Source organism: Glutamicibacter sp. JL.03c, from assembly GCF_025854375.1.
Classification (GTDB): Bacteria; Actinomycetota; Actinomycetes; order Actinomycetales; family Micrococcaceae; genus Glutamicibacter.
The window spans coordinates 2411065-2468735 of record NZ_CP107575.1 but is presented as its reverse complement, the minus strand read 5'-3'; the positions used below and the strand labels follow the sequence as shown (position 1 = coordinate 2468735).

General features: G+C 59.5%; 52 protein-coding genes and 1 tRNA gene (2 of these 53 only partly in view). 37 read left to right on the top strand and 16 right to left on the bottom strand.

Translation table 11 applies throughout. The features are described 5' to 3' along the window. On the bottom strand, nucleotides 1-351 hold the 5' end (the start) of the coding sequence (locus tag OF385_RS11430) for a GTP pyrophosphokinase family protein (protein ID WP_264275474.1). It extends 372 nt beyond the left edge of the window; the window shows 351 of its 723 coding nt (coding positions 1-351); it begins with the start codon at nucleotides 349-351; its stop codon lies beyond the left edge, outside the window. A 230-nt stretch (nucleotides 352-581) separates the two neighbouring features. Here OF385_RS11430 and OF385_RS11425 point away from each other — a divergent pair, with 230 nt between their 5' ends. The 12 genes from OF385_RS11425 to OF385_RS11370 all read left to right on the top strand — a co-directional run bounded on the left by OF385_RS11425 (nucleotide 582) and on the right by OF385_RS11370 (nucleotide 10846). Continuing rightward, nucleotides 582-1355, top strand: coding sequence for a helix-turn-helix domain-containing protein (locus tag OF385_RS11425; protein ID WP_264275473.1), 774 nt, complete (start codon nucleotides 582-584; stop codon nucleotides 1353-1355). 193 nt (nucleotides 1356-1548) lie between these two features. Beyond that, on the top strand, nucleotides 1549-2598 hold the full coding sequence (locus OF385_RS11420) for an iron-siderophore ABC transporter substrate-binding protein (RefSeq protein WP_264275472.1): 1050 nt from the start codon (nucleotides 1549-1551) through the stop codon (nucleotides 2596-2598). Between the two features lie 57 nt (nucleotides 2599-2655). Then, the gene (locus tag OF385_RS11415; RefSeq protein WP_264275471.1) at nucleotides 2656-3699 is read left to right on the top strand and encodes a FecCD family ABC transporter permease; all 1044 of its coding nucleotides are present in this window, start codon (nucleotides 2656-2658) and stop codon (nucleotides 3697-3699) included. Then, nucleotides 3696-4796 (top strand): FecCD family ABC transporter permease, encoded by a 1101-nt coding sequence (locus tag OF385_RS11410; RefSeq protein WP_264275470.1) that lies wholly within the window; start codon nucleotides 3696-3698, stop codon nucleotides 4794-4796. The genes OF385_RS11415 and OF385_RS11410 overlap by 4 nt, the downstream gene beginning before the upstream one ends. Then, a complete protein-coding gene (locus tag OF385_RS11405) occupies nucleotides 4796-5608 on the top strand; it encodes an ABC transporter ATP-binding protein (RefSeq protein WP_264275469.1) in 813 nt (270 codons plus the stop codon). The genes OF385_RS11410 and OF385_RS11405 overlap by 1 nt, the downstream gene beginning before the upstream one ends. Before the next feature lie 52 nt (nucleotides 5609-5660). Then, a complete protein-coding gene (locus tag OF385_RS11400; RefSeq protein WP_264275468.1) occupies nucleotides 5661-6602 on the top strand; it encodes a DUF2797 domain-containing protein in 942 nt (313 codons plus the stop codon). A gap of 90 nt (nucleotides 6603-6692) precedes the next feature. After that, entirely contained in the window at nucleotides 6693-6968 is a 276-nt protein-coding gene (locus tag OF385_RS11395; protein ID WP_264275467.1) for a hypothetical protein, read from the top strand. A gap of 95 nt (nucleotides 6969-7063) precedes the next feature. Further along, entirely contained in the window at nucleotides 7064-7510 is a 447-nt protein-coding gene (locus tag OF385_RS11390) for a MaoC family dehydratase N-terminal domain-containing protein (protein WP_022874177.1), read from the top strand. Between the two features lie 2 nt (nucleotides 7511-7512). Continuing rightward, complete coding sequence (locus OF385_RS11385; RefSeq protein ID WP_264275466.1) at nucleotides 7513-7953, top strand: MaoC family dehydratase; 441 nt, start codon at nucleotides 7513-7515, stop codon at nucleotides 7951-7953. A 32-nt stretch (nucleotides 7954-7985) separates the two neighbouring features. Next, a complete protein-coding gene (locus OF385_RS11380; RefSeq protein WP_319019092.1) occupies nucleotides 7986-9155 on the top strand; it encodes an MFS transporter in 1170 nt (389 codons plus the stop codon). Between the two features lie 53 nt (nucleotides 9156-9208). After that, complete coding sequence (locus OF385_RS11375) at nucleotides 9209-10270, top strand: UDP-N-acetylmuramate dehydrogenase (protein ID WP_264277909.1); 1062 nt, start codon at nucleotides 9209-9211, stop codon at nucleotides 10268-10270. Between the two features lie 45 nt (nucleotides 10271-10315). Next, nucleotides 10316-10846 carry a GNAT family N-acetyltransferase gene (locus OF385_RS11370; protein ID WP_264275464.1) on the top strand — a complete coding sequence of 177 codons (531 nt, stop codon included), beginning with the start codon at nucleotides 10316-10318 and terminating at the stop codon, nucleotides 10844-10846. A gap of 80 nt (nucleotides 10847-10926) precedes the next feature. Here OF385_RS11370 and asd read toward each other — a convergent pair whose 3' ends face one another. The 9 genes from asd to OF385_RS11325 all read right to left on the bottom strand — a co-directional run bounded on the left by asd (nucleotide 10927) and on the right by OF385_RS11325 (nucleotide 19294). After that, nucleotides 10927-12009, bottom strand: a complete 1083-nt coding sequence (gene asd / locus OF385_RS11365) for an aspartate-semialdehyde dehydrogenase (RefSeq protein ID WP_264277908.1) — start codon at nucleotides 12007-12009, stop codon at nucleotides 10927-10929. A 148-nt stretch (nucleotides 12010-12157) separates the two neighbouring features. Beyond that, complete coding sequence (locus tag OF385_RS11360) at nucleotides 12158-12385, bottom strand: NF038396 family protein (protein ID WP_264275463.1); 228 nt, start codon at nucleotides 12383-12385, stop codon at nucleotides 12158-12160. Between the two features lie 7 nt (nucleotides 12386-12392). Beyond that, nucleotides 12393-12968 (bottom strand): dihydrofolate reductase, encoded by a 576-nt coding sequence (locus tag OF385_RS11355; RefSeq protein ID WP_264275462.1) that lies wholly within the window; start codon nucleotides 12966-12968, stop codon nucleotides 12393-12395. Further along, nucleotides 12965-13768, bottom strand: a complete 804-nt coding sequence (locus OF385_RS11350) for a thymidylate synthase (RefSeq protein WP_264275461.1) — start codon at nucleotides 13766-13768, stop codon at nucleotides 12965-12967. The genes OF385_RS11355 and OF385_RS11350 overlap by 4 nt, the downstream gene beginning before the upstream one ends. Nucleotides 13769-13840: 72 nt before the next feature. Beyond that, on the bottom strand, nucleotides 13841-14173 hold the full coding sequence (locus OF385_RS11345) for a GNAT family N-acetyltransferase (RefSeq protein WP_264275460.1): 333 nt from the start codon (nucleotides 14171-14173) through the stop codon (nucleotides 13841-13843). Between the two features lie 135 nt (nucleotides 14174-14308). Beyond that, nucleotides 14309-15316, bottom strand: a complete 1008-nt coding sequence (locus OF385_RS11340; protein WP_264275459.1) for an NUDIX hydrolase — start codon at nucleotides 15314-15316, stop codon at nucleotides 14309-14311. Next, the gene (locus tag OF385_RS11335) at nucleotides 15316-17532 is read right to left on the bottom strand and encodes an RNA degradosome polyphosphate kinase (RefSeq protein ID WP_264275458.1); all 2217 of its coding nucleotides are present in this window, start codon (nucleotides 17530-17532) and stop codon (nucleotides 15316-15318) included. Before OF385_RS11335 ends, OF385_RS11340 begins: the two co-directional genes overlap by 1 nt. 84 nt (nucleotides 17533-17616) lie before the next feature. Then, complete coding sequence (gene mshD / locus OF385_RS11330; RefSeq protein WP_264275457.1) at nucleotides 17617-18573, bottom strand: mycothiol synthase; 957 nt, start codon at nucleotides 18571-18573, stop codon at nucleotides 17617-17619. A gap of 52 nt (nucleotides 18574-18625) precedes the next feature. Then, complete coding sequence (locus OF385_RS11325) at nucleotides 18626-19294, bottom strand: winged helix-turn-helix domain-containing protein (protein WP_264275456.1); 669 nt, start codon at nucleotides 19292-19294, stop codon at nucleotides 18626-18628. Nucleotides 19295-19420: 126 nt separating this feature from the next. On the opposite strand from OF385_RS11325, the gene OF385_RS11320 reads away from it, so the two are divergent. The 3 genes from OF385_RS11320 (at nucleotide 19421) to OF385_RS11310 (ending at nucleotide 22116) form a co-directional block, all read left to right on the top strand. Continuing rightward, entirely contained in the window at nucleotides 19421-20161 is a 741-nt protein-coding gene (locus OF385_RS11320) for a hypothetical protein (protein ID WP_264275455.1), read from the top strand. A gap of 255 nt (nucleotides 20162-20416) precedes the next feature. Then, the gene (locus OF385_RS11315) at nucleotides 20417-21031 is read left to right on the top strand and encodes an FABP family protein (RefSeq protein WP_264275454.1); all 615 of its coding nucleotides are present in this window, start codon (nucleotides 20417-20419) and stop codon (nucleotides 21029-21031) included. A gap of 2 nt (nucleotides 21032-21033) precedes the next feature. Beyond that, nucleotides 21034-22116, top strand: coding sequence for a YgfZ/GcvT domain-containing protein (locus tag OF385_RS11310; protein ID WP_264275453.1), 1083 nt, complete (start codon nucleotides 21034-21036; stop codon nucleotides 22114-22116). Between the two features lie 93 nt (nucleotides 22117-22209). On the opposite strand, the gene OF385_RS11305 is transcribed toward OF385_RS11310, so the two are convergent. The 4 genes from OF385_RS11305 to OF385_RS11290 all read right to left on the bottom strand — a co-directional run bounded on the left by OF385_RS11305 (nucleotide 22210) and on the right by OF385_RS11290 (nucleotide 25358). After that, a complete protein-coding gene (locus OF385_RS11305) occupies nucleotides 22210-23238 on the bottom strand; it encodes a 6-phosphofructokinase (protein WP_022874159.1) in 1029 nt (342 codons plus the stop codon). Nucleotides 23239-23494: 256 nt separating this feature from the next. Beyond that, nucleotides 23495-23737 (bottom strand): PspC domain-containing protein, encoded by a 243-nt coding sequence (locus OF385_RS11300; RefSeq protein ID WP_264275452.1) that lies wholly within the window; start codon nucleotides 23735-23737, stop codon nucleotides 23495-23497. Nucleotides 23738-23771: 34 nt separating this feature from the next. Then, nucleotides 23772-24020 carry a hypothetical protein gene (locus tag OF385_RS11295; RefSeq protein WP_264275451.1) on the bottom strand — a complete coding sequence of 83 codons (249 nt, stop codon included), beginning with the start codon at nucleotides 24018-24020 and terminating at the stop codon, nucleotides 23772-23774. Between the two features lie 12 nt (nucleotides 24021-24032). Continuing rightward, entirely contained in the window at nucleotides 24033-25358 is a 1326-nt protein-coding gene (locus tag OF385_RS11290; protein ID WP_264275450.1) for a PspC domain-containing protein, read from the bottom strand. A gap of 126 nt (nucleotides 25359-25484) precedes the next feature. Here OF385_RS11290 and OF385_RS11285 point away from each other — a divergent pair, with 126 nt between their 5' ends. Then, a complete protein-coding gene (locus OF385_RS11285; protein WP_264275449.1) occupies nucleotides 25485-26750 on the top strand; it encodes an ATP-binding protein in 1266 nt (421 codons plus the stop codon). After that, the gene (locus OF385_RS11280) at nucleotides 26747-27415 is read left to right on the top strand and encodes a LuxR C-terminal-related transcriptional regulator (RefSeq protein WP_264275448.1); all 669 of its coding nucleotides are present in this window, start codon (nucleotides 26747-26749) and stop codon (nucleotides 27413-27415) included. Before OF385_RS11285 ends, OF385_RS11280 begins: the two co-directional genes overlap by 4 nt. A gap of 118 nt (nucleotides 27416-27533) precedes the next feature. Here OF385_RS11280 and OF385_RS11275 read toward each other — a convergent pair whose 3' ends face one another. Next, a complete protein-coding gene (locus OF385_RS11275; RefSeq protein WP_264275447.1) occupies nucleotides 27534-28733 on the bottom strand; it encodes a pyridoxal phosphate-dependent aminotransferase in 1200 nt (399 codons plus the stop codon). A gap of 269 nt (nucleotides 28734-29002) precedes the next feature. Here OF385_RS11275 and OF385_RS11270 point away from each other — a divergent pair. The 9 genes from OF385_RS11270 (at nucleotide 29003) to OF385_RS11230 (ending at nucleotide 36524) form a co-directional block, all read left to right on the top strand. Then, nucleotides 29003-29075 (top strand) — tRNA-Trp (locus tag OF385_RS11270). Nucleotides 29076-29191: 116 nt separating this feature from the next. Next, complete coding sequence (gene secE / locus OF385_RS11265) at nucleotides 29192-29440, top strand: preprotein translocase subunit SecE (RefSeq protein ID WP_264275446.1); 249 nt, start codon at nucleotides 29192-29194, stop codon at nucleotides 29438-29440. 74 nt (nucleotides 29441-29514) lie between these two features. Next, nucleotides 29515-30330, top strand: a complete 816-nt coding sequence (nusG, locus tag OF385_RS11260) for a transcription termination/antitermination protein NusG (RefSeq protein ID WP_264275445.1) — start codon at nucleotides 29515-29517, stop codon at nucleotides 30328-30330. Between the two features lie 129 nt (nucleotides 30331-30459). Next, entirely contained in the window at nucleotides 30460-30891 is a 432-nt protein-coding gene (rplK, locus tag OF385_RS11255) for a 50S ribosomal protein L11 (protein WP_022874150.1), read from the top strand. A 135-nt stretch (nucleotides 30892-31026) separates the two neighbouring features. Beyond that, the gene (rplA, locus tag OF385_RS11250) at nucleotides 31027-31731 is read left to right on the top strand and encodes a 50S ribosomal protein L1 (RefSeq protein ID WP_264275444.1); all 705 of its coding nucleotides are present in this window, start codon (nucleotides 31027-31029) and stop codon (nucleotides 31729-31731) included. A 602-nt stretch (nucleotides 31732-32333) separates the two neighbouring features. Then, nucleotides 32334-33671: a group II intron reverse transcriptase/maturase gene (gene ltrA, locus OF385_RS11245; RefSeq protein WP_264275437.1), complete on the top strand. Its 1338-nt coding sequence runs from the start codon at nucleotides 32334-32336 to the stop codon at nucleotides 33669-33671. Between the two features lie 566 nt (nucleotides 33672-34237). After that, a complete protein-coding gene (gene rplJ / locus OF385_RS11240) occupies nucleotides 34238-34759 on the top strand; it encodes a 50S ribosomal protein L10 (RefSeq protein ID WP_264275443.1) in 522 nt (173 codons plus the stop codon). A gap of 72 nt (nucleotides 34760-34831) precedes the next feature. Beyond that, nucleotides 34832-35206, top strand: a complete 375-nt coding sequence (rplL, locus tag OF385_RS11235) for a 50S ribosomal protein L7/L12 (RefSeq protein WP_038992210.1) — start codon at nucleotides 34832-34834, stop codon at nucleotides 35204-35206. Between the two features lie 148 nt (nucleotides 35207-35354). Next, nucleotides 35355-36524, top strand: a complete 1170-nt coding sequence (locus tag OF385_RS11230) for an acyltransferase family protein (RefSeq protein WP_264275442.1) — start codon at nucleotides 35355-35357, stop codon at nucleotides 36522-36524. Here OF385_RS11230 and OF385_RS11225 read toward each other — a convergent pair. After that, nucleotides 36478-36975: an aminoacyl-tRNA deacylase gene (locus OF385_RS11225; protein WP_264275441.1), complete on the bottom strand. Its 498-nt coding sequence runs from the start codon at nucleotides 36973-36975 to the stop codon at nucleotides 36478-36480. The genes OF385_RS11230 and OF385_RS11225 overlap by 47 nt on opposite strands. Nucleotides 36976-37609: 634 nt before the next feature. Between OF385_RS11225 and OF385_RS11220 the strand changes: the two genes are divergently transcribed. The 11 genes from OF385_RS11220 to rplD form a co-directional block, all read left to right on the top strand. After that, nucleotides 37610-41116: a DNA-directed RNA polymerase subunit beta gene (locus OF385_RS11220; RefSeq protein ID WP_264275440.1), complete on the top strand. Its 3507-nt coding sequence runs from the start codon at nucleotides 37610-37612 to the stop codon at nucleotides 41114-41116. Between the two features lie 97 nt (nucleotides 41117-41213). Further along, a complete protein-coding gene (locus OF385_RS11215; protein ID WP_264275439.1) occupies nucleotides 41214-45104 on the top strand; it encodes a DNA-directed RNA polymerase subunit beta' in 3891 nt (1296 codons plus the stop codon). 624 nt (nucleotides 45105-45728) lie between these two features. After that, nucleotides 45729-46103: a 30S ribosomal protein S12 gene (gene rpsL / locus OF385_RS11210; protein WP_013349694.1), complete on the top strand. Its 375-nt coding sequence runs from the start codon at nucleotides 45729-45731 to the stop codon at nucleotides 46101-46103. Next, entirely contained in the window at nucleotides 46103-46573 is a 471-nt protein-coding gene (rpsG, locus tag OF385_RS11205; protein ID WP_022874142.1) for a 30S ribosomal protein S7, read from the top strand. The genes rpsL and rpsG overlap by 1 nt, the downstream gene beginning before the upstream one ends. 69 nt (nucleotides 46574-46642) lie before the next feature. Continuing rightward, nucleotides 46643-48757, top strand: a complete 2115-nt coding sequence (fusA, locus tag OF385_RS11200) for an elongation factor G (RefSeq protein ID WP_264275438.1) — start codon at nucleotides 46643-46645, stop codon at nucleotides 48755-48757. 241 nt (nucleotides 48758-48998) lie between these two features. Next, nucleotides 48999-50189 (top strand): elongation factor Tu, encoded by a 1191-nt coding sequence (gene tuf / locus OF385_RS11195; RefSeq protein WP_022874140.1) that lies wholly within the window; start codon nucleotides 48999-49001, stop codon nucleotides 50187-50189. A 618-nt stretch (nucleotides 50190-50807) separates the two neighbouring features. Then, nucleotides 50808-52145: a group II intron reverse transcriptase/maturase gene (ltrA, locus tag OF385_RS11190; protein WP_264275437.1), complete on the top strand. Its 1338-nt coding sequence runs from the start codon at nucleotides 50808-50810 to the stop codon at nucleotides 52143-52145. A gap of 167 nt (nucleotides 52146-52312) precedes the next feature. Next, the gene (locus tag OF385_RS11185; RefSeq protein ID WP_264275436.1) at nucleotides 52313-56062 is read left to right on the top strand and encodes a hypothetical protein; all 3750 of its coding nucleotides are present in this window, start codon (nucleotides 52313-52315) and stop codon (nucleotides 56060-56062) included. Between the two features lie 421 nt (nucleotides 56063-56483). Further along, on the top strand, nucleotides 56484-56792 hold the full coding sequence (rpsJ, locus tag OF385_RS11180) for a 30S ribosomal protein S10 (protein WP_013349689.1): 309 nt from the start codon (nucleotides 56484-56486) through the stop codon (nucleotides 56790-56792). A gap of 20 nt (nucleotides 56793-56812) precedes the next feature. Further along, nucleotides 56813-57463 carry a 50S ribosomal protein L3 gene (rplC, locus tag OF385_RS11175; protein ID WP_022874138.1) on the top strand — a complete coding sequence of 217 codons (651 nt, stop codon included), beginning with the start codon at nucleotides 56813-56815 and terminating at the stop codon, nucleotides 57461-57463. Between the two features lie 4 nt (nucleotides 57464-57467). Next, nucleotides 57468-57671, top strand: the 5' end (the start) of a protein-coding gene (gene rplD / locus OF385_RS11170; RefSeq protein ID WP_022874137.1) for a 50S ribosomal protein L4. Its footprint extends 399 nt past the window's final position; only the first 204 of its 603 coding nucleotides appear in the window; it begins with the start codon at nucleotides 57468-57470; the stop codon falls past the right edge of the window.

Here is a 57671-nt window from a genome sequence, read left to right as displayed (position 1 = left end):
GGGGTTCTTTATATAGTCCTTGATCTGGATGACGCGGATGTCATTTTGCGCCGTCAAGGTATTGAGTACCTTGTAGATGTCTTTCACGAAGCTGCAAGTGATGCGGACGCCGGCAATGTCGCTGATGTTTTCGCGGATTGCCGTGAGCGAGGGATGGATATTCCTCTGGCTCACTTTGCGCATGATGCTCTCAGGCGTTTTCACCCTGGAGGTGATGTGCTCAATGGGGTTGTACTTGTGCAGGTAGAGGAACTCTTCACGAAGAATGGAAACCTTGGTGAGTACCTCGTCGACGGCAAATTGGTATTCCATCATGAAACGCTGGAACTGAAGCCGGAATGCTTGAGACATTTCTTGTAGTTCGCCAGAGCTTAGATTTGCCGTAGAAGGCAGCGGGATGACGCCGCTATTTTCCTCTGGATATGGAGTGGAAATCCTAAATCACCTCTACAGGTTGGGGCGAAGTCAACAGACATGAACGCTCTATAGTTTTAGCGTAGGTCATCCGTCTAAGAATTAAGCTAGAAGAAGTCGTGAATCTATCGGGTGGACGTGGTGATTTGCGAAAAGGAGTGCGGGACATGATTGAAGAGCGGATGCTGCCGACCTATGCAGCCGGCGCGATTGACGTTCCATTTGTCATCGGATTTTTTCAGGAGCGCGTTCAGGTGGACACCTGCTGGCCATCACATTCCCATCCGACGCATGAGCTGCTCTGGAACCAGCAGGGAGTCTCGTCGGTCAGCGTTGGCCCGAAGACGTGGACCATCACCCCGGTGCTAGGAGTCTGGATGCCTGCAGGTGTTTTGCACGAGGGGGCTGCCCGAGCGGACAGCGTGTGCAATATGAGCCATTTCGGAATCACCAGCGTTGATTCGATTGCCGAAGAGCCTGTTCCCGTAGTCATTGCCCCGCTATTGCGTCTGCTCTTGGAACGCCTGGCGGATCCTGGGCTGACGCCAAAGTCGCGTGCCATCACGGAAGCCGCGGCGATGGATAACCTTCAACCCGCGCCGGGGTGCCTGGCTATTCACGTGCCGCAGTCCGAATTACTGCAGCCGATAGTCGCAGAGATGATCGGCCAGCCGAAGCCTGCGCCCAGTCTTCAGCAATGGGCCGACCGGTTGGGGGTGAGTGGACGAACCATCTCCCGGGCGTTCCAGGCGGAAACCGGTATCGGATACTCGAGATGGGCGGGTTCATTGCATGCCCAGCAAGCCATGGAGATGGTGGCAGGCGGGGAAGATCTTCAAGATATCGCCCAACTTTTGGGGTTCAGCTCGCAGAGTTCGTTGGGAGCGGCGTTTCGCCGGAACACCGGGTTCACGCTTTCATCTTTCCGCGACACCAAGTAGGCGTGTCAGTTTCGCGCGAATATTGTCAATTTCGCGTGATTGCGAACTTTTGACGCGATCCATATGATAGGGAGGAAAGGCTCACCTAAGTGGATTGCTAAACGGGACTCATTCGTATTACTTGACGTTGTCCTTGTTGTCATCAGCACCTGAAAGTTGGGCACACTCGCTGACACCTCGTGGAGAATCACCCATGCCCGCATTACGCCGCACCTTCTGGAAACCTCTTGCTCTCATCTCAGCCGCAGCACTGGCATTGACCGGTTGCTCATCAGCCGCGACCGGCTCCGAAGAACAGACAGCTGCCGCGTCTGAAGATCAACAGAGCTTCCCCCAGAGCATCAAACATGCGCTGGGTACCGCGGAAATCGAGAAAAAACCTGAGCGGATTGCCACCGTGAACTGGTCCAACCAGGAAGTTCCGCTGGCCCTCGGCGTCGTCCCGGTAGGCATGGCCGCCGCAAACTTCGGCGACGACGATGGCGACGGCATCCTGCCTTGGGTCGAAGAGAAACTCACTGAACTCGGCGGAGAGGCTCCCGTGCTCTTTGACGAAACCGACGGCGTGGACTTCGAAGCTGTCGCTGACTCGAATCCTGACCTGATCCTGGCCGGGTACTCGGGTCTTACCGCGGAAGACTACGAGATTCTGAGCCAAATCGCTCCAGTCGTGGCCTATCCCGAAGCCGCCTGGTCCACCAGCTGGCGCGAGAACATCGAACTCAGTTCCCGAGCCATGGGCCAAGAAGCCGAAGGCAAGGAAATGATCGAAAGCATCGAAAAGGAGATTGCTGAAGGCCTCGATGAGCACCCGAACATCGCCGGAAAATCGGTGATGTTCGTGACTCACGTTGACCCATCGGATCTGTCCACGGTCAACTTCTACACCACCCACGACACCCGTACCGCGTTCTTCGATGATCTTGGCATGACCACACCGAAGGCTGTCGCCCAAGCATCCAGCGGTGAAGTTAAATTCTCCGGAGAAATTTCCGCAGAGAATGTTGATGAGCTTTCGGACGTCGACGTCATTGTCACCTACGGTGATGACTCCCTCATCGACACGCTCGAAGCAGATCCTCTGCTCTCCCAGATGCCGGCAGTCAAAAACGATGCAATCGTCGCCCTGGACGGCAGCGGACCACTGGGAACCGCAGCCAATCCCACTCCATTGGCGATTTCCTGGGTGCTCGATGACTACCTGGACCTGCTTGATGAAGCGGCAGCAAAGGCCGGCAAATAACAGCCTGATCACCGCTGTCTGCACACCGAAAGCTGAAGGTCGGGGAAACCCCTCACTATGAATGAAGTAGCGACCCGTCGCGGCGAGGCCGGCGAACTAATTCGTCAGCCTCGCCAAAGGCGTCTGTTCTGGCTGGTCATGGCGATTCTCATCCTGCTTGCGCTGGCCCTCGGATCCGTGGCCATCGGAGCCAGAAACGTCTCGCCGGCAGACATATGGGAAGGGCTGCAAGGCCACAGCGACAACGTATCCCAAGCGGCAGTTGTCAAACGCGTGCCCCGCACTGTCCTCGCGCTGGTCATCGGCGCGGCCCTGGGGCTCTCCGGGGCGATCATGCAAGCGGTGACCAGGAACCCGCTAGCGGACCCCAGCATCCTCGGCGTCAACATGGGTGCATCCCTCGCCGTGGTCATGGGCATCACCTGGTTCGGCATCACCACCGCCCATGGCTACATCTGGGCCGCGATCCTCGGCGGGGCCGTTGCCGCAGTTTTCGTCTACGTGGTCGGCTCCATGGGACGCGGGGGAGCGACCCCTTTGAAACTGGCGTTGGCTGGCGCGGCTACTTCGGCGGCGCTGACATCATTTGTCACCGCGATCTCGCTGCCCCGAGCGGATCTGGCCGACATCATCCGCTCGTGGCAAATTGGCGGGGTTGGCGGGGCGACCTTCGCCAACGTAGCCCCCATGCTGCCCTTCTTGGCCGTGGGACTTCTCATTGCGATGGGCAGCGCCAATTCGCTGAACTCCCTGGCCCTGGGCGATGAACTCGCGGCCGGGCTCGGGGAAAAAGTCATGCTGGTCCGCGCCGTCTCGGCACTGTCGGCGGTCATTCTCTGCGGTGCCGCTACTGCCATGGCGGGCCCGATCGGTTTTGTCGGACTGGTGGTCCCGCATATGTGCCGCCTGCTGTTGGGCGTTGACCAGCGGTGGCTCCTGCCCTTCTCCGCGCTGGCAGGAGCTGGCTTGCTGGTGTTCTCCGATATCCTCGGACGCATCGTCGCCCGGCCCGGAGAACTCGACGTTGGCATCCTGACCGCCCTGATTGGCGCGCCAGTCTTCATTCTCATGGTGCGCCGTTCAAAGGTACGAGAACTGTGAACACATCTATCACACAAGCCGGAACACAGACCACGGCCCATGCGCTGACCACGAGCACTGGCGAACGCGCAACCCTGATCAACCAGTTGCGCAATGCCCGCGGACAACGCACCAGGGAACGGAGGATTATCATTGCCATTCTCGGCTTGATGGTGCTGGCCATGGTCATAGCCAGCCTGTGCCTGGGGCAGACCAATTATTCACCAGCCCAGGTATGGCAAGTGATCCTTGGCCACAAGGTCCCGGGTGCGAGTTTCACCGTCGGCACCCTGCGGCTGCCGCGTACCGCCATGGCCCTGGTGGCCGGCTTGAGCTTCGGCTTGGCCGGGGTGAGCTTCCAGACCTTGCTGCGCAATCCATTGGCCAGCCCCGACGTCATCGGCATCAGTACCGGCGCCTCCGCCGCGGCGGCCTTCGCGATTGTCATCCTGTCGCTCTCGGGCACAGTGGTCTCCGTTTTCGCCATCGTGGCAGGGCTGGTCATTGCAACGCTGATCTACCTGCTCTCCTACAAGGGCGGGGCCGCCGGTACGCGGTTGATCCTGGTTGGCATCGGCGTAGCTGCGATGCTGGAATCGCTGATTAGCTGGGTGCTGACCCAGGCTGGGCAATGGGACCTGCAAGAAGCCACTCGCTGGCTTACCGGGAGCCTGAACGGCAGCACCTGGGCTGACACCCTGCCCGCGCTGATCGCCCTGGGCATCCTCGGACCGTTGCTGTTGAGCCAGACAAGATACCTGGACAGTCTTCAGATGGGCGACGACACCGCGGCGGCCCTGGGCACGAGGGTAGAGCGCACCCGGATCATGGTGATCATGGCGGCCGTCGGACTGATCTCTTTCGCCACCGCAGCCACCGGCCCCATCGCGTTCGTGGCATTCCTCTCCGGCCCCATCGCCAACCGGCTGGTCGGGGCCCGCGGATCAAGGCTTATACCGGCGGCTCTGATCGGTGCGCTGCTCGTGCTGGTGGCGGATTTTGCCGGCCAATACCTCTTGGGAACCAGATTCCCGGTGGGCGTGATCACCGGCGTGCTCGGTGCCCCGTATCTGGTCTACCTCATCACCCGAACCAATCGTGCTGGAGGCTCCCTCTAATGCCACCTCGTGAACTGGCTGTCCAAGACCTGCAGGTCGGATACGGCGAACGCACCATCATCGACGGCCTGGAACTGGCTATCCCGTCCGGCGAGATCAGCTGCATTGTCGGGCCCAACGCCTGCGGCAAATCCACCCTCTTGCGCTCCATGTCCAGGCTGTTGCGCCCCAAAGCCGGGCAGGTGCTTCTAGACGGCAAAGACATCCACCGGATGCAGCCCAAGGCCCTGGCCAAGATGCTCGGCCTGCTGCCGCAAAACCCCATCGCACCGGAAGGCATCACCGTGGCGGACCTCGTGGGCCGTGGCCGCCAACCTCATCAGGGGATTTTCGCCCGTTGGAGCAAGGACGACGACGCCGCGGTGGCCGAAGCCCTCGAAGTCACCAGCACCGTGGAATTAGCCGACCGCCCGGTGGACGAGCTCTCCGGGGGCCAGCGCCAGCGGGTCTGGATCGCCATGGCCTTGGCCCAGGGCACCGAGACCCTCCTGCTTGATGAGCCCACCACCTTCCTGGATGTCAGCCACCAGCTGGATGTGCTGGATCTGCTCACCGACTTGAACCGGCAACGCGGGACGACCGTGGTGATGGTGCTGCACGACTTGAACCTGGCGGCCCGCTACTCGGATCACCTCATCGCCTTGCGTGACGGATCGATCCGCGCCCAGGGCAAGCCTGAAGAAATCCTCACGGCCCAGGTAGTCCATGAAGTGTTCGGGCTGCATTGCCAGGTAATTGCCGACCCGAGCACGCTCAAACCGCTGATCCTGCCAGCAGGACGCCACCACATGCTGGAGCAAGCCGGGCTGTAGCCGACACTGCGGCGTGCCCTAAGGTTGGAGGGGTAACTTCAGGAAGGTATTGATGGAACTCGCTAGCGTTTCCCGGCAGCTCTGCCACGGCATCAGCTTTTCGCAACATGAACCTGCTCCGATGCTTCGGCTGCGTACCGCGGAGAACTGGAGGACCGAGTACCTTGAACAGAACCGCTCGCTGAGCGTGGAAGTCGGGGAGATGAAATTCTGCCTCGGCTACATCACCATGAATGGCGATGGTTCTCGCAATGTCCTTCCCTGCCCCAAAACCAAGGCCCTGCGTACCGGCACCCAGTGCGAGAGCTGTCGTCGGTTGGACCACTCCAAATTCATGCACCACTTCCACAAGACCGGTGAAGCCCCCGAAGGTATGCGAAAATACCTGGAACAACCGCATTTCCTGTATATTGCCAGCTTCGCCCACGGCGCCACCAAAGTCGGAACCACCTCGACCCAAAGCCAATGGACCCGCTTGGCGCAGCAGGGTGCGGTGATTGCCCGCTATATCGCGCGTGCCAACGACGGCACCGCCATCCGAGTCCTGGAAGACCTCGTGACGGAACATGTTGGCTTGAGCCAGCAGGTGCGGCAAAAATCCAAGATCAAGGGACTAGTCGGCTGGGATCTGGACTACCAGCAGCTTGACGCCATCAACCAGCAGGCAGCGAACCAGGCACGTGACTTCCTGGCTGCCCAACGCGGTATGGACACCTATGGGGTCCAGCTGCGGGACGAGCCGTGGGAGCAGCCCGGCTTCGCCCGCCCCGTGATTGATGCCTGGAACGACCGAACACTGCATGCCTGGACCGCGCCTGTGGCGGGATCCCGGCACAAGCTGCGTATCCGCGGGGTGCTGGGCCAAAGCATCATGGCCGACAGCGGAGAAGGCACGACCTTGCGCCTGCTTGATGCCGCCGAGCTCAAAACCCGGCAGGTGGACCTCGCAGAGGAGCGCGGGGAATTCCAGGAAGAACAGTCGGCCCTTTTCTGAGAACCCCAAAGATGTCCTGTTGGTGGAGTCACGGGGAAATGCAGCATTGCCATTGAGTGCTGAAGCGCGGGCTGAACTAGACTTGAATCCATGACCAACACTCCTTGGGAAGCGGCCTCACCGCGCTATAAGAAGCTCGTCTTCACGGCTATGGCCATTATGGGAATCGGCATCATCCTGGCGATCATCGGAGCTAACATTCCATCCTTGCCTACGGTATACACCGCGATCGGCATCATGCTCGTGGGCATGCTCTGCCATATCGCCGGCATGGTTGTCCGCGCCAAGGATGCCCGCCAATGGCGCATCGAGAACGGACTGGCCGCTCCACGCGCCCCCAAGCGCTCGGCCGACGACGCACAATAGGTTTCAGCCAAGGCCACACGGCAAATGGCGGGCCACGGCAAAGAACCCCCGCTGCAGCACGTCATCTTCAGATATAACAACGTTCAGGAGAATCCATGGGCATCAATCCCGAACTGGTGGGGCGCGTCTTCCCCGCCGGCGAGTCCTACCAGGTAGGACGAGAAAAGATCCGCGAATTCGCGCACGCCACCAAGGCCACGTCGCCAGCCCACTTCGATGTGCAGGCCGCCCAGGAACTGGGCTACTCAGATGTTGTCGCTCCGCCGACCTTCGCCATCATCATCGCCCAGCGCGCCGATGCGCAGCTGATCGCCGACCCGGCCTCCGGCATCGACTTCTCCCGCGTGGTGCACGCTGACCAGCGCTTCACCCACCACCGTCCGATTGTGGCCGGAGACGAACTGGTGGCAGAACTGCATGTCGACCAGGTCCGCGAAATGGGCGCCGGCGCCATGATCACCACCCGCGCCGAAATTGCCACCGTGGCCGGCGACAAGGTCGCCACCACCATTTCATCGCTATTGGTACGAGCTGAGGACTAAGCATGATCGACTTCGAAAGCCTTGAAAAGGGAGCGGTCATCGGTTCCCACACCGTTCAGGCCAACCGCGCGGACCTCGTGCGCTACGCGGGTGCCTCCGGGGACTTCAACCCCATCCACTGGAACGAACGCTTCGCCAAAGAGGTAGAGCTCCCATCGGTGATTGCCCACGGGATGTTCACCATGGGCTCGGTCATCGACCTGGTCTCGCAGTGGGTCGGTAACCCCGGAGCCATCATCGACTACCAGACGCGCTTCACCAAGCCAGTAGTGGTCGAAGACCCAGAAGGCAGCAACCCGAGCGACTTCGAAGGCACCAGCATTCTTGTCGAGGGCAAGGTCGGCTCCCTGGATAGCGAGAAGCGCACCGCACGCATCGATTTGGCCGTCACCGCCAATGACAGCAAGGTGCTGCTCAAGTGCCAGGCAGTGGTGCAGCTCTAATAATGCACCCAACCGGTACTGCGCAGCCGCCCGTGACCCACTGGCGCAACGCGTTGATGGCTGCCTACCTCGCCAGCGGACTGCTGATCTCCGCCTTGGTCTCACGGCTGCCGGCAGTGCGCGACGCACTTGGCCTGGACCACGCCAACGTCGGACTGCTCCTGCTGTGCATGAGCGCAGGATCCTTCTTGTCCGTCTCGGTCTCCGGCCAGCTGGTGCTGCGCTTGGGCGCTGCCAACGTCATGCGCATTGCCGCGACCATCGGCGGCGGATCCCTGCTGCTGGTGGGCCTAAGCACCGGAGTGCTGGGAAGCACCCTGGCCTGCGGGATCTTCCTGTTCACCCAGGGCCTGGGTACCGCCTCGTGGAATGTCGCCTCCAACGTCCAAGGCGCGGCCATGGAGCGGGCCCTGGGCAAAAGCATCATGCCTGCCCTGCATGGATTCTTCTCGATCGGAACCGTGATCGGCGCCGGGATCGGCGCGCTGGCCGCCGGCCTGGGCTTGCCGCTGCAGTACCACTTTGGGCTAATCGGCCTGATCATCATCGGCACCGTGCTCTACAGCTCCCGGTACTTCGGCGAAGACCACAGCCGCACCCCGCGCACCACCAACGGGCCATCGCTCAAGCGCGCCTGGACCGAACCGCAGACCGTGCTGCTCGGTGTGCTGGTTTTGGGCATGGCGCTCGCCGAAGGCGCCGCTGGGGACTGGGTCGCGTTGGCACTGGCCGACGGGTACCGGACCAGCGAAGCGACCGGAGCCATCGGCTACGGCGTGTTCGTCACCGCGATGACCTTGACCCGGCTGCTCTCCGGCGATTTGATCCTGCGCCTTGGCCGTGTCGTCATGATCCGGGCAAGCGCCATTTGCGCCTTCATCGGGGTCCTGCTGTTCGCCTTCGGCCAGAACCTGCCGCTGGCCTTCATCGCATTGGCCATCTGGGGCATGGGCGTTGCCTTGACCTTCCCGCTGGCCATGAGCGCGGCCTCCGACGATCCGCTGCACGCCGCGACACGTGTCGCGGTGGTCTCCACCATCGGATACGGCGCCTTCCTCGGCGGCCCGCCGCTATTGGGCCTGCTGGCGCATGCCATCGGCCTGCTGCCTGCCCTGGGCTCCATCTCCCTGCTGATCATTGTGGCGTTCATCCTCTCCTCGAATACGGCAGGATATCCGCACGAAGAACGTCCCGAGAACTAGACTGTTGACCTGGGCGCACGCCAAGGCCTCGACACTGAAAGTACATGGAATCAATGCTGAAAAACCTGACTACAACCCGCGTTGGCGGCCCGGCGCAGCAGCTGGTCACCGCCACGAGCGAAGCCGAACTCGCCCAGGCCGTGGCCGTTGCCGATAGCGCCGGAGCCGATGTCTTGCTGATTGGCGGAGGCTCCAACCTGGTGATCAGCGACGAGGGCTACCCGGGCATAGCCATCCAGATCGCCACCCGGGGCCTCCACCTCGATGAGCAGCCATCAGGCAAGGTATTGCTTCGTGCGGCCGCCGGCGAAAGCTGGGACGCCACCGTCGAGTACAGCCTCGTCCAAGGGCTGAGCGGCCTTGAAGCGCTCTCTGGAATCCCGGGGTGCACCGGCGCGACCCCGGTGCAGAACGTCGGCGCCTACGGGGCTGATGTTTCGCAGACCCTGGCGTGGGTCCGGGTTTATGACCGCCAGAGCAGCCAGGTGCTCAAACTGGATAACAGCCAGCTGGAATTCGCCTACCGCGACTCGGTGATCAAGCGGACCAGCACCAACGGCTCGCCGCGCTACGTGGTCCTGGAAGTGGCCTTCCTGCTGGAGCGCGAGAGCCTTTCAGCGCCCATCCGCTATGCCGAGCTGGCCCGCCGCTTGGAGGTGGAAGCAGGCGAGCGCGCCGATGCGCTCCTGGTGCGCCAGACGGTTCTGGAACTGCGCCGGTCCAAGGGCATGGTCTATGACCCCAAGGATGCGGACTCGCACTCCACCGGCTCATTCTTCACCAATCCGATCGTCGATGCTTCGGTGCTCGAGCGTTTGCCCGAAAATGCCCCGAACTACCCGGTGTCGCAAGAAGGCCTGGTGAAGCTGTCGGCCGCGTGGCTGATCGATCAGGCAGGCTTCGCCAAGGGCTACGGGCTGGAGGGGACCGACGGGTACCCCGTGGCGCAGGGCCGCGCCTCGCTGTCCACCAAGCACACCCTGGCCATCACCAACCGCGGCGAGGCTGGGGCCGCGGATATCGTGGCTATTGCACGTGCCGTGCGCGCCGGGGTGCAAGAACGTTTCGGGATTGTACTGGTGAATGAGCCGCTGCTGATCGGCGTGGAGCTTTAAGAGCATAGCGGTGCGGTCGACAGGCCCGCAGTGAGGGGCGATAAGATGCCAGAACTATCCTTGCGCAAACTCACTGAGCACGACATCGAGCTCGTCGAGGAGAACTTCCAATCCCTTGAAGGTGCCAGCGCCTCGCAATGGTTCGGATTCTGGGATACCAACAAGCTGCGCACCCGGCTGGCCCAGGACCAATTCATCGGCAGCAACGACGGGGCCCTGGCTATCTGCCTTGGGGAGGAAACCATCGGCAAGGTGGATTGGTTCAGCATCACCAGCTGGGGACGTGCCAATACCTCAGCTTGCTGGGAGATCGCCATCGGGCTGTTCGCGCAGCACCGGGGCCGAGGTTTTGGAACCGAAGCCCAGCGATTGCTGGTCGACTATCTCTTCGCGCATTATCCGCGCCACCGGATCCAAGCGACCACCGCCGCGCAGAACATCGCGGAGCAGCGTTGCCTGGAGAAACTGGGCTTCTTCCGCGAAGGGCTGATCCGGCAGTCGCAGTGGCGCGATGGCGCCTGGCATGACCAAGCCATCTATTCATTGCTTCGCCACGAACACTCGCCAGCTGCCTGAACAGGCGCGGCAACGCCCAAGGGCCGGTACCGAACATTTCTGTTCGCTACCGGCCCTTGGGATTGACTCAGTGCCTGGGGCTAGAGGCGGCCCTGGGCGATGGCCAGCATGCGGCGCAGAGGCTCTGCGGCACCCCACAGCAGCTGGTCGCCGACGGTGAAGGCCGAGATGTACTCGGGGCCCATTTCCAGCTTGCGGATGCGGCCTACCGGGATGTCCAAGGTGCCGGAGGCTGCGACCGGAGTCAGCTGGTTCATGGTCGCTTCCTTTTCATTCGGAATGACCTTGGCCCACTCGTTATCCGCGGCCAGGATCGACTCGATCTCGGCTACCGGAAGGTCTTCCTTCAGCTTCAAGGTCAGCGCCTGGGAGTGCGAGCGCATGGCGCCGATGCGGACGCACAGGCCATCCATGATGATGTGGTCCTCGCCGGAAGTCTGCAGGATCTTGTTGGTTTCCATGCCGGCCTTCCACTCTTCGCGGGACTGGCCATTGCCCAGATCGGCATCGATCCATGGGATCAGCGAGCCGCCGAGCGGGACGCCGAACTGCGCGGCATCCAGGTGGCCGCGCTGGGTTTCGAGCACCTTGCGGTCGATCTCCAGGATGGCGCTGGCCGGGTCGGCCAGCTCGGAAGCTACCGAAGCGTTGATGTCGCCGAACTGGGTGAGCAGCTCGCGCATGTGGCGGGCGCCGCCGCCGGAAGCAGCCTGGTAGGTCATTGCGGTGCCCCACTCAACCAGGTTGTTCTTGAACAGGCCGCCCAGGCCCATGAGCATGCACGATACGGTGCAGTTGCCGCCGACGAAGTTCTTCACTCCGGAGGCCAGGGACTGCTCGATGACATTGCGGTTCACCGGGTCCAGGACGATCACCGAGTCGTCGTTCATGCGCAGCGTGGATGCTGCGTCGATCCACAGGCCATCCCAGCCGGTCTTGCGCAGTTCTGCATGGACCTTGGAGGTGTAGTCGCCGCCCTGGGCAGTTACGATAATCGGCAGCTTCGAGAGCGTCTGGATGTCATGAGCATCCTCGAGTGCGCCAGCGCCTTCAGCGAAGGAAGGTGCTTGGCCGCCGGCATTCGACGTGGAGAAAAATACCGGATCGATCTGCGCAAAGTCGCCCTCGTCGAGCATGCGCTGCATCAGCACGGAGCCAACCATGCCACGGTAACCTACAAAACCAACAGATGAAGTCATGTCTCCATCGTAGGGCTCATCAGGGCCTGGAGCCCGGTTCGTTACAGCAGTTAAAGCAGAATCACACCCAAGCCCCAGCAGGGTTCAGGTGTGATTCGGTACAGCAATAGTTTTACTTTTCCTCAAGCAGCCGCTTGCGATTATTGATCGCCCAGACGGCACAGAAGATGAAGATCTGGGCTGGAACCAGCAACAGGATCAGTCCGAAGATCTTGTGGCCTCCTAGCACCATGAAGAAGCCCAGGGCAGCGACAACGAGGGCCAGAAGCGGAAAGAGCATGTAGCCGAGAACGAAGAGTGCTTCGGGGTGCGCTTTGAGCTCTCCGATATATTTTTTCATGGTCGTCTTAGTCCTTTTGGCGTAGCCAGGTTTCAAAGCGGTAGCGGGTACCAGTGGAAGAGACATGCCAGTTGGCATCGTCAGAATCAAGTGCGGGTTCGGTCGCACCGATTGCGAAGTCGCTGGAGAGCTGTGGAGCCGAGGTATCCCCGTCTGGTTCCAGATCCAGTTTGGTAATCACCGCGACATCCAGCACTGGCAGCGCTTGGGCATAGACCTTTCCACCGCCAATGATCCAGATTTCTTCACCGCCCTCGGCCTTGCGAGCCAAGGCGAGGGCTTCATCCAGGGTTGATGCTGGAACCGCGCCCTGTTCACGCAGCTGCCCATGCAGGCCGGCCTGTGCAGTGAGCACGATATTGGTGCGCCCTGGCAGAGGCCGGAACTTCGCCGGGAAGGAGTTCCAAGTCGCCCGGCCCATCACCACGGGTCGGCCAGCAGTGATGCGCTTGAAGTGGGCCATGTCCTCGGGGACATGCCACGGCATGGTGCCCTGGGCCCCAATGATCCCGTTGTTGGCCTGGGCCCAAATGGCGCCGACCAGCGGTTCTAGCTGTTCGGCATGTCGGGGTGCTTCGGTCATACGGCGACGGTTCCCTTGATCGTTGGGTGGTGCTGGTAATCGTTGATGCTGAAGTCTTCCAGCGTGTAGTCGAAGATCGAGGCAGGCCTGGAATTGAGGCTCAGCGTTGGGTAAGGGTAAGGATCGCGGCCGAGCTGTTCCTTAACCTGTTCCAGATGGTTGGCGTAGATGTGCACGTCGCCGCCGGTCCAGATGAATTCGCCTGGCTCAAGATCCAGCTGCTGGGCCAGCATCATGGTCAGCAGCGCGTAGGAAGCGATGTTGAATGGCACGCCGAGGAACATGTCGGCACTGCGCTGGTAGAGCTGGCAGGAGAGCTTGCCGTCGGCCACGTAGAACTGGAAGAAGACGTGGCATGGCGGCAAAGCCATGTTCTGGATCTCGGAGACGTTCCATGCAGAGACGATATGGCGACGCGAGTCCGGATTGTTGCGCAAGGAATCGACCAGCTGGGAAATCTGGTCGATGTGGCCACCATCAGGGGTGGGCCAGCTGCGCCACTGGACCCCGTAGACCGGCCCAAGCTCGCCCTCCTCGTCGGCCCATTCGTTCCAGATGCGAACACCCTGGTCCTGCAGCCACTTCACGTTGGATTCGCCGCGCAGGAACCACAACAGCTCAGCCGCGACCGACTTGAAGTGCACTCGCTTGGTGGTGATCAGCGGGAACGAGTCTTGAAGATCAAAGCGGATCTGGCGTCCGAAAACCGAGATGGTTCCGGTGCCGGTGCGGTCTTCTTTGGCGGTGCCGTTTTCCAGCACGTCCTTGAGCAGGTCTTCATAAGGCGTCGCAATGTTCACGCACCCAAGTTTAGTTCACCCCGTCCATCGGGTGAACATCCCAGCGAGATGACTCTTCTCGCAGTGGCGTCACTAGCTGGGCTTCACGACCATTGACGTGTACTCGGGGTAGCGGCGCAGATAGTCCTGGACATAGCTGCACTCCGGAATGATCTGCAGGCCTTCATTCTTGAACCGGTCAAGGACCAGCGTCACCAGCGCGCGGGCATATCCGCGGCGCCCGAATTCCTCGTTGACGATGGTGTGCTGCATGGTCACTACGTCGCCCTCGCGGTAGTAGCCCAGGAAGCCGACAAAGGTGGAACCGTGCCAGAGCGAGAAGCGCCCGCGGCTTTCGTCATGGTCAAGGCGCAGGCCATGGTGAACAACTTTTTCAACTGGTTGCTGCGGCTGCTGTGCAGTCATGGCATTCCCTCGATTTCGGGTCGGAAACATCTGCTGTTAACAGTAATATCCCTAATCGGAGCCGAATGCAACGGATTCGAGCAGTTGTGCAGGATGTAGCAAGGCCCCGCCGAGAAGCGGGGCCGAGGCAGGACTTTAGTCGTGGAATGGTGTGTGCATTTCGAAGGAGACGATCCGAGGATTTGCGCCTTGGACCTGCTGGGCGACAATCAACGATCCAGGTTCCAGATAAGGGTCATCCTTCGGCAAAGACTTGGCCAGCTTGGGCGAGGAATTCTTGGCGAGAACTTCCAGGACGAAAGGCAGCACCGGGCGGTGCGTGCAGATCGCCTGGGAACGGTATTTGTCAAAGAGCTTCTGCACGGCGCGCCGGGCGCGCTCGGGATGCCGGGTGGCAGCGTGTTCGGTCAGGGCCCTCAGGTTCTTCATTTTCATTGCATGCAAGGAGGCGTACGGCGAGAGGGTCTGCACACAGCGAAGCCATGGCGATGAAGCGATATGGGCTGGCTGCCATGCTTCGAGCATGCGCGAGACCGCCTGGGCCTGGCGCCGCCCGGTAGCGGCCAATGGGCGTTCGCCCTCGGCGCGCGTCCATTTGCCCCGCGGCTTGGCCTTGGCGTGGCGGATGATCAACACCGGTTGGGTGTTCAGCGTTCCGTTCTTGTGCGCCTTGACCAGATCCAGCAGCGGTTGCACGTCGGTGGGGTTGGTCAAGAGCTCGGCGGCTTTTTTGGCGCTGACCCATTGGGTGCCATCGCATTCAGCGCCATCCGGATCAATGACCGTTTGGGCATCGGTCTTGGCCGCCCAGTAATAGACCACCTTGGACTTCTGCTTCACCGAGTACGCGGTGGCCGACAACGGGATCCCCAGGGTGATGCGCAGCCCGATTTCTTCACGTACTTCACGGATCGCGCATTCTGCGATCGACTCGCCTGGATCCAGTTTGCCCTTGGGCCAGGACCAGTCGTCATACTTTGGACGATGGATCAGCAGTACTTGCAGTTTGTCGTCGAGGATCCGCCAGGGGATGGCCCCGGCCGCGATGATATCGAAGTCGCCGAGGGCGATTTCCTCGGCATCCACCGAACGGATGATCTCACGAACCCGTTGGGTGGCTTCGTGCAGTTGCGGCTCGGTCACTAGCTGTTACGTCCACTGTTGCGTCGGCGGGCATGGTCATCGATGAGCCAGAACTGGATGTCGGTCAGCGGCTTGCCTTCCTCGTCCTGCGAATGGCGGGTCCATTCGCCATCGGAGTTCAGGTGCCACGAGGCAGTGGTATCAGCCATGTACAGGTCGAGCTGCTTGAGCAGGTCCTCGACATCTTCCGGATTACGCAGGGAGACCAGTGCTTCAACGCGCCGGTCCAGGTTGCGGTGCATCATGTCGGCGGAGCCGATGTAGACCAGCGGGTCCCCGGCGTTCGCGAACATGAAGACACGGCTGTGCTCGAGGAAGCGGCCCAGGATGGAACGCACTTCGATGTTTTCGCTGAGTCCCGGAACTCCGGGACGCAAGGCGCAAATGCCTCGAACGATGACCTCGACCTTCACGCCAGCTTGGCTGGCCCGGTACAGAGCGTCGATAATCGCTTCGTCAACGATGGAGTTGACCTTGATGACAACCTTGGCATCGATACCGGCCTTGGCGTTGGCGATTTCCTTTTCGATATGGGCCAGCAAGCCGGTGCGCACCGAGCGAGGGGCAACCAGCAAGCGGCTGTAGGTCGATCGAGGGGCATAGCCCGAGAGCTGGTTGAAGAGCTTGGAGACATCTTCGCCAACAGCGTCATCGCAGGTGAGCAAGCCGAAGTCTTCGTAATAGCGAGCGGTGCGCGGGTGGTAGTTGCCGGTGCCGATGTGGCAGTAGCGGCGCAGCTTGTCGCCTTCGCGGCGGACCACCAAGGACAGCTTGGAGTGGGTCTTCAGGCCCACGATGCCGTACACCACGTGCACGCCGGCTTGTTCCAGCTTCCTGGCCCAGGAGATATTGGCCTGTTCGTCAAAGCGGGCCTTGATTTCCACCAGCGCCAGAACCTGCTTGCCGGCTTCAGCGGCATCAATCAGGGCATCGACAATCGGCGAATCGCCACTGGTGCGGTACAAGGTCTGCTTGATGGCCATGACCTTCGGGTCGGCGGCAGCCTGCTCCAAGAACGCCTGAACGCTCGTGGAGAAGGAATCGTACGGGTGGTGCAGCAGGATGTCGCGGCGGCGGACAGCGGCGAAGACGTTGGCGGCCTTGGCGGTTTCCGACTCGTTCAGGTAGCGAGAGGTGTGCCCGACATGCTTCGGGTAGTGCAGCTCGGCACGGTCCAATGAAGCGATGACCCCCAGTCCACGCAGATCCAACGGTGCGGGCAGCTTGAAGACTTCATCTTCCTCAACGGCCAGTTCGCGAGTCAGTAGCTCCATGATTTCAGGGTTGATGTCATCAGCGACTTCAAGGCGTACCGGAGGACCGAAACGGCGGCGCAGCAGTTCCTTCTCCAATGCCTGGAGCAGGTTCTCTGCATCATCTTCTTCGACTTCCAGGTCCTCGTTGCGAGTGACACGGAAGAAGTGGTGCTCAACGATTTCCATGCCGGGGAACAGCAGTTCAAGATGCACTGCGATCAGTGCCTCCAGCGGAATGAAGCGTGCGCTGCGGTGCGAAGAATGCGCCGCGCGGGTTCCATCAACGCTGATCAGCCGGGCGATGGTATCCGGGACCTTGAGGCGGGCAAAGAGCTGCTTGCCGGTCAATGGGTTGCGGACCACCACGGCGAGATTCAGCGACAAGCCGGAGATATAAGGGAATGGGTGGGCAGGATCCACGGCCAGCGGTGTGAGTACCGGGAAGACCTGGGATACGAACCATTTGGAGAGCACATCGCGTTCACCGGCGGAAAGGTCATCCCAGGTTGTGATCCGGATTCCCTGCTCGGCCAGATCAGGGGAGACCGACTCTGAGAACACCTTCGCGTGGCGGGTCTGCAATGCGTGGGCGGAGGACAGCAGCAGTTCCAGCTGATCCACCGGATTCATGCCGTTGGCTGCTGGAACCGCCAGGCCTGCGGCGATGCGGCGCTTGAGACCTGCCACGCGAACCATGAAGAATTCGTCGAGGTTCGAGGCGAAGATCGACAGGAAGTTCACTCGCTCCAGCAACGGCAGCGTCGTATCCTCGGCCAGCTCAAGCACCCGGGCGTTGAAGTGCAGCCAGCTCAGTTCCCGATCGAGGAAACGCTCGTTATTGAATTCGCCATCCGGGTGCAGGTCCGGAAGTGAATCAGCAGGCTCTATTCTGTCCTCATTAACTTTTGAAGAGGGAACATCGCGTAATTGAGAAGTAGTTTCCTGGGGGGAGCTAGTCATCTGCTGAACTCATTTCTTCCTGCGAGTAGATGTCAAAACACCTCGTGAGAGCGGTCCTATTAGTACACGAAACCGCAGATACTACTAGTCTATCGGTTCCGGACCGTACATAATGTCAGCGTCCCAAAGTGTGAAGCCCAAGGAACGGTAGAGCTTCACCGCAGGCTCGTTATCGGCATCCACATAGAGAATCACCGCGTCGACACCGAGCTCCAGAAGGTAGTTGACGCCGGCGATGGTCAACGAACGTCCCAAGCCCATTCCCTGCGCCTCAGGAACCACGCCCACTACATAGACTTCGCCGGTCGGACGGAAGGCATCGCCGGAGGCTGGGTGGATCTTGGTCCAGTGATAAGCCAAGAGATTCTGCTCGGAATCAAAAGCGAGGAAGAATCCAGAAGGATCGAACCAGTCCTCGGCCATGCGGGCATCCAGATCGGAGAGGCTCAAGGACCCCTGCTCCGGGTGATGCGAGAATGCCTTGGCATTCGCCTCAAGCCAGGCAGGTTCGTCTTCGCCGACTCGGAAGCTGCGAACCGTGAAGCGGCGGTCAGCCGGTGGCTCTTCGATGAAGTCGGTGCCATCGCGGCGCATGCGGTACAGCTCGCGCACGCGGCTCAGCCCGGTTTTGGCGGCGAGCTTCTTGGCTGCCTCATGATCGCCATGAGCCCAGGCTTGAACCTTGCTCAGATCCACCAGCTCGTTGAGCCTGGTCAGCAGGGCGCGTCCGATGCCTGCCTGGCGGTGCTGCGGGTGGACCACAAGTTCCAGCACCCATGGCTGATCCTGTGCTTCACGCACGAGCACGGCAATACCGGCCAGAACGGCTTCGGCGCCTTCACCGATTTCAGCGAGGAGGGTCATGATATTCTCGCCGGCATCCTCAGCTGCCAGGGCAACCAGTGTCTGGTCGCTCAGCGGGGGATTGCTGTCGACGTCTTGAGCCTCTGAAGCCAGATGGCGGACATCGCTCAGGGTGCGTTCATCCAGCTCGGATGGCACGTGGTGAATGGATACTGTGGTCTGTGGCAGTTCACTCATGTCTTTCACGATAGTGGGTGACTGAATGAACTCGCCACAAAATAGCTGAAAGTTATGATTCGGTGTGGAAGCGATAACCTACGTTACGCACTGTTCCAATGAGTTGTTCGTGATCAGTGCCTAGTTTGGCGCGCAAACGACGAACGTGAACGTCCACAGTCCGGGTGCCACCGTAGTAGTCGTAACCCCAGACTTCGTGCAGCAGCTGCTCACGAGTGAAGACGCGGCCAGGGAACTGGGCTAGGTACTTCAGCAGCTCGAATTCCTTGTACGTAAGATCCAGCATGCGGTTGTCAATGCGCGCTGTGTAGCTCAGCTCATCGATGCGCAGTCCCGAAGTGTTTTCAGCTGGTTCCGGAGCCGGTGCGGCATCCGGGATGCTTGCCAGCATCAGGCGTATTCGGGCATCGAGTTCTGCCGGAATCGCCGAGGGCAACAAGAAATCGGCCGCATGCCATTCGGAATTCAAGATTCCCAAAGCGCCCTCGCTGACGACCAGCAGAAGCGGCAAGTTCAGATTCGCGTGAAGGATCTGTGCCAGCGAACGAGCTGGAATCAGATCGGTTCGCGCATCGAGGATGACAGCGTCACATTCTGGAACTTGGCTCAGCGATTCGGTGCTAGCCGGGAGGAAAGAAATTTCATGCAGTAGCAATTCGAGTGCCGGAAGAACTTCGGCCGCATTTTCGGCATGATTGCTAAGTAGCAGTAGGTGGGCCAATAGCTCGTCCTCCTGCCAATTGGTTGCGAATAAATCATCTTTACGTGTCACAGTATAAGGAATGAATCCTTCGAATCATGCATGTGAACACGCAGATGCAGACACATTACCGTCAGGAAGCATAGATTGAGAATCAAAGTTCTATTGTGCGGACTCGTCGCAGTCGGCCTATTGACCGGGGCTGCCAGCCTGTCGTCACTGACATGGCCCATGGGCGTGGTCACCGCAATATTACAGCTGGTTTTTGCCTACGCCTGGCCGCGGATGGTGCGCTCAGATGCGCCGTGGCCGATCACTATTATTCTGGCCCTGTGCTCGCTGGCTTCCACCGCTGCAACAATTTTCATGCCCGGTGCCTCGGTGATGTCGCATAGCGTCGAGGCCATCGCCGTCGGCGTGTTGCTGATGTTCATCAGTCAGGTGCTGCGCGGTGCTGAAGCCGAAGGCCGCCTGGCCGGCGTCGTGTCTGGCGTGACCGGCATGGTGCTGGCCGTCCTGGGCTCTGCCTGGGCCGCCAGTGCCCAGGTGGGCTACGGCTTTGGGCTGACGGTTGTCACGGCCATTTCGCTGCTTGGCGCCGGCGCGGTCGTGGTCAACAGACTGCCAAATCGGATCACCATGATCCTTGCCCCGCTGGTTGCCGCGGCCCTAGGGGCTGCCTCCAGCGCCTTGCCGGTTGACATTCTCTGGTTCCAAGGCGCCGTCATGGGCCTGCTTGCGGGCCTGCTGGTGGGCTCGTTGCGCGCGCTGGCCTTGGCTAGCCGCAGCGTACGCAATCTCAGTGGCATCCTCGGCTTATCCTGCGGAATCATCCTGCTTAGCGGGGCCGCCAGCTGGTATGCCATGGAGGTTCTGGCGTTCATATAACGCAATATGGTGCGGGCTGCGTCACGCGTGTCGAAGTTATGCTTCTGATCGCGCTAAGATGAAGCCATGAATGAAAATTATCTTGCACTTGAAATTTTCTTCCAGGCACTTGTCGTGATCGCCGGCCTAGGCATGGCGGGCTTCGCAGGCTTGGTAGTAAAGCGCCTGTTCCAGGGTCAGAAGTAAAAGCAGCGCACACAATAACGTGTGCGCTGTTTTTCATTTCACCACTGACGAATTAGGAGCGAGTAGCCCATGGCATTTGATCTCCCTACGGACCTCACCCCGGAACTAGTACCTTTCGCATGGCTCATCGGCACTTGGGAAGGTGCTGGCCGACTTGGCGAAGGCGAAGCCGAGGACGAGTACTTTTGGCAGCAAGTCACCTTTCGTGACGTCGGCGGCCCATATCTCGAATACCGCAGCGAAGCGTGGCTCACCGAGGCCGATGGAACCAGGCTGCGGATTCTTGCCGTGGAAAACGGCTTCTGGTCCCTGGACCGCGAGCAGCAGGACGCTGACGCTGGCCCAGGCATGACCCCCGGCGACATTTTCCCGGTCTTGCGTTCCGCTGACGACGTGCAGAAGCTTCACACCGATGAAGGCTTCAAGATCCAGGCGCACATCGTGCAGCCAGGCGGCATCTCCGAGTTGTACTACGGCTTGATCGATGGACCACGCATCCAGTTGGCTACCGAAGGCCTGCTGCGCAGCAAAAACGCCAAAGCCTATGCTTCCTCGACCCGCATCTACGGATTGGTCAATGGCGAGCTGTTCTGGCGCTGGGATGTCTCCGAAGGCAACCTGGACCTGAAGGCACACGCCTCGGCTGCGCTCAAGCGCGTTGCCGCTGAAGACTCGGTGAACTGATCATGAGCACTGGATACCAGTCGGTGCTTCTGCAGCGCGAAGGCGCGGTGGAAGCGGGTGGCGTAGATGCCGGCGTGGCCGCACACTACGGCGCCCCCACGCGTGAAGCACGCAAGCTGGCAGAAGGCCAGGCCATTGCCGACCTGAGCCACTTTGATGTGCTGGAGATCCGCGGCGATGATCGCCAAAGCTGGCTCGATACGCTGAGCACCCAGCGCATTAATACCCTACAGCCGGGCCAGAGCACGCAAACGCTGCTGCTCTCGGTGCAGGGCCGCGTTGAGCACGAGATGAAGGTTCTGGCTGACCAGGACCGCCTGGTGCTCATCGTCGAGCCTGGCGCAGGCGAATCCCTGGAGCAGTTCTTGAACTCGATGCGTTTCATGTTGCGCGTTGAGGTCAACAACCTCTCGCAGACCCATGGCGTGCTTGCTGCCACCCGCCCCATTCCAAGCGCCGGAGCGCTGGCATGGATTGATCCATGGCCAGGTGTTGCTCCCGGCGGGTGGGCCTACTCGCGCGAGGACCACCCGGGCAAGGACCGTCCGTGGCTTTTGCATGTTGTGGCCGTTGACGAGCTGGAAGCAGCTGTGGCCGATGAGGAATTGGCTGGCATGATGGCGGTCGAGGCCTTGCGCATCGCCGCGTGGGAGCCGCGCTTCGGTGCCGAGATCGATGAGAAGACCATTCCACATGAGCTGGACTGGCTGCGCACCGCAGTGCATCTGGAAAAGGGCTGCTACAAGGGGCAGGAAACGATTGCCCGGGTGCACAACATCGGGCACCCTCCGCGCCGCGTCGTATTCCTGGACCTCGACGGTTCGATGCACACCCTCCCATCCACTGGCGCCGAGGTCAAGCTGGGCGAGCGAACCGTTGGGTACGTTACTTCGGCAACCTTGCACTATGAGGCAGGACCGATTGCCTTGGCCATGATCAAGCGCAACGTGGATCCAGAATCCGTGCTGAGCGTTGTTGATGGCGAAACCAGCTATCCGGCGTCCCAGGACGTCATCGTGGCTCCCGACGCCGGCCAGGTGGCGGGACGATTCACCGGCTTCCTGCGCACACCGCCGCAGGGCTAGGAACAACTAGGACTTTCCAGGCTGCATTAACTGAATAAACGGATGGCACGAGAATGATGATCTTTCTCGTGCCATCCGTTTAACTGTCCGGAATTATCCGAAGAGGATCGCGGCTTCCTCGTAGCGGTCCATCGGCACGCGCTTGAGGTTGTTCAATGCGGCGCGCAACGGCACACGCAGAACCTTGGTTCCGTGCAGTGCGACCATGGTGCCCCACGCATTTTCGTTCACCGAATTCGTCGCAGCCATGCCCAGGCGGGTGGCCAGCACGCGGTCGAAAGCGGTAGGAACGCCACCGCGTTGGATGTGTCCAAGCACCGTAGCACGGGTTTCAATGCCGGTGCGCTCTTCGATGACCGGTGCCAGCATCTCGCCGATGCCGCCCAGGCGTGCGCGCCCAAAGGTATCCACTCCGCGTACCGAGAACGCTTCTTCCATGCCTTCGGGAACGAAGCCCTCAGCGACAACCACCAACGGAGCGCGGCCGCGTTCGTGGGCTTCGGATACCCACTCGCAGATCTGTTCCATCGGGGTTGAGACCTCGGGAATCAAGATGGCGTGGGCGCCAGAAGCCATGCCGGCGTGCATGGCGATCCAGCCAACGTGGCGGCCCATGACTTCAGCGACCATGCAGCGGTGGTGCGAGTCGCCGGTAGTGCGCAAGCGGTCGATAGCCTCGACCGCGATCTGGTTGGCGGTATCAAAACCGAAAGTGTAGTCGGTGGCATCCAAGTCGTTGTCGATGGTCTTGGGAACGCCGACAATCGGCAGGCCCTCGGCGCACAGTCGCTGGGCGCCGGCCAGAGTGCCTTCTCCGCCGATGGCGATCAGGGCATCAATGTTGTTGTCCTTGAGCACGCGGGAGATGTTTTCCGCGCCGCCCAGCTCGCCTTCGAAAGCGTTGGTGCGCGAGGTACCCAGGATGGTGCCACCCTGCTTGGCAATGCCTCGGACCGCGGTACGTGGCAGGTCGAAGAAGTCGCCCTCCTTGACACCGCGCCAGCCATCGCGGAAGCCAACGAATTCATAGTCGTAGCTCTTGATGCCGTTCAGTACGGCTCCTCGGATGACGGCATTCAGGCCTGGGCAGTCTCCGCCCGAGGTCATGATTCCAACGCGCATTGGGCCTCGCTTCGTAAACTAGGAAGGCTTCATGCTGCAGGTAGGGCGCCGTCACATGGCAACGGCACGAGGGCAACGAAGTCTTCCATTCGGATGTCAATTAATTTCCGCGCGCCATCGAGCATCAATTCTGCATGACAGTCTACGTGCTTAAAGCCACAAGGGCGAGTTGCACGTCACCGAAGTGACCGCATCTCGCCCTGTGGCGGGAGCTATTGCCGTGAATTCCGCGAAACATTGCGGAAATCTTGAGGTCCTAGAACTTTCGCAGCCAGTTCTGCAAAATGATGCTGTTGTCCTGGCCCGGGATCAGCAGCCACGCAACAATGTAGGCGCCGATGCCGAAGACCGGCAGGAGGAAGGACAGCAGCAGCGCGATTCGCACGATGGTGACGTCCCAGCCGAACTTGTCAGCGATGCCGCCGGCGACACCGCCAGCCATGCGGGAAGGGCCGCGGCGAAGTGGCATCGAACGAAGGGAGTTGAAGAACTTGTCCATGGTGGATCTCCTTGAATCGGTGGGGTTCGAAAAGCTAGAGGTTGGGGTCGGTGGGTGCGGGAATCTCCGAGTCGCGCTGGCGGTGCTTGCCAGCTGCAGAGAGTCCCGAGATGATCATGGCGACCCCGGCAAAGGCGACCACGATGATCAATAGCAGCGGCATGTCAAAGCTCCAGTGGAAAAACGTGCGGCTCAAGGTCGCTAGCGACACCACAATCAGGATCAGGCCGAAGACCAGGGTCCCGGTGGGGAACTTAGTAGTTTGCGAAGAATCATTGCTCAAGTTGCTCAGTCCTTAGAATTCCGGGGTGACGACGGTGGGCGTGGCGGTGGTGGCAACTTCGGTGCCGAAGGAGGTGAACAAACCGTCGACTTCAACCGTCAGCAACGGTGCGTCATCAGGCAGCTGGCGTTGATCCTGCGGCAGTTCAAGATCCATCTGCGAGTTGAAGACTCCGTCCGACGTCACCTTCACCGGGACGTTGGCCGGGAGCTTCAAGTCCAGCCGGGAGAACACGGAATCAACTTCCACCGTAGTCGGGGTGGTGATGGAATCCAGGTAGGTCAGGTCAATCGTGGAGCGGCTGAACACGGCACTGTACTCGTTGCCGCCGGGTTCGGATCGAACTGCCTGGCGGCCCTCGGTGCCAAAGGAAGAGCCCGAGAAGACCAAGGTCAGGACCAGCAAGGGAATGCCCAAGCCCAAGAGCCCGCCACTGGTGCGCCGCACCAAGGCGGCCAGCACAATGGCGAGGCCGGTCACCAGCAGGCCAGCCGCCAGGGCGACGCCCCAGCCCGAACCCGGCAAATCGAGAATGTGCAGGTAATCGGCGCAAAGCACCGCGGCGATCACCAGGATGCTCAACCCGACCACGGTGGTGGCGACCCACGATGAAATGGGCGGCGCGGCCTGCGCTTTGCGGGTAGCCTTCGAGTGGAAATTTTCCTGGGAGTACGGGCGGGTGTACTTGGGATCAGGCGAATACGCGTACTCGTAACTGCCGGAGTGAGGTTTTGGGTCCGGGATCTCCGAAGCCATGGTGTCCTCCTGATCTTTCATGCTCTTGGTGGCGGGCTCGGTACCCGATGGCGCGCTGCTGCTAAAGGTGAACCCATCCTTGCGCCAAGGCTTTTCCATGGCCGTGGTGTGGACGGTGGAAGACGGCTGGGCTTGTGTCTTCGCTGGTTTTGCGGGCCGGGGCCTGTCGAATTTCGTATTCTTCCGGCTGAAGATGATGAACAGCACCCCGGCGACAATGGCTATTGGCCACAACACCGGTGCGACTGAATCGAGGATCCATTGCGCCGGGAAGATTCCCAGAACCACAAGCACCACGGCACCGGTCATGCCGCTGGTCCACTCCTTGCTGATTGCTCGTTCCAAGTGGATGCGGCCCTGCTGGTCGGGCAGCATCGCCCAGGCCAGTCCGTAGAGGATGAGCCCCAGGCCTCCGAGGAAGCTGAGCACGACGATAATGCCGCGCGCCAGAATCACATCGATCTTGAAGTAATCGGCTACTCCGGTGGCAACACCACCCAGCCACCGCGACTCCTGGCGGATGAATGGCGATTTGCTCAGCTGGCTGAAAAAGCCTCGACGCTCGGACCCTGAATTGTTCATAGCTCCATGTTCTCGTGATCCACTGGATCACCGCTATGAGGGGATACCCTGAACTTCCCCTAGGGGTGCCCCTAGATGTGGTGATCAACCACCAGAAAACGGGCATAACGTGCTTGACTTAGAACTATGGAAAGTCCGGAAAGAAGCCTCTTGGTGCGCAGCGAGCAGCGCATGATCGCTGGCGTCAGCGGGGGACTGGCAGCGCATCTGGGAATTCCGCTGAACTACGTGCGTCTGGGTTTCATCGCCCTCACTGCGATGGGCGGAGTAGGCATCCTGCTCTACGCCTGGCTGTGGGTCTTCGTGCCAAGCGCGGAGGAAGCTCAAGCCGATGAGGCCAGATCATGGGGGACAAGAACCCGCAGCCTTGCCGAAGAGATGAACCGCGTCCAGCAAGGATTTATGCGCACCAGGGAAGGGTGGGAAAAGAACTCCTCCTGGCGCGAAATGCTCATTGGCGCCGGGCTTCTGGTGCTGGCAGTCTTGGCCTTAGGGCAGTGGGCGGGATGGAATATCCGCTGGGATCTGGTCTGGCCCTCATTGGGAATCATCGCCGGTATCCTCCTGGCCTGGCTGCAACTGGATGAACAGGTTGCCGGGCCAGGCAGGAAGAAGTCTGCTCCATTGCTGATCCGCCTGGGCCTGGGCCTGTTGCTGGTGATCGGTGGCCTGCTGACCCTCCTGAGCGGATCCGTTGGCGTAACCGACCTGCTTGGCGGCATGTGGGCGGCCCTGGCCATACTGGTTGGCGCCGTGGCGGTCCTCTTGCCGTGGGGGACACGGCTGTGGCGGGATTTCCTCGCCGAGCGAAGCTCCCGGCAGGCCGCGGCGCAACGCGCGGAGTTCGCCGCGCACCTGCATGACTCGGTGTTGCAGACCTTGGCCGTGATCCAGAAGCGCAGCGATGACCCGGCCGCGGTGCGAACTCTGGCCAGAATCCAGGAACGTGAACTGCGCCAGTGGCTCTATGGCAACCAGGATCTTGATGACGAGGACGTCGTGGTGGAAGTCCAGCACGAAGCCAACGATATCGAGCAGCTGCTGCTGCGCGATGTCGAAGTCATTGCTGTCGGCAACGCGCAGGGCTTTGAAGGGCAGCAGGCCCTGGTGGCGGCTTCCAGGGAAGCGATGATGAATGCGGCCAAACACGCGCCGGGCAAGATTTCCGTATATGTCGAATGCACTGAGCACGCGGTGGAGGTTTTCGTCCGCGACCGCGGCGAGGGCTTCGACCTTGACGCCATCCGCGAAGACCGGCACGGCGTGCGCGAGTCGATCATTGGACGCATGCAGCGCGCTGGCGGTTCGGCCGAGATTCGCAGCAGCGAGACTGGCACCGAGATTCAACTGAGCATGCCTCGAAATACTACGCAGGAAGAACCGCAATCATGAGTACCGAAAATACGGCCCGAAGCTATCGAGTAGTCCTCGTTGACGATCACGCGATCTTTCGTTCGGGCCTCAAAGCTGACCTCGCGAGCGACATGCACATCGTCGGCGAAGCCGGAACCGTGGAAGAAGCCATCGCCGTGATCACCGAAACGAAACCCGACGTGGTGCTGCTGGACGTTCACCTTCCAGGCGGCCGTGCCGGCGGAGGTGCTGAAGTGCTGAAAAATTGCGCGCAGCTTCTGGGATCCACCAAATTCCTGGCCCTCAGCGTTTCCGATGCGGCTCAAGACGTGGTCACGGTGATTCGCGCCGGAGCCCGCGGGTACGTCACCAAGAGCATTTCCGGCGTGGAAATCTCCGATGCCGTGCGCCGCGTGGCTGCCGGGGACGCGGTCTTTTCGCCGCGCCTGGCCGGATTCGTGCTGGACGCTTTTGGCAGTGGCACCGCGGTTTCAGACATCGATGAAGAGCTGGATCTTCTCTCGGACCGCGAACTGCAGGTGATGCGCCTGATTGCCCGAGGCTATAGCTATAAGGAAGTGGCCACGGAATTGTTCATTTCGGTGAAAACCGTGGAGTCACATGTATCGAATGTCTTGCGCAAGCTGCAGCTTTCGAACCGCCACGAGCTCACCCGGTGGGCTGTTGACCGCAAGATCCTCTAGATACGGCCGTGCTTTCTGCATGCATGAAAATGCTCCCCGAAAGTTGTTGACTTTTATAGTCCAACTTTCGGGGAGCAGTTCAATTCCTTGGGCCGCCCTTGGTGCGTTGGATTGGCGCTTACTTGGCTTCGCCGAGTAGCTTCGCGATGCGCTCAACGCCTTCGGCGAGGTCTGCGTCGCCCAATGCGTAGGACATGCGGATGTAGCCCGATGGTCCGAACGCTTCGCCTGGGACCACGGCGACCTCAGCCTGCTCGAGGATGAATGCTGCCAGCTCGGCGCTGGTGTTGTTCACGACGCCTCGGATTTCGCGGCCGAGCAGGCCACGGACATCCGAGTAGGCGTAGAACGCGCCTTCGGGGGTAGGGCAGTGCAGGCCGTCGATGGCGTTCAGGCCTTCGACGATCGCCAGGCGGCGGCGGTTGAATGCGGTCTTCATTTCGTTGACCGCATCCAGCGGGCCGGAGACGGCGGCCAGGGCAGCGCGCTGCGATACGTTGGCAACGTTCGAAGTAGCGTGCGACTGCAGGTTGGTGGCGGCCTTGATGACGTCGGCTGGACCGGCCATCCATCCCACGCGCCAACCGGTCATGGCGTAGGTCTTGGCGACGCCGTTGAGCACAACCACGCGGTCTTCGAGTTCTGGTGCGAGGGTGGCGATGGAGCTGAAGCTCGCATCCCCGTAGGTCAGGTGCTCGTAGATTTCGTCGGTGACAACCCACAGGCCCTTGGAGGCAGCCCACTGGCCGATTTCGCGCACCTGCTCCGGCGAGTACACAGCGCCGGTCGGGTTCGATGGCGAAACGAACAGCAGTACTTTGGTGCGTTCGGTCAGCACGGATTCGAGCTGCTCAACGGTGACCTTGTAGCCCTGTTCCGGGCCGGCGAAGATCGAAACCGGCTTGCCGCCGGCCAGCTGGATGGCTTCGGGGTAGGTGGTCCAGTACGGAGCCGGGACGATGACTTCGTCTCCTGGATCCAGCAGGGTGGCGAAGGTGTTGTACACGGCCTGCTTGCCGCCGTTGGTCACTAGGACCTGGGATGCGGAAATCTCGTAGCCGGAATCACGCAGCGTCTTTGCGGCAATGGCTTCACGCAGTTCTGGGAGGCCGGCAGCAGGGGAGTAGCGGTGGTTCTTCGGATCGGCTGCTGCTTTCAGCGCGGCTTCGACGATGTAGTCAGGCGTTGGGAAGTCAGGCTCACCGGCACCGAACCCGATGACTGGGCGCCCAGCGGCTTTCAGTGCCTTGGCCTTGGCGTCGACTGCGAGGGTCGCGGATTCGGAGATTGCGCCGATGCGGCGAGAAATTCGAGACATGTGAGAATTCGTCCTGAAGTCTATGGGGACAGCTGTTGGTTCCAGTTTAGTTCCCTGATCCCCAGAACAATGGACCATGAGTGAAAATGACATTGTCGATACGCGGGGCAGGCTGATCCATGCGTTCTGCGCCACACCTTGGGTTGTCAGTTCGACAATTGCGATTTCGTTGCGTAAAGTTATTTCTCGTTGCCGAGACATCGACACGGAAAGAGCTTGGAGCTTTCATCCGCTAAGATGTTCTAGGTGGGAGCTGAGAAAAGCTCCGAAGGGTAGTGGCGCAATTGGTAGCGCAGCGGTCTCCAAAACCGCAGGTTGCAGGTTCGAGTCCTGTCTGCCCTGCGCAGTAGCGATTTATCGCTCAGCGAATTATCTCACGTCACGGTGTGTTGTGGTCGGTCAGGCTACGACGCACCGTGATTGTTTCAACTGGACAAAAAATTGAAACGAGGAAGAACGTGACCGAATCTGCTCTTGACTCTGGTAAGGGTAAGCAGAAGAGGGGCTTTTTTGCCCAAATCATGCTGTTTTTCCGTCAGGTAATCGCGGAACTTAAGAAGGTAGTCACCCCGACCCGCAGCGAATTGCTCAATTACTTCTTGGTAGTTGTCGGTTTCGTCGTCGTGGTGATGCTGATCGTGACGGCCCTGGATTTCGTCTTCGGGCAGGGTTCGATCCTCCTGTTCACCAAACAGGTAGAGCAGTAAGTTTAGTTGCCTCGGAGGTATAATCGCCCCGAGGCAATTTCAGTGTCATTCAGTCAAAGAAAGCAGGAGCTGCAGTGTCCGACAAGGAACTCGAACCGCAGATTAATGACGAGGTCGAAAACGAGTTCGTTGAAGCCGACAGCGATCAGGTAGATGCAGCCACTGAGGTTGATATCGACTCGGCCGAAGCCCCAGCCGCAGATGCTGAAGATGCTCAGGTTGCTGAAGCCGACGCCGAGGTTGAAGGAACCGAAGCCGAGGTAGCTGGCGAAGACAAGGTAGCCCGGCTCAAGGAAGAATTCCGCTCGAAGCTGCGCCGCCTTCCGGGTGACTGGTTCGTGATCCACACCTACGCCGGCTACGAGAACCGAGTTAAGGTGAACCTCGAAACCCGTATCCAGACTCAGGATATGGAAGAGTTCATCTACGATATCCAGGTGCCGATGGAAGAAGTCGTTGAGGTGAAGAACACCCAGCGCAAGATCGTCCGCCGCGTGCGCATCCCTGGCTACGTACTGGTACGCATGGAGCTCACCGACGCTTCCTGGGGTGTTGTTCGACACACCCCAGGTGTCACCGGATTTGTTGGTAACGCCCATGATCCAAATCCGCTGAACCTTGATGAAGTGTTCTCCATGCTGGAGCACACCGTTGTTGACCCGGTAGAGCAGCCATCGGCATCGAAGCCGGGCCGCGCTCCAATCACCGAGGTCACCGTGGACTTTGAGGTTGGAGAATCGGTCATCGTCAACGATGGTCCATTCGAGACGATGCCGGCCACGATCTCGGAAATCAAGCTGGAAGCAGCACAGCTGGTCGTATTGGTTTCGATCTTCGAACGTGAAACCCCAGTGACCCTGAACTTCAATCAGGTCACCAAGATCCAGTAGTATTAAGTCTTCGTGCCCCGTATCGGTCGCTTATCGATGTGAGGGCGCGCTTGGCTGTCGCGCCACGATAGCCAGATCCCCGTACCACGCTCCTGTGCTGCGGGAACCGCAAGAGTAGAAGGACCCGACATGGCCCCAAAGAAAAAGGTCACCGGACTCATCAAGCTGCAGATCCAGGCAGGTGCTGCTAACCCAGCTCCGCCAATCGGTCCAGCCCTTGGTCAGCACGGCGTCAACATCATGGAATTCTGCAAGGCTTACAACGCAGCGACCGAGTCGCAGCGCGGTAACGTGATTCCAGTTGAGATCACCGTATACGAAGACCGTTCGTTCACTTTCATCACCAAGACCCCTCCTGCAGCTGAGCTGATCAAGAAGGCTGCTGGCGTTGCAAAGGGTTCCGGCACCCCTCAGTCCCTGAAGGTAGCCAACCTGACTCAGGCACAGGTTGAGGAAATCGCCACCGCCAAGATGGCTGACCTCAACGCCAACGATCTGGCTGCTGCAGCCAAGATCATCGCCGGTACCGCTCGCTCCATGGGTGTCACCGTAGAAGGCTAATTCCGCCTTCCGCTGTTCACCTGTTGGATAGCACTTCAGAATTTAATCTAAGGCGAGGCGATCACCTGATCGATTCGCCCGTGGCAGGACCGCGCGCGGTCCAGATGACCACGACTGCATAAGGAGATAACGCAGATGGCAAAGCGCAGCAAAGCATACGTAGCCGCCGCGGCTAAGATCGATGCCGACAACAACGTCTACACTCCAGCCGAGGCAATCGCCCTGGCTAAGGAGACCGCAGGCGAGAAGACCAACTCGACCGTTGAGGTTGCTTTCCGCTTGGGTGTTGACCCACGCAAGGCAGACCAGATGGTTCGCGGTACCGTCAACCTTCCACACGGCACCGGCAAGACCGCTCGCGTGGTAGTTTTCGCCAATGGCGACAAGGCAGAAGCAGCTCGCGAAGCTGGCGCCGACTTCGTTGGCTCGGACGACCTGATCGAAAAGATCCAGGGCGGCTGGACCGACTTCGACGCAGCAGTTGCAACCCCTGACCTGATGGGCAAGGTTGGCCGCTTGGGTAAGGTACTGGGTCCACGTAACCTGATGCCAAACCCTAAGACCGGCACCGTGACCATGGACGTCACCAAGGCTGTTAACGACATCAAGGGCGGCAAGATCGACTTCCGCGTCGACAAGCACTCGAACCTGCACTTCATCATCGGCAAGGTTTCGTTCGATGCCAAGCAGCTGACCGAGAACTACGCTGCAGCTCTCGAAGAGGTACTGCGCCTGAAGCCTTCGGCTTCGAAGGGCCGCTACATCTCGAAGGCTACCCTCGCAACCACCTTCGGTCCAGGTATCCCTGTTGACCCGAACGTGACTCGCGTCGAGGCCTAAGCCTAGTAGCTTGACTCATTGAGGGAGCATGCCGCATAGCGGCATGCTCCCTCGGTCTTGTACGCCCAGCATGGGCATTTACTTGGAGGTGAAAGTCCTCTGGCCGAGAAGGTGGTTTAAGGCTTAGCTGAAGGCAACTGCGTCACCGCGAGGTGGGGTGGGAAGGAAGCCGGAGGCAAACCTCTGCACTGAGGAACACGAATCACATATAAGGCATGTTTGTCGGGGTAAGCCAGCAAGAGATGGTGAAGCCCGCTCCATCAAAACGGCAGGTGTGTAAATGTGGCAGGCGCAGGGTGAAAGTGAATGTTCTTATCTGGGGAGGTCTGTCCCAGTGCACCACCAGTCCTTGGACGGGTGGGGCGGTTCTGGTCGTGAGGTCAGATACTGATGGGGCAGAAGTCAGCAGAGGTCATAGTACCTGCCTGGGAATCGCGTCGGGTGAGGAACCCGATCGTTTGCCCGAGACCCGTTGTGGTTGATGAGGGAGGCAGGGAAGGGCTGAACGCTGGGAATTGATGGACTGAAGCATGAGTTCTCGTGCTCACGCGATCATCGCAGAAAACCCACGGACGTGGTGGGGCAGAGGGAGGATGGTACCGGTGAATCCGGGAGAGTATTTTCTTGCGCGTAGCGTTGAACCGGTGGCTGATGGGGAAGACATCAGGGATCAACAAGTCGATCTGTGGGAGCAGGTGTTCTCGCGAGGGAACTTGTTGGTTGCATTGAAACGTGTTGAGCGGAATAAGGGTTCTGCCGGTGTTGACGGCCTTGAAGCGCATGAGTTGCGCGCATGGTGCCATGAGCATTGGATGGAGACTCGGAAGGCGCTTGATGCTGGAACGTATGCGCCGTTGCCGGTGCGTCAGGTGATGATTCCGAAGCCTGACGCTGGGGAACGGATGCTGGGTGTTCCGTCCGTGTTGGATCGGTTGATTCAACAGGCTCTCGCGCAAGTCTTGTCCCCGATTTTCGATGAGGGGTTCGTGCCGGTCTCCTACGGGTTCCGGCCGGGCAAAAGCGCCCACGACGCTGCTTCGATGGCTCGTGAGGCCATCGAGCAGGGGTATCGGTGGGTTGTGGAGGTTGATCTTGATGCGTTCTTTGATCGGGTGAACCATGACGTGCTGATGTCCAGGGTTGCGCGGAAGGTGAAAGACAAGCGAGTTCTGAAGCTTGTTCGCAAGTATTTGACGGCTGGGATCATGGCGCAGGGTGTTCGCCGGGAAACGGTGGAGGGAACCCCGCAGGGGTCTCCTTTGTCGCCGTTGCTCTCGAATATCATGTTGGATGATTTTGATCAGGAGTTCTGGTCGAGGGATCACCGTTTCGTGCGGTATGCCGATGACATCAGAATTTTTGTGAAGTCGAAACGGGCAGCTCAACGGGTGCTGGATCAGGCGACGAAAGTCCTTGAACAGCGTTTGAAGTTGAGGGTCAATCGGCAGAAATCAGTGATCAATCCGGCGAGTGTAGCTACGTTGCTGGGTTTTGGTTTCTACTTCGTCAAAGGGTCGAAAGTCAGGATCAAGGTTGCTCCGAAGGCGTTCAAACGCATGAAGCAACGGATCCGAGATCTGACTTCTCGGCGGTGGAGTGTGTCGATGGACTACCGTATCGAGCAGTTGAATCGTTTTGTTCGGGGTTGGATGGGCTACTTCCGGTTGTCTGTGACGCCGGGGAAGTTCTCTGATCTTGATGAATGGTTCAGGCGCCGTTTACGTCAGATCCGCTGGAAGGAGTGGAAGCTTCCTCGTACTCGGGTGGCGAATCTTCGCCGTCTGGGGATTGTTAAGGATAAGGCTTATCAGTGGGGGAACAGCTCGCGTGCCTTTTGGCGCGTGGCGAAGTCCCCGATTCTTCACCGTGCCTTGCCGACTTCCTATTGGGAGGAGTTGGGTGTGGTGTTCTTTCGCCGGGCTTGGGAGCGTTTTCAGTGACCTAGCGAACCGCCGGATGCGGGCCCGCATGTCCTGGTGGTGTGAGAGGTGGGGGCTAGACACCCCCACCTACTCGATTAACCAACAATCCTCAATGAATCCTGCGAACTTCGTGTGGGGTTAGGAAACGATAATTGCCGGTGATAGGCTGTGACTGCCGATTATTTCGGTCTCCTGCGTATGGATCCCCCAAGGTCATACGCCGGTGAGGTTTAGAAGTTCCCCAAGCTTCTAGACCCGGCGGGTCTTAGTTGCCCGCGTTCCCCAAGCGCTGGCAACTAAGCCCCGTCACCTCAAACTTTTCCCAGTGACCAGTATCATGCGCCCAGGGCGCAACTTCGATTTGGTGCGCCGGCATCCTCTGGCCTAGACTGGAACTACCGAAGACCGTCGGTTGAACAATTGGTTTCCAACTGTTCCTAAAGGTCCGCAAGGACGACCAACGCAGGTTACATAGATTTGCTTTAACTTGAATGAGTTGAACTGCCCTGTGCTCCTGCGCGGGGCTATTTTTATGGCCTCGCCGGTTTTGAAACGGTACCGAACAAATCCCCGGAAGGAGTGTTATGGCAACCCCGAGCAAGACTGCAGCGATCGAAGAAATCACTGCGGACTTTAACGAAGCAACCGCGGCTGTCTTGACCGAATACCGTGGGCTTACCGTTGCACAGCTCAAGGATCTGCGCCGCTCGCTTGGTCAGGAGACCAAGTACGCAGTTGTAAAGAACACCTTGACCGCAATCGCAGCCAAGAACGCTGGCATCGATGCATTCGATGAGCAGCTTTCCGGCCCAACCGCAATCGCCTTCGTAAAGGGCGACGCTGTTGCAGCTGCTAAGAGCCTCACGGAATTCGCCAAGACCAACGACAAGCTGGTTATCAAGACCGGCTGGTTCGAAGGCAAGGCGCTGGACCAGAGCGGCATCGCTGCACTGGCCGCACTGGAATCCCGCGAAACCCAGCTCGCTCGCGTTGCTGCAGTTCTGCAGGCTCCGGCCTCAGCGGCTGCTCGCGTCGTCGATGCACTGCGTGCAAAGCTCGAAGAGAACGGTGGCGCTGCCGCCGAGGAAGCTCCGGCAGAAGCCTAGGCTTTCGCGATCTCTCGCAACGTAATCCCAAATTCATTAGGCCCTCGGGCCAATACCGAAAGGACGCCAACCATGGCGAAGCTCAGCAACGAAGAGCTGCTTTCCGCATTCAAGGAAATGACCATCATCGAGCTTTCCGAGTTCGTTAAGGAATTCGAAGAGACCTTCGACGTAACCGCTGCTGCAGTTGCAGTTGCCGGTCCTGCTGCTGGCGGCGAAGCTGCTGCAGAAGAGAAGACCGAATTCGACGTTATCCTCGAGTCGGCTGGCGACAAGAAGATCGCAGTGATCAAGGAAGTTCGCGGCATCACCTCCCTGGGCCTGAAGGAAGCTAAGGAGCTCGTTGACGGCGCTCCAAAGGCTCTGCTTGAGGGTGTTGCAAAGGACGCTGCCGAGAAGGCCAAGGAAGCTCTGGAAGCTGCCGGCGCTACCGTCACCGTTAAGTAAGTTCCGCGGTCACTCGCAACTTATTGCTGAGGGGTCCACAGGCGAAAGCCTGTGGGCCCCTCAGCCGTTAACTGGCACTTTCAGCAGAATTGTTTTATAACGTTTCTATTAACAGCGTTTATTCAAGTTCATTGCATACGCTACTTATGTGTCGAATTCTCTAACTCCACGGACCCACGCACCTGCGCCGAGACTTGGTCTACTAGACGCACTGCGTTTCACCGCTGCCTTGATAGTGGTGTTCTACCACTACACGGCCTGGGGACACGAACACTGGGGGACTAAGGCCCCGGAATTCTGGCCGGTACTCTCTGAATTCACCCGCTATGGACAGCTAGGCGTCCAGCTCTTCTTCCTGATCTCGGGCTTCGTCATCCTGATGTCCCTGCAAGGCAAGAACGTCATAGGATTCATCGGATCACGAGTCGGGCGACTGTATCCCGCCTATTGGGTGGCGGTCATCGCCGCCGCAGTATTGTCATTGAAAATCTGGCCAGCAGGCAACGATGGGCGCACCACCGGCGACATCCTGCCCAACCTGACCATGATGCAGTCGGCGTTCAATATCCAGGATCTTGATGGCGTCTACTGGACGCTTTGGGTGGAACTGCGCTTCTATATTCTGCTGGCTATCCTCTTGGCCATAGGACTGGTCAAGAACCAGCACATCATGTGGCTCTGCGCGCTCTGGCCTGCTATCGGCTTGTACCTGCACGTCACCCAGCTCGACGAGGTCCAGAACTGGTTCGCCGGACAGTACGCGGCGCTCTTCGCCGCAGGCATGATGCTGTACCAGATCTACCAAAGCGGCCATACCCTCATGCGGTGGCTGCTGCTGATCTTCGACACGGCTATCGCGGCCTTCTTCACCGGAATCAAGGGGCGTTTCGACGCTGGTTATCTCTCCGGACTCGACGTGCCGGCCTGGCACTTCCAGGTACTCGCCGTCGCCTGCGTGGCCCTGTTGGCCATTTGCACGCTTACCCCGCTCAAGCACATCCAAGCCAAATGGATGGCTGTTGCCGGTTCTCTGACGTTCCCGCTCTACCTGTTCCACCAGCTGTGGGGTTGGTGGCTCATCGAAGAACTGCACGGCACCATCAACAAGTATGTGCTGCTCTTCGGATTGGTCGCAGTCATGCTCGGCTGGGCCTACCTCGTAGCCCGCTTCGTCGAGAAGCCGCTGGGATTGCCACTGCGCAATGCCACCATCAGGTCGCTGGCCTTCGTGGCCGACGGGCTCATGAAGGCGCGCAGCCGTCCGCCGCTATCTATGCCGGAGCCGAAATATCAGCAATCGTGGCATCAAAGCCGGTAACCAGGTCCTTGGGGCGAACCAGCAAGCCATGGCCTCGATCGCCGCTGCCTAGGCCGATATGCTCCGGAACCGGCTCATCGAAGACGCTGGCATCGATGAACACCGGCAGCACGGTATGCGAGCCGAACGGAGTGATCGTCCCGCTTTCGTAGTGCGTGACATCCCAGGCCACATCCTGTTGGGGAAGCGAGAGCTTATTGACGCCCAGCTGGCTGCGCAGCTTGGCCCAGTCCAGTTTGCGGCCACCGGGAATCAGCGCGAACACGAAGGTGTCATCGGATTTCTTGATTACCAGGGACTTGAGCAGATGGGCTGGCTGGATACCTAGTGCTTCAGCTGCTTCCTCCAAGGAGTCCACCTTCTGGCGCGGCACCAGCTCGATGGGGATATTGCGGCGCGAGGCGTCGAGGGTAACCCGGGTCAACGCTTCATCTGACTGCAACTTATTCATTGGATCTCCTGACCGTCGATGTTGGCCCCAGCATAGCCATAAGGGCTTGAAGATTCCACGACGTCCGGACGCACGTTCGGTGGGGACCGGCCGCAGGCCGCTATCCACAGACCAGGGAATAGAACACCTGTGCCAGTGGTTGAAAAGTCGAAGAAGAATTTCAACTGTCGTGTGAAAGCTTGTCCGCGGGGCTCCGAACGTCCGTTGGATGAGACGACATCAGCGATGTGACAAAACGCATAAAGCTTCAAGTTTGCAGACGCCGTGGGCTTTGGCGAACAGTCGCGTGTCATGCCCGCCATGCCTGTTTCTGGCGAAAAACAGCGGGATCAGTAGGCTAAATGCTCGTTGCCTAAGCCTTCATCCAATGAGGTGGAAATCAGCGGATGTTCGCAGTTCCCGGGCTCTGTGCCTGGTTGGGAATTGAAGGGCGAAAACTATAGCACGGATTTGTGCACCGAGTATCGACAACCGCAAATTACTCCGGTAGAGTAGAAATTTGCGCCTTACTGTTTGCGCGCGCGGCCTTCATATAGCGGTGGGTTCGTGCGGTCCAAAACGAGGGACTGTCCTATGGCAGGTACCTTAGCACGGTAAGCGTTCGGAAACCTGACGGTCTTTGGAAGGATCCATCTTGGTCGCCTCGAGCAACCCTAACAACCAAACCGCTAGTTCGGCTCGCGATGCTGCATACGCTGGCCGACTTTCTTTTGCAAAGATTCACGAACCACTTGAAGTGCCTAACCTGTTGGCATTGCAGACCGAGAGCTTCGACCGCCTCGTCGGCAATCAGAACTGGGTAGAGCGTCTTGCCAAGGCAGAAGCCGCTGGCGACTTCAGCGTGCCTAACACCTCGGGCCTGGCTGAAATCTTCGAGGAAATCTCCCCCATCGAGGACTTCCAGGACACCATGTCCTTGAGCTTCTCGGAGCCGGAGTTCGCTGATCCCAAGTACTCGATCGCAGAGTGCAAGGACCGCGACGCCACCTACGCGGCACCGCTGTATGTCAAGGCCGAATTCATGAACAATGAAACCGGCGAAATCAAGCAGCAGACCGTGTTCATGGGCGATTTCCCGCTGATGACCGAAAAGGGCACCTTCATCATCAACGGCACCGAGCGTGTTGTTGTGTCCCAGCTGGTGCGCTCCCCAGGCGCATACTTCGAGTCCGCACCGGACAAGACCAGTGACAAGACGATCTACTCGGCACGTATCATTCCATCGCGTGGTGCATGGTTCGAGCTGGAAATCGACAAGCGCGACCAGATCGGCGTACGCCTGGATCGCAAGCGCAAGCAGTCGGTTACCGTGCTGCTGAAGGCTCTGGGCTGGAGCGAGGAGCAGATCCTCTCCGAGTTCGGCCAGTACGATTCGATGCGCGCTACCTTGGAAAAGGACAGCATCAAGGACCAGGACGAAGCGCTGCTGGATATCTACCGCAAGCTGCGTCCAGGCGAGCCTCCAACGGTTGAGGCTGCCCAGGCTCTGTTGAAGAACATGTACTTCGAGCCTAAGCGCTACGATCTGGCCAAGGTCGGCCGTTACAAGCTGAACCGCAAGCTCGGTGTCGAGACTCCGGTTAATGCTGAGAACGCATCGGTGCTGGCACTGGACGACCTCGTTGCCATGATCCGCTACCTCGTAGCACTGCACGCTGGCGAGAAGACCGTTCAGGGCACCCGCAAGGGCGAGATCGTCGATATCCCAGTGAACATCGATGATATCGACCACTTCGGCAACCGCCGCATCCGCGCCGTGGGCGAACTGATCGAGAACCAGGTCCGCACCGGCCTGTCCCGCATGGAGCGTGTTGTGCGCGAGCGCATGACCACCCAGGACGTCGAGGCCATCACCCCGCAGACCCTGATCAACATCCGTCCTGTCGTTGCTGCCATCAAGGAGTTCTTCGGAACTTCGCAGCTCTCGCAGTTCATGGATCAGAACAACCCGCTGGCCGGCCTGACCCACAAGCGCCGCTTGTCGGCTCTGGGCCCAGGCGGTTTGTCCCGTGACCGCGCCGGCATGGAAGTTCGAGACGTTCACCCGTCGCACTACGGACGTATGTGCCCGATTGAAACTCCCGAAGGCCCGAACATTGGTCTGATCGGTTCGCTGGCAACCTACGGCCGCATCAACGCCTTCGGCTTCATCGAAACCCCATACCGCCGCGTGTCCAACGGTGTCGTCTCCAACGAGGTCGACTACCTGACCGCGGACGACGAGCTGCAGCACTTCATCGCACAGGCCAACGCGCCTCTGGACGAGAACGGCCGCTTCGTCGAAGAAACCGTATTGGTTCGTGAAAAGGGCGGTGGCGGCGAGCCTGTTATCGTCGACGCGTCTGAAGTGACCTTCATGGACGTTTCGCCTCGACAGATGGTTTCCGTGGCAACCGCGCTGATTCCATTCCTCGAGCATGACGATGCCAACCGAGCACTGATGGGCGCCAACATGCAGCGCCAGGCTGTGCCGCTGCTGAAGTCCGAGCGCCCGCTGGTTGGTACCGGCATGGAGAAGTTCGCGGCAGTTGACGCCGGCGACTCCGTGGTGGCTTCCAAGCCAGGTGTAGTGACCGAGGTTTCCGCTGACCTGGTTGTTGTCATGAACGATGACGGCACCGAGTCGATGTACCCGATCATGAAGTTCGCCCGCTCGAACCAGGGCAACGCCTACAACCAGCGCGTGCGCGTGTCCGAAGGCGACCGCCTGGAATTCCAGTCGATCATCGCCGACGGCCCGTCCACCGACTCCGGCGAGCTCTCCCTGGGCAAGAACCTGCTCGTGGCATTCATGTCCTGGGAAGGCTACAACTACGAGGATGCGATCATCCTCTCCCAGCGCATGATCTTCGACGACGTGCTGACCTCGATCCACATCGAAGAGCACGAAGTCGACGCCCGCGACACCAAGCTCGGCGCCGAGGAAATCACCCGCGACATCCCGAACGTCTCGGAAGACATCCTCTCCCAGCTTGATGACCGTGGCATCGTCTACATCGGCGCCGAGGTTGAAGCCGGCGACGTCCTGGTAGGCCGTGTCACCCCTAAGGGCGAAACCGAGCTGACCCCGGAAGAGCGCCTGCTGCGTGCCATCTTTGGCGAGAAGTCCCGCGAAGTGCGCGATACCTCCCTGAAGGTTCCGCACGGCGAGTCCGGCACCGTGATCGGTGTTCGCATCTTCGACCGCGACAACGACGATGACCTTTCCCCTGGTGTGAACCAGCTGGTCCGCGTCTACGTTGCACAGAAGCGCAAAATCTCGATTGGTGACAAGCTCGCAGGCCGTCACGGTAACAAGGGTGTCATCTCGCGCATCATGCCGCTGGAGGACATGCCATTCCTGGAAGACGGCACCCCGCTGGACGTCATCCTGAACCCACTGGGTGTGCCAGGTCGTATGAACGTCGGCCAGGTTATGGAAATCCACCTGGGCTGGGCTGCCAAGCAGGGCTGGAAGATCGAAGGCGAGCCTGAATGGGTCCGCGATCTGCCGAACCTGCCACGCGAGTCCGGTTCCACCACCGTGGCAACCCCGGTCTTCGACGGCGCTTCGGAAGCGGAAATCCGCGGCATCTTGGATTCGACCAACAAGACCCGTGACGGGGTGCGCCTGATTGGCAACTCCGGCAAGGCGAAGCTGTTTGACGGCCGCTCCGGCGATCCGTTGCCAGATCCGATCTCCGTGGGCTACATGTACATCTTGAAGCTCCACCACCTGGTGGACGACAAGATCCACGCCCGTTCCACCGGTCCATACTCCATGATCACCCAGCAGCCACTGGGTGGTAAGGCCCAGTTCGGTGGCCAGCGCTTCGGTGAAATGGAAGTTTGGGCACTGGAAGCTTACGGTGCCGCTTACACGCTGCAGGAAATCCTGACCATCAAGTCGGATGATATCCACGGCCGCGTGAAGGTCTACGAAGCTATCGTCAAGGGCGAGAACGTTCCAGAGCCTGGTGTTCCAGAATCGTTCAAGGTGCTCATCAAGGAAATGCAGTCGCTGTGCTTGAACGTCGAGGTACTGGGTACCGACGGCAACACTATCGAAATGCGTGAGTCGGACGAGGAATCGTTCCGCGCCGCTGAAGAGCTGGGCATCGACCTTTCACGGTCGGAGCCGAACTCCGTAGAGGAAGTTTAATTCGACGCGCTGCCTGCAGGATGCTGCAGGCAGCGGCGGAGAATCCAACCCTCATTCGTATCGACTTCAGACACCACAGAAGAGAGAAAAGGACCATATGTCCAGCGATTCCTCATTCGGCCTCATGCGAATCAACCTTGCCACCGCGGAAGAAATCCGTGGATGGAGCTACGGCGAGGTCAAGAAGCCGGAAACCATTAACTACCGCACCCTGAAGCCGGAGAAGGACGGTCTTTTCTGCGAAAAGATCTTCGGCCCTTCCCGCGATTGGGAATGCTACTGCGGCAAGTACAAGCGCGTGCGCTTCAAGGGCATCATCTGCGAGCGTTGTGGCGTAGAGGTGACCCGTGCGAACGTTCGTCGTGAGCGCATGGGCCACATCGAGCTTGCTGCTCCAGTGACCCACATCTGGTACTTCAAGGGCGTTCCATCGCGCTTGGGCTACCTGCTTGATCTGGCTCCGAAGGACCTCGAAAAGGTCATCTACTTCGCTGCCTACATGATCACCAGCGTGAACGAAGACCGTCGCCACGCTGAAATGCCTAACCTGCAGGCCCAGCACGATCTGGAACTGCGCAACCTGGCAACCAATGCCGAAGCCGACAAGAAGGCCGCTGCAGCCGACCTGGAAGCGGAGCTGGAGCGTCTGGAAGCAGACGGCGCCAAGAACGCCGAGCTGAACAAGGCACGCACCCTGGCCGAGAAGACTGTGCTGCAGATCGACAAGCGAGCCAAGGCCGAGGCCGAGCGCCTGCGTGCAGTATGGGAGCGCTTCAAGAACCTGAAGGTCGCTGACCTTGAAGGCGACGAAGGCCTGTACCGCACCATGCGCGAGAAGTACGGACTGTACTTCGAGGGCTCCATGGGTGCAGAAGCGATCCAGAAGCGCCTGGAGAACTTCGACCTGGCTGCTGAGGCTGAAGAGCTGAAGACCGTCATCGAGAACGGCAAGGGCCAGAAGAAGGCCCGCGCCCTCAAGCGCCTGAAGGTCGTCAACGCATTCCTGGCCAATGGCAACTCGCCACAGGGCATGGTGCTCGACGCCGTTCCAGTGATCCCGCCAGAACTGCGCCCAATGGTCCAGCTCGACGGTGGCCGTTTCGCCACCTCGGACCTGAACGACCTGTACCGCCGCGTGATCAACCGCAACAACCGCCTCAAGCGCCTGCTTGATCTTGGTGCACCTGAGATCATCGTGAACAACGAAAAGCGCATGATGCAGGAAGCTGTCGACTCGCTGTTCGACAACGGCCGCCGTGGCCGTCCGGTCACCGGGCCGGGCAACCGTCCGCTGAAGTCCCTGAGCGACATGCTCAAGGGCAAGCAGGGTCGTTTCCGCCAGAACCTTTTGGGTAAGCGCGTCGACTACTCCGGCCGTTCGGTCATCGTGGTCGGCCCGCAGCTGAAGCTGCACCAGTGCGGTCTGCCTAAGCAGATGGCCCTGGAGCTGTTCAAGCCGTTCGTGATGAAGCGCCTGGTTGACCTCAACCACGCACAGAACATCAAGTCGGCAAAGCGCATGGTCGAGCGCTACCGCCCTCAGGTCTGGGACGTTCTCGAAGAGATCATCACCGAGCACCCGGTATTGCTCAACCGTGCACCAACCCTGCACCGTTTGGGTATCCAGGCCTTCGAACCACAGCTGGTTGAAGGCAAGGCCCTGCAGCTGCACCCATTGGTTTGTGGCGCATTCAACGCTGACTTCGACGGCGACCAGATGGCAGTTCACCTGCCGCTGAGCCCCGAGGCACAGGCTGAAGCCCGTATCTTGATGCTGTCCTCGCACAACATCTTGAAGCCTTCCGATGGCCGTCCAGTGGCATTGCCTTCGCAGGATATGATCATCGGCCTGCACCACTTGACCACCAAGCGTGCCAACGAGATCGGCGCAGGTCGCGTGTTCTCCACCATCTCCGAGGCCATCATGGCCAAGGACCGTGGCGAGCTGCACTTGAATGCACCGATCAAGGTTCGCGTGCCGAACTTCGTTCCTTCTGACGAGCAGCCTGCTCCGGAAGGCTGGGAGCCAGGCACCGACGCACTGCTGGAGACCTCGCTGGGCCAGGTGCTGTTCAACGACACCCTGCCTGAGGATTACCCATGGGTTGCCCGCGTGGCCGGCAAGGATGCACTCTCGGAGATCGTCAACGATCTGGCTGAGCGCTACCCGAAGGTCATCGCGGCAGCTACCTTGGATAACCTGAAGGATGCCGGTTTCTACTGGGCTACCCGTTCGGGCGTCACCGTGGCCATCTCGGATATCACCTCGAATATGGACAAGGCCGCAATCCTTGCGCCATACGAAGAGCGTGCCGCCAAGGTCCAGGCTTCCTACGACAAGGGCCTGATTGCAGATACCGAACGTCGCCAGGACCTGATCGACATCTGGACCAAGGCTACCGATGAGGTTGCCGAGGCCATGAAGAACGGCATGGAAGAGCTGAACACCATTAACCGAATGGTGACTTCCAAGGCCCGTGGTAACTACCTGCAATTGCGTCAGATTGCCGGTATCCGTGGCCTGGTGTCCAACCCTAAGGGTGAAATTATTCCTCGTCCGATCAAGTCTTCCTACCGTGAAGGCCTGTCGGTTCTGGAGTACTTCATTGCAACCCACGGTGCCCGCAAGGGTCTGGCCGATACCGCACTGAAGACCGCAAACTCGGGTTACCTGACCCGTCGTCTGGTCGACGTTTCGCAGGACGTTATCGTCCGCGAAGAGGACTGCGGTACCAAGCGCGGCTTGACCGTTGCCATTGCGGATAACTCCGCTGGCATCCGCGTCAAGCACGAAACCGTTGAGAACTCGGCTTACACCCGTACGCTGGCTGCCGACGTCAAGGACGCCGAAGGCAACGTACTGGCAACCGCCGGTTCCGATGTGGGCGACGTTCTGATCGATTCCCTGTACAACGCAGGCGTGGATGAAATCCGCGTCCGCTCCGTACTGACCTGTGACTCGGCTGTCGGAACCTGTGCACTGTGCTACGGCCGTTCGCTGGCCAGCGGCAAGACCGTGGACATCGGCGAGGCTGTCGGCATTATCGCCGCACAGTCCATCGGCGAGCCCGGTACCCAGCTGACCATGCGTACCTTCCACACCGGTGGTGTAGCGTCGGCTGACGATATCACCCAGGGTCTGCCTCGTATTCAGGAATTGTTCGAAGCTCGTACCCCAAAGGGTGTGGCTCCGATGTCCGAGGTCACCGGTCGCGTGTCGATCGAGGACGACGAGAAGCAGCTGCGCGTTGTGGTTACCCCGGACAACGGCGACGAGAAGCAGGCCTACCCGGTTCTGCGTCGTGCTCGCCTGCTGGTCGAGGAAGGCCAGAACATCGTTGCCGGTACCCAGCTCACTTCCGGTACCTTGGATCCGAAGCAGGTTCTTCGAGTCCTCGGCCCTCGTGAGGCACAGAAGTTCCTGGTCCGCGAGGTCCAGGACGTGTACCAGTCCCAGGGTGTAGGCATCCACGATAAGCACGTGGAAGTCATCGTCCGCCAGATGCTGCGTCGCGTCACCGTGATCGAGTCCGGCGAAACCGACTTGCTGCCAGGCGAGTTGGCTGACCGTTCCCGCTTCACCGCTGCGAACCGCAAGGCTGTCACCGAAGGTAAGCGTCCAGCTGCCGGCCGTGACGAGATGATGGGTATTACCAAGGCATCGCTGGCTACGGACTCGTGGCTGTCGGCTGCTTCCTTCCAGGAAACCACTCGCGTCCTGACCCAGGCTGCGATGGAAGGCAAGGAAGATCCGCTGCGCGGTCTGAAGGAGAACGTGATCATCGGTAAGCTGATCCCGGCCGGTACCGGTCTGGATCGCTACACCCAGGTCAACGTCGAGCCAACCGATGAAGCAAAGGCAACTTTGTTCACCGGCACCTCGGCCTTCTCCTCGGGTCTGTACGACGATGCATTGGACGGCGGGCTGTCGCCTGAATTCCGTGCCATCTCGATGGACGACTACGACCACGGTTCGGACTTCCGCTAAACCGGATTGAACGCCGCTAGGTAGTTGACCCGACGCCTGCCCACACCAATGTGTGGGCAGGCGTCGGGCGTTTAACCGCTTTGTTGCCGGCCCGCCGACCGCCGACCGGTGCCCAGATGCTGGGTGACGGCGGGGGAGTGGCACGGTCAAAGGGTAAGAAACTAGTGGGAAAGTCCTCTGGGTGATAAAACCACTGGAGACTAACTCTCAAGCATGGGTTCGAACTCGTCGAACTGCAGGCGCCACCTCAGGTTCAGGGGCTGGTCACCTGCGGGCCGGATACCGTTCAGTTGGTGGCGATAGTCTGCCTCTGCGAGACTGCAAGCCTGGTTCCACACCAGGCGGAATCAGCGGTGCGACGGTGATTTCGGTTACTGGAGATGGTGGGCCGGAGGATTCATGCTAGACTGAAACCAATTGTTTTATGTGTGGCAAAATGGACACAGTCCGGGTTGCGGGTAGGTTGCGCAACGAATGCCACACTTTCGCACGCCTAGGGACTTTTTGATCCTGGTTGAGCGGTAAAGCAAGCAGCTAGCTCCACGAAGGAAGCACCGAAACTCTACTAGGCAAAAGTGCTTATGACGTGGTGCCGACAAACTTAGACAATGGAAGGACACGAAAGTGCCTACTATTCAGCAGCTGGTCCGCAAGGGCCGCTCGCCTAAGGTCGTCAAGACCAAGGCCCCTGCCCTGAAGGGCAACCCAATGCGCCGTGGCGTGTGCACCCGTGTGTACACCACCACCCCGAAGAAGCCAAACTCGGCTCTGCGTAAGGTCGCACGTGTGCGCCTTGCCGGTGGCGTCGAAGTGACCGCTTACATTCCAGGTGTCGGACACAACCTGCAGGAACACTCCATCGTGCTCGTTCGCGGTGGTCGTGTGAAGGACCTTCCAGGTGTTCGCTACAAGATTGTACGTGGTGCTCTGGATACCCAGGGTGTGAAGGATCGTAAGCAGGCTCGTTCCCGCTACGGTGCAAAGAAGGATGGTAAGTAATGCCTCGTAAGGGTCCGGCGCCAAAGCGCCCACTAGTTTCTGATCCAGTCTTCGAATCCCCATTGGTCACCCAGCTGATCAACAAGGTTCTCGTAGACGGCAAGAAGTCCACTGCAGAGCGCATTGTTTACGGTGCACTCGAAGGTGCCGCTGCAAAGTCCGGTACCGACGCTGTTTCGACTCTCAAGAAGGCTATGGATAACATCCGCCCAGCCCTTGAGGTTCGTTCCCGCCGTGTCGGTGGCGCGACCTACCAGGTTCCTGTAGAGGTAAAGCCAGGCCGTGCAACTGCATTGGCTCTGCGCTGGCTGGTTGGCTACTCGAAGGCTCGCCGCGAGAAGACCATGATCGAACGTTTGATGAACGAGATCCTGGACGCATCGAACGGTCTGGGTGCCGCTGTGAAGCGTCGCGAAGACACTCACAAGATGGCCGAGTCCAACAAGGCCTTCGCACACTACCGCTGGTAAGAAATGCTTGAACGTGCTGGGCATCAACCGATGCCCAGCAGTTCTCGCCTCACCTTTTAGGGAGACAACGTGGCACAGGACGTGCTTACTGACCTGAACAAGGTCCGCAATATCGGCATCATGGCCCACATCGATGCCGGTAAGACCACTACTACTGAGCGCATCCTTTTCTACACGGGTGTGAACCACAAGCTCGGTGAGACCCACGACGGTGCGTCGACCACCGACTGGATGGAGCAGGAAAAGGAACGCGGTATCACCATTACCTCCGCGGCCGTGACTTGCTTCTGGAACAAGAACCAGATCAACATCATCGATACCCCAGGCCACGTTGACTTCACCGTTGAGGTGGAGCGCTCGCTGCGCGTGCTCGATGGCGCCGTTGCCGTGTTCGATGGCAAGGAAGGCGTTGAGCCTCAGTCTGAGACCGTTTGGCGCCAGGCTGACAAGTACGACGTTCCTCGTATCTGCTTCGTCAACAAGATGGACAAGCTGGGCGCTGACTTCTACTTCACCGTAGAAACCATCGTCAAGCGCCTTGGTGCCAAGCCGCTGGTTATGCAGCTGCCAATCGGTTCCGAGTCCGAGTTCACCGGCGTTGTAGACCTGCTGAGCATGAAGGCATTCGTCTGGGAAGGCGACGCCAAGGGCGACGTCACCATGGGTGCTGCTTACGAAACCCGCGAAATCCCTGCCGACCTGGTCGAGCGTGCTGAAGAGTACCGCGCCAAGCTGGTTGAAGATGTTGCCGAGGCTTCCGAAGAGCTCATGGAGAAGTACCTCGAAGGTGAAGAAATCACCATCGAGGAACTCAAGGCTGGCATCCGCAAGCTGACCGTGAACTCCGAAGCTTACCCGGTATTCTGTGGTTCGGCCTTCAAAAACCGCGGCGTGCAGCCAATGCTCGACGCTGTGATTGAATACCTGCCATCCCCACTGGATGTTGGCGCAATGGTCGGTCACGATCCAAAGAACGAAGAAATCGAGCTCACCCGCGAGCCTTCCGAGGATGCACCATTCTCGGCACTGGCTTTCAAGATTGCTGCTCACCCATTCTTCGGTCAGCTCAACTTCATCCGCGTTTACTCCGGCAAGGTAGAGTCTGGCGCTCAGCTGCTGAACTCCACCAAGCAGAAGAAGGAACGCGTTGGCAAGCTCTTCCAGATGCACTCCAACAAGGAGAATCCGGTAGAAGAGATCCACGCAGGTCACATCTACGCCGTGATCGGCCTGAAGGATACCACCACCGGTGATACCCTTTGCGATCCAGCTAACCCAATCGTTCTTGAATCGATGAGCTTCCCAGATCCAGTGATCTTCGTGGCTATCGAACCAAAGACCAAGGGTGACCAGGAGAAGCTGTCGACCGCTATCCAGAAGCTGTCCGCAGAAGATCCAACCTTCACCGTTTCGTTGAACGAAGACACCGGCCAGACCGAAATCGGCGGCATGGGCGAGCTTCACCTCGACATCCTGGTTGACCGCATGAAGCGCGAATTCCGCGTGGAAGCAAACGTTGGTAAGCCACAGGTTGCATACCGCGAAACCATCAAGAAGGCTGTGGAGAAGGTTGACTTCACCCACAAGAAGCAGACCGGTGGTTCGGGTCAGTTCGCAAAGGTCCAGGTCTCGTTCGAGCCTCTGGAAGTTGTCGATGGCGTAACCTACGAGTTCAAGAACGCCGTAACCGGTGGTCGTGTGCCTCGTGAATACATCCCATCCGTTGACGCTGGTATCCAGGAAGCAATGCAGTACGGCATCCTGGCCGGCTACCCACTGGTTGGCGTGAAGGCTACCCTCATCGATGGTGCATACCACGATGTTGACTCCTCGGAAATGGCGTTCAAGATCGCTGGTTCGCAGGTATTCAAGGAAGGCGCACGCCGCGCTAACCCTGTTCTGCTCGAACCACTGATGAGCGTTGAAGTTCGTACCCCGGAAGAGTACATGGGCGACGTTATCGGCGACCTGAACTCCCGCCGTGGCTCGATCACCGAGATGTCCGACGCTGCAGGCGTCAAGGTCATCAAGGCTGGCGTTCCACTGTCTGAGATGTTTGGTTACATTGGTGACCTGCGTTCGAAGACCCAGGGTCGTGCAGTTTACTCGATGACCTTCGACAGCTACTCTGAGGTCCCGAAGGCAGTTGCCGACGAGATCGTTCAGAAGTCCCGCGGCGAGTAACCGTCTCGGAACCAAAACTTGGCCGTGACCCCCATTGTGGGGAAGTGGCCGATCGCGGAGCCGGCTTCAACGCCATTGAGGCCGGCCCCGCAAACGGCCAACGAGGGATTTGCATCACATGCAGGGCCCGCAGAGGACCGAAATTTCCAAAATTATCAACGCCCCCAGTAGACTGTTTGAAGTTCGTTTGCGAACCGCGCAGACGAAAAAAGTCTTCTGTAAATGTTTCTAGGAGGAACTTGTGGCAAAGGCAAAGTTCGAGCGCAACAAGCCGCACGTCAACATTGGTACCATCGGTCACGTTGACCACGGTAAGACCACTCTGACCGCAGCTATCTCCAAGGTTCTGGCTGACAAGTACCCAGACCTGAACGAAAAGCGCGACTTCGCTAACATCGACTCGGCTCCAGAAGAGCGCCAGCGCGGTATTACCATCAATATCTCGCACATTGAGTACCAGACCGAAAAGCGCCACTACGCACACGTTGACGCTCCAGGCCACGCTGACTATGTCAAGAACATGATCACCGGTGCTGCTCAGATGGACGGCGCAATCCTCGTGGTTGCTGCTACCGATGGTCCAATGGCTCAGACCCGCGAGCACGTTCTGCTGGCCCGCCAGGTTGGTGTTCCTACCCTGATGGTCGCACTGAACAAGTCTGACATGGTTGATGACGAAGAGCTGCTCGAGCTCGTGGAGATGGAAGTTCGCGAACTTCTGTCCTCCCAGGGCTTCGATGGCGACGACGCACCAGTTGTTCGCGTTTCCGGCCTGAAGGCTCTGGAAGGCGACGAGAAGTGGGTTGCAGCTGTTGAGGAACTGATGGAAGCTGTCGACACCTTCATTCCAGACCCAGTACGTGACCGTGACAAGCCATTCCTGATGCCTATCGAGGATGTCTTCACCATCACCGGTCGCGGTACCGTTGTTACCGGTCGCGCCGAGCGTGGCACCCTTGCCATCAACTCGGAAGTTGAGATTGTTGGCATCCGCCCAATCCAGAAGACCACCGTTACCGGTATCGAGATGTTCCACAAGCAGCTCGACGAAGCATGGGCAGGCGAGAACTGTGGTCTGCTGCTTCGCGGTCTGAAGCGCGACGACGTTGAGCGTGGCCAGGTTGTTGTAGCCCCAGGCTCCATCACCCCACACACCAACTTCGAAGCTAACGTCTACATCCTGTCGAAGGACGAAGGCGGACGTCACAACCCGTTCTACTCGAACTACCGTCCGCAGTTCTACTTCCGCACCACCGACGTTACCGGCGTTATCACCCTCCCAGAGGGCACCGAAATGGTTATGCCTGGCGACAACACCGAAATGTCGGTTGAGCTGATCCAGCCAATCGCTATGGAAGAGGGCCTCGGCTTCGCAATTCGCGAAGGCGGCCGCACCGTTGGTTCGGGCAAGGTCACCTCGATCACCAAGTAGTCATTACTTGATGATTTAGATCCATAGAGATCTGAGAATTCCCCCAGCACTAATGCAGTGCTGGGGGAATTTTTTGTACGCCCAGCATGGGCATTTACTTGGAGGTGAAAGTCCTCTGGCCGAGAAGGTGGTTTAAGGCTTAGCTGAAGGCAACTGCGTCACCGCGAGGTGGGGTGGGAAGGAAGCCGGAGGCAAACCTCTGCACTGAGGAACACGAATCACATATAAGGCATGTTTGTCGGGGTAAGCCAGCAAGAGATGGTGAAGCCCGCTCCATCAAAACGGCAGGTGTGTAAATGTGGCAGGCGCAGGGTGAAAGTGAATGTTCTTATCTGGGGAGGTCTGTCCCAGTGCACCACCAGTCCTTGGACGGGTGGGGCGGTTCTGGTCGTGAGGTCAGATACTGATGGGGCAGAAGTCAGCAGAGGTCATAGTACCTGCCTGGGAATCGCGTCGGGTGAGGAACCCGATCGTTTGCCCGAGACCCGTTGTGGTTGATGAGGGAGGCAGGGAAGGGCTGAACGCTGGGAATTGATGGACTGAAGCATGAGTTCTCGTGCTCACGCGATCATCGCAGAAAACCCACGGACGTGGTGGGGCAGAGGGAGGATGGTACCGGTGAATCCGGGAGAGTATTTTCTTGCGCGTAGCGTTGAACCGGTGGCTGATGGGGAAGACATCAGGGATCAACAAGTCGATCTGTGGGAGCAGGTGTTCTCGCGAGGGAACTTGTTGGTTGCATTGAAACGTGTTGAGCGGAATAAGGGTTCTGCCGGTGTTGACGGCCTTGAAGCGCATGAGTTGCGCGCATGGTGCCATGAGCATTGGATGGAGACTCGGAAGGCGCTTGATGCTGGAACGTATGCGCCGTTGCCGGTGCGTCAGGTGATGATTCCGAAGCCTGACGCTGGGGAACGGATGCTGGGTGTTCCGTCCGTGTTGGATCGGTTGATTCAACAGGCTCTCGCGCAAGTCTTGTCCCCGATTTTCGATGAGGGGTTCGTGCCGGTCTCCTACGGGTTCCGGCCGGGCAAAAGCGCCCACGACGCTGCTTCGATGGCTCGTGAGGCCATCGAGCAGGGGTATCGGTGGGTTGTGGAGGTTGATCTTGATGCGTTCTTTGATCGGGTGAACCATGACGTGCTGATGTCCAGGGTTGCGCGGAAGGTGAAAGACAAGCGAGTTCTGAAGCTTGTTCGCAAGTATTTGACGGCTGGGATCATGGCGCAGGGTGTTCGCCGGGAAACGGTGGAGGGAACCCCGCAGGGGTCTCCTTTGTCGCCGTTGCTCTCGAATATCATGTTGGATGATTTTGATCAGGAGTTCTGGTCGAGGGATCACCGTTTCGTGCGGTATGCCGATGACATCAGAATTTTTGTGAAGTCGAAACGGGCAGCTCAACGGGTGCTGGATCAGGCGACGAAAGTCCTTGAACAGCGTTTGAAGTTGAGGGTCAATCGGCAGAAATCAGTGATCAATCCGGCGAGTGTAGCTACGTTGCTGGGTTTTGGTTTCTACTTCGTCAAAGGGTCGAAAGTCAGGATCAAGGTTGCTCCGAAGGCGTTCAAACGCATGAAGCAACGGATCCGAGATCTGACTTCTCGGCGGTGGAGTGTGTCGATGGACTACCGTATCGAGCAGTTGAATCGTTTTGTTCGGGGTTGGATGGGCTACTTCCGGTTGTCTGTGACGCCGGGGAAGTTCTCTGATCTTGATGAATGGTTCAGGCGCCGTTTACGTCAGATCCGCTGGAAGGAGTGGAAGCTTCCTCGTACTCGGGTGGCGAATCTTCGCCGTCTGGGGATTGTTAAGGATAAGGCTTATCAGTGGGGGAACAGCTCGCGTGCCTTTTGGCGCGTGGCGAAGTCCCCGATTCTTCACCGTGCCTTGCCGACTTCCTATTGGGAGGAGTTGGGTGTGGTGTTCTTTCGCCGGGCTTGGGAGCGTTTTCAGTGACCTAGCGAACCGCCGGATGCGGGCCCGCATGTCCTGGTGGTGTGAGAGGTGGGGGCTAGACACCCCCACCTACTCGATTGCTTAACATGAAACTCGAACTAGTGAGTATTTCAATAAGCTGGTCTAATTGGAAGGCGCACTGAAATTTCACTAGGGGAGTGGCTCTAATGACCGGGTTGATCGTTGTCCTTGTCCTGCTCATCGTGGGTGCCTACTTCTTTGGGCGCTCCAGAGGTCTAAACCAGCCCCGACAGCTCTCGGAACCGAGCCCCGAACGATTGCGTGAGGCGTGGCAGGAAGGCTATGAAGCCGCCACCGCATATCTGCGCCGTACCGGGGTCCAGCCCCCAGCGCAGGCGCCGCCTGCAGATGAGCGATCGCCGGCCCCATCCCAAACACCCCTTACGCCGAAGCCCCCGGCTTCCGGTCCGCAGCAAGGCGCGGGCTACGGCGCACCAGCCCAGACAGCACACCCGCTGCCGCCCGTCGCCCGTCCAGTTGCTCCGCCCAAGCCCGTCAAGGTGCTGACCAAGCGCGAACGCGAACTGCGCAATATCAACATCACCCTGTACGTGGCAGCGCTGATGATCGTCGCTGCCGGTGCGCTCTTCCTCAGCTTTGCTCTGCCACCGGTCGCCAAAGTCATCGCCTTCATCATCCTGGCTGCCGCCTTCTATGCCGGTGGCTTGATCACCTGCGCAGTGAAGCCAACGCTGCGACCCGCCGGCGCCGCCTTCGCTGGAACCGGCCTGGCGCTGTTGCCTCTGTGTGCCATTGCCACGTACAACACGCTGGACATTTCGGGGCCCGTCACCTGGCTGGTCTTCTCCGTCATCGGAACGCTGGCCGTCGGCTATGCCACCGTGAGGCTCAAGTCCCGCGTGCTCTCCTGGGTAGCGGTCTTGATTCTGGTCAGCACCGGCATGGCTTCTGCTGCGACGATGCAGCGCGGGATCCTGAACTACATGCTCATTCTCGTGGCGCTCTCCATCCTATTGATGCTCCTGGCGGTGCGCAGCCAGCGGGTCCAGGAGTCCATCTTCTTCCAAGCAATCCTCGGCACGGCACAACTCCTGCCGATTTTCGTCGTGGCCCTGACCGGGCTGCTGATCGAATCGCTGGGAAGCCGCGAATTCTTTTGGATCTTCGCACTGCTCACTGCGCAGCTATTGATGAGCATGAGGCTCCTGAGCAATCTGCGATTGACCCGCTTCTTCGCGGCCCGAGTGGCCTTCATGCTGATGCTTCTCGCGGGCTGCAACTACCTTGGATTCGTCGGCTCAACAATTGCCCTGGTCCTGGCCTACGCCTTCGCTCTGCAAGCGGGCGCAGTGCTGGTTTACTCCACGGCGTACCAACTCCGTCTGGGACTGGATCGGCAGCATGTGACCCTTGAGCGTTGCGTGCTGTGGGGGCTAGGCCTGGTGTCCATGAGCGGAGCATACCTCCTTGCTGATGAGCGCCATTCCTTCGTGCTCAGCTATGTTGCCGCCCCGCTCTTCGCTCTGCTGTGCCTCTTCGGAATCTTCCGCGCAACGCGAGCCGAAACCGCGGTAATTGCTCTCCTGCCGCTGATTGCCCTGCTGGATCTGCAGCACCATAGTTGGCGCCCGCTCGCGGTAGTCGCCGTGGCCATAGCGGGACTGACTATCGCGCACCAGCGCGCCAGTGGGCTGAATCGACTTGTCTATGGCCATGTGCGCTGGGGCCTGCTGCTGGTCGGCGCCGGCGTAGTGGGTGCCGCGATCCATGAATCCTTCGACGGCTTCCCTGGCAGGGCGGCTGCCAGTGCCACGCTCATCACCGTCCTGCTGATGGCGTTGGCGCTCTGGGCGCTCAGCCTCAGGCGCCAGAAGCTGAATGTCACGGGCATGGCGCAGGCGCATGCCTTGGGAAGGCTGGGTGCCTCGGGACTGATCTCGGTCTGTTCCTTGTGCTATCTCAGAATCCTGGCCGGCAGCGGCCACTACCTCCAGAGTCCTTTCGATTTCATGGGACTGCACGCTTTGACCTGGTTCATGATCACCACGGTGGCCACCACGGCGTTGGTGATCGCCACCGCCATGCGCGTCAAGGGCCTTCCAGTCATGCCGGAGCTGGCGGCGCAATCACTCAAGGGCGGTGAAACTGGTGCTCTGCTGCTGCTCTATGTCTTGAGCTTTGAACAACGACACTGGATCTTCGCCCTGGTCATTGGCTCGGCGGTGACGGCGAGTTTCCTGCTGAACCTGCGACGGGACAACAGCAGGGAATGGAAGATCGGCTACGCCACCTTGGCCCAGGCGCTCTTCAGCTCCATGGTGTGGTGGTTCGCCCAGAACATGGACTTTGATCTGCACGGACGATTCGCGCTGCTGCTCGTCTCAGTGAGCATCCCGCAACTTGTCCGGCTGGCACGCAATATCCGCAACGATAATCCGCTGCGCAAGGAACTGCGCTGGATTGCCATCGTCATGCTGATCGGCTTCCCGGTGGCCACCGCCGCTTACGCGACCATTGCGGATGGCTATGACCGTGGCGTCGTCCTCTTGGCCGCACTGTGCTTCGCGGTCCACGGGATCATGGCCTACCGGGCAGATGTCGAGCTGGAAGGTGTCAAGCGGCAGTATTACCTTTTCGCGCCAATTCTGTCGTTGATCCTCGTCATCGGCGTCCAAGCGCAGCAGCTGGCCGATGACTCCGGTTGGATCCGTTCGCGCTGGTGGAGCGAAGAAGCAGCGGCGGTGCTGCTGCTGGTGATGGTGCTGGCGGCCATGGCTCTTGAATGGAAATGGCGCGGGAAGCGCAACTGCTCCACGGCCACAGGCCTGGCCATCTTCTTGCCCGCCGTAGTGGCCGCCGCGTGGCAGCAGGAGTCGTGGTGGGCAGTCATCTCCCTCGCGCTGATCGCGGCGGCGATGATCATGATGGTGCATACCCGCCGTAGCGCCTGGTACTCAGCTGGCGCTTCGATGTTGCTCGCAGGGGCAATCACTTGGGCGGTGATGAAGGCGCGCGACGCCGGCGGATCACGCTTGCTTGAATCGATGGATGTCGCGTGGGCAATGATCGGCACAGGAGTTCTGCTCTATCTGATCTCCATGCTCCATGGACGGATGCGGGATTCAACTCCGGGCTATCCAGCCGTGGCTTATCGCCATGAAGACCCAATCGGGGGCGCCTCGCGGATCTACTTCGCGGTCATGCTGCTGGCGTTCCTGCTGGCCGGTTGCATCGCCCATAGCTATGGGACGGCAAACTGGAACATCATTGGAGGATCGGCGCTGATCTTCGGTGTGGCCCTGCTCTATCGGTACTTCGAACTGCCGACAGCGGCTGTGCCCTACGCCGTGGACGGCTTGATCTTCCTCGCATCGGTCCTGTCGCTGACGACCTATGCGAAGGTGATCGATGCGCCGCAGTTCAGCAGCATGATGGCCTACTTCACCGTGGTTGCGGTGATCTTGGTGATCTGGCGCACTATCCGGGTGGACCGATCCCTGGCGAAGATCTACCTGATGGCCGCCTCCGTGGCCGGGACCATGACCCTCTTCGCCTCCTTGATCGACTCCAACGTGATCACCCAAGTGATGGGGCTGGTCTTCTTCGGCTGCCTGATCGCCTGGGGGCTGAAACTGGGGGAGCGGCTGTTCATCTGGTGGGGCGCTATCGCCATCAGCCTCTCGGTGATCTGGTTCCTGCGCGAGCTGGTCTTCCTCTGGCTGGTGCTCATCGGCCTGGGGCTGATCATCGCCGCGGTCTACAAGCTGGTCAAGGTCGACAAGGCTGGCCCGTCAGCCCCTGAACCGCAGGGATACGAGCAGCCGGTGATCCAGCAAGGCCCGGCGCGCTTGCCTTGGCAACAGCCGATGCAGCCGCCGGAGCAGCAGCCGGATCAGTGGCCACCGGCGGAACCGCGCGAGCCCGATCAGCGGTAGCAGCCGTCCTGACAGGCCGGTGAGGTCAAGATCACGGGGCAGGGAGCCTATAAAAGATTTGCACGATCGTTGCCGACCTGTCAGACTGGATAAGTTGCTTGATTGCAACTCGATCCCCATTGCAGGGGTAATCGAATCTGATTTGAACAACCGGGATCGGCTCTCACGCAGGATAATGCCTGTGGTTCGGGATCGATACAACCGCTTCAAATTATAAGGCCTTCGATAGAGTGAAAACTTTGCGGTCTTGTCGCGACTGAAAATTTTGCGACACGCCCGAGTTCGGGGGTCGGAGCCTCCTGCGGGTGAGGAACCCGGATCTGATCCGGATTCAGTCGCAGCGCAAGGCGTGCCGGTTCGCAAGAACCCGTATACAGGCACAGCAATCTTAGATAGTGCTAACAGAAAGAGGCATGACGCCATGGCGGGACAGAAAATCCGCATCCGGCTGAAGTCGTATGACCACGAGGTCATTGACGTTTCGGCCCGGAAGATCGTTGAGACGGTCACGCGCGCAGGCGCAACCGTAGTCGGCCCAGTGCCGCTGCCAACGGAAAAGAACGTGTACTGCGTTATCCGTTCGCCACACAAGTACAAGGACAGCCGTGAGCACTTCGAAATGCGCACGCACAAGCGTCTGATCGACATCGTCGATCCGACCCCGAAGGCCGTTGATTCGCTGATGCGTCTCGACCTGCCAGCGGATGTCAACATCGAAATCAAGCTTTAAGGGGAGGTGGCGAGAAAACTATGACCGCAACCCGTAATTTCAAGGGCCTGCTGGGCACGAAGCTCGGCATGACCCAGGTTTGGGATTCGAACAACAACCTGATCCCTGTCACCGTCGTGCAGGCTGATAGCAACGTTGTCACCAAGCTCATCAACGAAGAGCGAGATGGCTACACCGCAGTTCAGATCGGCTACGGCCAGATCGATCCTCGCAAGGTCACCAAGCCACTGGCTGGTCACTTCGAGGCTGCAGGCGTCACCCCACGTCGTCACTTGGTAGAACTGCGCACCGCAGACGCTGCCGAGTACACCGCTGGCCAGGAACTTTCCGTGGAGCTCTTCGAAGCCGGCCAGAAGGTCGACGTCGTTGGCACCTCCAAGGGTAAGGGCTTCGCCGGTGTGATGAAGCGCCACAACTTCTCCGGTGTTGGCGCATCGCACGGTGCTCACAAGAACCACCGCAAGCCAGGTTCCATCGGCGGCGCATCGACCCCAGGTCGCGTTTTCCGTGGACAGAAGATGGCTGGTCGCATGGGTGCTGAGCGTGTTACCACTCAGAACCTGACCATTCACGCTATCGACGCTGAGAAGAACCTCCTGCTGATCAAGGGTGCCGTTCCAGGTGCCCGCGGCCGCGTCGTTCTCGTACGCAACGCCGTGAAGGGAGCATAAGTAAATGACTAAGGCACTTAACGTCGAACTGCCTGCAGAGATCTTCGACGTGCAGACCAACGTCCCGCTGCTGCACCAGGTTGTCGTTGCACAGCTTGCTGCTGCCCGCCAGGGTACCCACAAGACCAAGGACCGCTCCGAGGTTTCGGGTGCAGGTCGCAAGCCGTTCAAGCAGAAGGGTACCGGCCGCGCTCGTCAGGGTTCGATC

Bases quoted from the DNA above. Each gene is read 5' to 3' on its own strand.
- OF385_RS11400 (WP_264275468.1), top strand. From the start codon at position 5,661: ATGGAACTCGCTAGCGTTTCCCGGCAGCTCTGCCACGGCATCAGCTTT.
- OF385_RS11405 (WP_264275469.1), top strand. From the start codon at position 4,796: ATGCCACCTCGTGAACTGGCTGTCCAAGACCTGCAGGTCGGATACGGC.
- OF385_RS11215 (WP_264275439.1), top strand. From the start codon at position 41,214: ATGTCCAGCGATTCCTCATTCGGCCTCATGCGAATCAACCTTGCCACC.
- OF385_RS11425 (WP_264275473.1), top strand. From the start codon at position 582: ATGATTGAAGAGCGGATGCTGCCGACCTATGCAGCCGGCGCGATTGAC.
- rplJ (WP_264275443.1), top strand. From the start codon at position 34,238: ATGGCAACCCCGAGCAAGACTGCAGCGATCGAAGAAATCACTGCGGAC.
- OF385_RS11420 (WP_264275472.1), top strand. From the start codon at position 1,549: ATGCCCGCATTACGCCGCACCTTCTGGAAACCTCTTGCTCTCATCTCA.
- rplA (WP_264275444.1), top strand. From the start codon at position 31,027: ATGGCAAAGCGCAGCAAAGCATACGTAGCCGCCGCGGCTAAGATCGAT.
- OF385_RS11305 (WP_022874159.1), bottom strand. From the start codon at position 23,238: ATGCGCGTTGGAATCATGACCTCGGGCGGAGACTGCCCAGGCCTGAAT.
- OF385_RS11355 (WP_264275462.1), bottom strand. From the start codon at position 12,968: ATGACCGAAGCACCCCGACATGCCGAACAGCTAGAACCGCTGGTCGGC.
- OF385_RS11280 (WP_264275448.1), top strand. From the start codon at position 26,747: ATGAGTACCGAAAATACGGCCCGAAGCTATCGAGTAGTCCTCGTTGAC.
- OF385_RS11315 (WP_264275454.1), top strand. From the start codon at position 20,417: ATGGCATTTGATCTCCCTACGGACCTCACCCCGGAACTAGTACCTTTC.
- OF385_RS11385 (WP_264275466.1), top strand. From the start codon at position 7,513: ATGATCGACTTCGAAAGCCTTGAAAAGGGAGCGGTCATCGGTTCCCAC.
- rpsJ (WP_013349689.1), top strand. From the start codon at position 56,484: ATGGCGGGACAGAAAATCCGCATCCGGCTGAAGTCGTATGACCACGAG.
- OF385_RS11310 (WP_264275453.1), top strand. From the start codon at position 21,034: ATGAGCACTGGATACCAGTCGGTGCTTCTGCAGCGCGAAGGCGCGGTG.
- OF385_RS11185 (WP_264275436.1), top strand. From the start codon at position 52,313: ATGACCGGGTTGATCGTTGTCCTTGTCCTGCTCATCGTGGGTGCCTAC.
- mshD (WP_264275457.1), bottom strand. From the start codon at position 18,573: ATGAGTGAACTGCCACAGACCACAGTATCCATTCACCACGTGCCATCC.
- OF385_RS11290 (WP_264275450.1), bottom strand. From the start codon at position 25,358: ATGAACAATTCAGGGTCCGAGCGTCGAGGCTTTTTCAGCCAGCTGAGC.
- rplL (WP_038992210.1), top strand. From the start codon at position 34,832: ATGGCGAAGCTCAGCAACGAAGAGCTGCTTTCCGCATTCAAGGAAATG.
- rplC (WP_022874138.1), top strand. From the start codon at position 56,813: ATGACCGCAACCCGTAATTTCAAGGGCCTGCTGGGCACGAAGCTCGGC.
- asd (WP_264277908.1), bottom strand. From the start codon at position 12,009: ATGGTTGGCTCCGTGCTGATGCAGCGCATGCTCGACGAGGGCGACTTT.
- OF385_RS11395 (WP_264275467.1), top strand. From the start codon at position 6,693: ATGACCAACACTCCTTGGGAAGCGGCCTCACCGCGCTATAAGAAGCTC.
- OF385_RS11275 (WP_264275447.1), bottom strand. From the start codon at position 28,733: ATGTCTCGAATTTCTCGCCGCATCGGCGCAATCTCCGAATCCGCGACC.
- OF385_RS11360 (WP_264275463.1), bottom strand. From the start codon at position 12,385: ATGAAAAAATATATCGGAGAGCTCAAAGCGCACCCCGAAGCACTCTTC.
- rpsG (WP_022874142.1), top strand. From the start codon at position 46,103: ATGCCTCGTAAGGGTCCGGCGCCAAAGCGCCCACTAGTTTCTGATCCA.
- OF385_RS11375 (WP_264277909.1), top strand. From the start codon at position 9,209: ATGCTGAAAAACCTGACTACAACCCGCGTTGGCGGCCCGGCGCAGCAG.
- OF385_RS11415 (WP_264275471.1), top strand. From the start codon at position 2,656: ATGAATGAAGTAGCGACCCGTCGCGGCGAGGCCGGCGAACTAATTCGT.
- OF385_RS11225 (WP_264275441.1), bottom strand. From the start codon at position 36,975: ATGAATAAGTTGCAGTCAGATGAAGCGTTGACCCGGGTTACCCTCGAC.
- rplK (WP_022874150.1), top strand. From the start codon at position 30,460: ATGGCCCCAAAGAAAAAGGTCACCGGACTCATCAAGCTGCAGATCCAG.
- OF385_RS11285 (WP_264275449.1), top strand. From the start codon at position 25,485: ATGGAAAGTCCGGAAAGAAGCCTCTTGGTGCGCAGCGAGCAGCGCATG.
- OF385_RS11390 (WP_022874177.1), top strand. From the start codon at position 7,064: ATGGGCATCAATCCCGAACTGGTGGGGCGCGTCTTCCCCGCCGGCGAG.
- OF385_RS11300 (WP_264275452.1), bottom strand. From the start codon at position 23,737: ATGGACAAGTTCTTCAACTCCCTTCGTTCGATGCCACTTCGCCGCGGC.
- OF385_RS11370 (WP_264275464.1), top strand. From the start codon at position 10,316: ATGCCAGAACTATCCTTGCGCAAACTCACTGAGCACGACATCGAGCTC.
- OF385_RS11345 (WP_264275460.1), bottom strand. From the start codon at position 14,173: ATGACTGCACAGCAGCCGCAGCAACCAGTTGAAAAAGTTGTTCACCAT.
- OF385_RS11335 (WP_264275458.1), bottom strand. From the start codon at position 17,532: ATGACTAGCTCCCCCCAGGAAACTACTTCTCAATTACGCGATGTTCCC.